Raw genomic sequence first — 57,671 nt, 5'->3', positions numbered from 1 at the left:
TGGTTTTGGCAGGATTTTCGGCTTTTTCTGGGATAGTAGATTGGCAACGCTTCCGTGAAATCGCTGATAATATTAATGCTTATTTTATGACTGATATTGCGCACGTGGCGGGCTTGGTGGCAGCCGGAGTTTATCCTTCTCCCGTTAACATTGCAGACGTGACGACAACCACCACTCACAAAACGCTGCGAGGGCCTCGTTCCGGACTGATTTTAGCTAAGGCAAATCCCGAAGTGGAAAAGCGCTTAAATTCGGCGGTTTTTCCGGGCTCACAAGGCGGTCCTTTGATGCATGTGATCGCTGCAAAGGCTCTAGCGTTTAAGGAAGCCATGCAGCCGGAATTTAAATCTTACGCACAACAAATTTTAAAAAATGCTCAAGTGATGGCGGCCATAATGATGGAGCGCAATTATGCTATTGTTTCAAGTGGCACACAAAACCACATGTTTCTCGTGAGCTTATTAGATAAAGAAATGTCGGGGAAGGACGCAGAGCTGGCACTGGGTCAGGCCAATATTACTGTTAATAAAAACACAGTACCTGGAGAAATTTGTTCACCCTTTGTTACAAGCGGTCTTCGAATTGGAACGCCAGCCGTTACTACGCGGGGTTTTAAAGAAAAAGAAGTTTCACAACTGAGCCATTGGATTTGCGATATTTTAGATGATCTAACTAATAAAAATGTAATTGCTAATATCAGAGAAAAAGTAAGAAAATTAACTCAGCAGTTTCCCGTATATAGTCAAGAAACGGTGCTCCACTAATGTATTGTCCTTTTTGTAACGCAGAAGATATCAAGGTAATTGATTCGCGATTAGTAGAGAAGAAGGCGCCTAAGTGCGTCGCTGCCGTGAGTGTTTAAAATGCCAAGAACGGTTTATTACTACTTTTGAAATGCCTGAATTAAACCTACCACGAATTATTAAACGGGACGGCTGAACGCAGTACATTTGATGAAGAAAAGCTCCATGGGGGATTGTTGAAAGCGTTAGAAAAACACCCTATTAGTACAGGGCAAATTGAAGCTGCTGTTCAACGTATCATTCATAAATTGCGAGCGAGCGGAGAATGTGAAGTGAGTTCTCAGTGGATGGGTGAGTTGGTAATGGAAGAATTGCAGGCTTTAGATAAAGTTGCTTATGTGCCATTTCCTTCCGTCTATCGCAGCTTTCAAAACATCAATGCATTTCCCGATGAAATTCGTCATTTGCAGAGAAAGCAGAAAAAATCTAATGAAAAATAATAAACGCCACAACGCGCGGCGCTATGGCCTACAAGCCCTCTATCAATGGGCTTTTTGGGAAACTCCAACGGATGCTTTAGTTAATCAATTTTCTGAAGAAAATGATATTTCTGATGCAGATCTTCTTTATTTTAAAGATTTGGTAACGGGAACCATCCAACATGTTGCTCTTATTGAGGAATTGATGGTGACGCATTTAGATCGCGATATTAGCGCTTTAAATCCTGTAGAACTCGCAGTATTACGTTTGGCCACGTACGAGTTGCTTCATCGAAGAGATGTGCCGTATAAGGTAATCATTGACGAAGCACTGGAATTAGTGAAAGAATTCGGTGCCCAGGAAGGCTATAAGTATGTAAATGCGGTTTTGGATGTATTAAGCAATCAGATAAGAAAAGGGGTATAAAATGCCAAGAGGTCGCGGACCACATGGTCCCAAAAAATTTCGAAAGCGAAATCGGAATAAAAAATAATAGCGGCTGTCAACAGTTCTTAGCGTATTTTGCTTGGTCTTTAACTCCCAGTGTGTAGAATTTTTTAACCGTAAAATACAGCTATCGCACTGTCTGCAAGCTTCGCCTTTTTCGTTCGCGTGATAGCAAGTTACTGTTAATTGGTAATCCAGGTCCAAGATTAAGCCTTGTTGAATAGATTGGGCTTTATCCAAATGAATAAACGGCGTATTAATTTGTATGGAATTTCCCTCGACACCTTGCTTAGTAGCCAGGTCTCCTAGACGCTGAAAAGTAGTAATGTACTCAAGGCGGTAATCCGGGTAGCCAGAATAATCGACAGCACTAATGCCAATAAAAATATCAGAATAAAAATATCAGAAGCTTTTAAAACTTTCACTCAGCCCAGCGTGATTAAAAGAAAATGGTATTTCGAGTAGGAACATAAGTAATCGGAATATTCCCATCACCTTGATAAATTAGGTACGGAAGTGGAGCCCGCCTATTGAGCCCAAATCGAGAGAGATATTTTATGTTCTTTAATTGAAAAATGATGAGCGAGTCTTTTCGCGGCGAGTTCGGCTTGATGGCGCTGCCCATAATTGAATGTGAGACCATAACAATCGAATCCTCTTTGTGTGTGGCAATAGCAAGACAGGTTGGCGAAGTTCTATACCTCCGGAAATTAGTACAACAGCACTTTTTTCATAGCTGTAACTTAAGTGCTTTCTGTTGGGTATGCAACTAGTTTTAATCCTATTGGAACTATGGTTAGGTTCTACGATAATAGTGGTTCCTTTTGGGAATAAAGGCTCCATTGTGCAGCCTTTAATAACTAAGCTTATAAGCCAGCTTACTGACATTGTCATCGGTAGAAATATAAGTATTGACTAAGAAATATCTGGCGATGGGTTTTATTGTAGCCAATTTCGGGTTAGTGTTTTGGCCAGTAGATAATCGATGAATAATCGATTGTGCTATGCTGGTTCGTCGAGCTAATTCACTAGCATTTAATTTTGGCTAACGACATCAATGTTTTAAGATTCAAATTAAGGGAAGCTATCTTTGTGTCCCTATTTTCCCTTGGCTAAGCAAGAAATTATTACTTCATAAAGGATATCAATTCTTAATTGAGATTCCAACTGTATCTTATTCATTTAATCATTCTTTAATCTTAATTTAATTTCCTTGCCCTTTTGGCAGAAAAAATATCCTTAAGAAATATAAAAGATTTTTTAAAAAGAGAATGATATTATCAGCGAATGGCATTATCCGAATTTTCAATTATTGATACCTATTTTCGACAAAGTAAATCAAAACGCGTTATAACAGGTATTGGTGATGATGCCGCCGTAATAGAAATACTCCCCAATACACAAATAGTAACTTCAATAGATACTCTGGTAAAAGATATTCATTTTTCAGTAAATATTTTACCTCGCGATTTAGGTTATAAAGCATTAGCGGTTAATCTTAGTGATTTGGCGGCAATGGGGGCAACACCAGATACCGCATTATTGGCATTGACCCTAGAAAAAGCTAATAAAAAGTGGCTCGAAGATTTTTCGGAAGGATTTTTTCTTTAGCAGAACAATACGGAGTTTCTTTGATAGGAGGTGACGTAACGACAGGACCACTTTGCATATCCATAGTGGTTAACGGCATGGTCCCGAAGGGAAAGGCTATTTATAGAAGCGGCGCCAAAGCCGGCGATTTAATTTATGTGACAGGAACGATAGGAGATGCTGGTTTGGCATTAGATTTATTAAATCAAAAACACAAAAAAATTGATCCCTTTTTATTAAAACGATTACATTGCCCTTCCCCGCGTATTAAAGCAGGCTTGGCTTTGCGTGGAATTGCGAGTGCGGCAATTGATATTTCAGATGGATTGGTGGCCGACCTCGAGAAAATTATCCGAGCCAGTGGAGTGGGCGCTAAAATTCATACCGATCAGCTTCCTTTATCTAAAAATTTAAAACAATATTGTTCATTAAAAAAAGCCTGGAATTATGCTTTGACATCAGGGGATGATTATGAGCTTTGTTTTACGGTGCCCCATAAAAAAAGCTCTCAATTAGAAAAACTTTTTAAAAATTTGGATTGTGAATACCGATGTATTGGTGAGATTATAGAAGGGAGAACTTTTTCAGTAGTAGATGATCAAAAGCAAAAATTAAAGATAGTAAAAAAAGGTTATGAGCATTTTTAAGAAAAAAATAATGTTCCTCAAAGCATGTGGACGAACCCTATTGAATTTATTGCTTGTGGATTTTGTGTGGGTGCAATACCCTGGATGCCAGGTACGTTTGGCACAATGTTGGGTGTGGTTTTTTATCTTTTTTTGAGCCGATTTTCTTTGCTTACTTATAGCATTATTGCACTCGTTCTTTTTATTTTTGGAGTAATTATTTGTGATATTACGAATCGTCACTTTGACACTTTCGATCATCCAGCTGCTGTATGGGATGAAGTAGTCGGATTTTTATTTGTCATGATTGCTATCCCGAAAATTTGGTATTTCATTGTAATCGGTTTTATTTTATTCCGCATATTCGATATTTGGAAACCGTGGCCTATTAGTTGGCTTGAAAAAAATATTCGAGGCGGCTTGGGTGTCATGATTGACGATATAATGGCTGCTTTATACACATGGATAATTTTAATTATTATTGTCAATGTCTTCAATATTTACCAATGGTCGAGTAGTATTCGAAAGTAATCGTTAAAAGGGGGTTAAATCGATGAGTTTATGAGGGAGCGTAAAATTCATTGAGACCAGTTTATTTTCTTTCTTCGCTATTTTTTTCTTGCAACTCCTTTGAGGGTGGTCTCGAAGTTCCCTCTCTTAACCTCTGGGTATTTATCTGTCGAAGCTTTTAGTGCTATTTATGGTGTAGATTTTAAGCAGGAGGTTAATTTTGTGGTTAACTTTCCTCCCGGTTCGTCCATACAAATTTTTAATTCCTACACACAACAATTCGGTTATGGAATAGGTGCTCAAGTGGAAGTTCAGTAGTATCATTTTGATAAGCGGTATTACAATCGGGGTTGGAGGCAAGCAGGTAACGAAACAGCTAACAAGGAAACAATAATGCTTTCGCACAAGTATCGACAGCTTTTGGTTTTGTGCCTCAAAATAATTTCCGAATTAGGCATAATAGGAATAACGTAGATTTTACCCGTGCTTTTGCTGCCGATTTAACGCCTCACACTCATATTTATAGAAAAATTAGTGTTTCTTATGCTGAATTGTGGCAAAAATTTATTCTAAATCAATCTGATGCTGTAACTTTACTGATTCCAATTTTACAACAAAAAATAAGAAAATCCTTGTAGGGCTATGTGGCTGACTTAGGAATTGCTTAAGATTTTCGACGTTGCGTTAGTCTCTTTGCGGAATGTGATTACTTATGACTATGGGGGAAAAAATTTGCCCACATTAAACGCTATTAGTCCTTCTCCCGTGTTTGTTTCTGAAACTTATACCCAAATAGATGTTTATACGATTCGCGTGGGTTTGGCTGTTGGTTTCGCCCTTTAATTTTTGGACTGAGTCGTTATGCCGATAAAAGGAGTCAGGTTTATGAAGATACGACAACACGTAAAATGCTTGGCACTTATTTGTCTTGGCGAGCAATTTTTTCGCGAATAACGCGTTGACAGGTGGATCTGAAGTTCCATTTTTCTTGCCGTGGACAGTTTATATTGGTGGATTTGGTGGTATTTGTGTGGGAAGTTTTGATTACCAAGGAATCTATGTAAATGCCACTAGCATCCCAGCATTTGTTGAAACTTATAGCCAGTAATTTTCATCAGAGAGGACATGTCGGCGCGCAGTATCATTTTGTATCCCTTATTATGTTGGTTGGGCAATTCGCGGAAAACTAACTTCAGCAATGATATATTGAGCGGAATGGGACTCGCGGGACTCCCCTCGTTAATACCACGTTGCGTATAAAATACAATTTTGACCTCGCTGCAATTTTCGTAATAAATTTTACGCCTATCCACCCATATTTACACCAAAATAGGTGGTTCTTATGCCCGATTAAAGCAAGAATTGGCCTCTTTCATAGTGTTCCCACCCGCGACGACAACTTCTTTCAACAAAACTTCCGTTATAGTCTTTGGGGAATTGTTCTCGGTTTATGGCTTATTCGTGATGTTGGGCAATGGATAAGTTTTTTGCGGAATATGACTTCTACGATTATGGCAATCGTCGATTCAATACGCTCATTAACGTTATCGCTTTTCCGATGCCGCCCTTACAAAAGGTTTATATCCAACATGGAGATAATATTCAAGACTATCCCATCCAGAGCCAAGTGTGGACGTGAAATTTTATCTTTAGGCGACGACCCCGCGTATCAAACCACGCAAAGGCGCGGAAGACTTAGATAATAAAGCATTAGATTAATTATTTCCGTTCTTTTAAGGGAATTACATCCCGTTCTTTTTCACCGATATACAATTGGCGAGGACGAGCGAGTGGTTGATCCGAACTCATCATTTCCATCCAGTGAGAAATCCAACCAACGGTCCTCGATAAAGCAAAAATCACTGTAAACATATTAGAAGGAATTCCAATAGCATTTAGGGTAAGACCCGAATAAAAATCCACGTTGGGATAAAGTTTCTTTTTAATAAAATAGTCATCTTCTAACGCAATTTTTTCGAGTTTTCTTGCTAATTTAAATAGTGTCTCGTCTTGTTTATTTACCATACTCAAAACTTCATGGCAGGTTTGCTGCATTACTTTTGCTCGCGGATCATAGTTTTTATAAACACGATGGCCAAAACCCATTAAACGGAAAGGATCATCTTTATCTTTTGCTTTTTTAAGGTACTTATTAATATTCTTTTCATGGCCTATTTCTTGGAGCATATTAAGGCAAGCTTCATTGGCCCCACCATGTACCGGTCCCCACAGAGTACTAATTCCCGCCGAAATACATGCAAATGGATTGGCGCCCGTAGAACCCGCCACGCGGACCGTAGTAGTGGAAGCATTTTGTTCATGGTCAGCGTGCAATGTAAAAATCCGATCTATTGCACGAACTAATACGGGATCCGGGAGCTTTTCTTCATAAGGCGTCCCAAACATCATATGAAGAAAATTTTCGGCGTAGGACATATCCTGATGGGGATGTATAAACGATTGGTCTATTGAATATTTATAACTCATTGCGGCAAGAGTGGGCATTTTTGCTATCAGACGAATAGCCGATAATTCTCGATGCTCGGGATTTTTAATATCGAGAGCATCGTGATAAAACGCCGATAACGCCCCCACTATAGAAAGTACCATAGCCATTGGGTGAGCATTACGTTGAAAGCCATCAAAGAAATGAGTTACTTGTTCATAAACACTAATGTGGTTTTTAACAAAGTGAACGAATTTTTCTTTTTGGTTTTTATTGGGTAACTCGCCATACAGAAGTAAACAACAAACTTCCATGTAGTCACAGGATTCGGCTAGTTGATCGATGGGGTAACCTCGATACAATAAAACACCTTGTTCACCATCGATAAAAGTAATTTTAGATTCACAAGCGGCGGTTGAATAAAAACCTACGTCTAAAGTATAAATACCAGCTTTACTGAGAGTTTTTATATTTATAGCGTCTTTACCTAAAACGGGAGATTGAATCGGAAATTCAACAGATTGATTACCAAAAGAGAGTTTTGCTGTAGACGTGGTCATGGATGCTCCTCATAGCAGATAACGAACGATATAGTTAATTCTAAATTTGTTTTCAAAGATTGACCAATTTTAAGAAAAATTTTTTGGAATTGATACTCAAGAAGCTACTTCTTCCTTCAGCCACATCAAATCTCGGTTTGTGTTCTTTTAATAATGTCGTTATAATCAGTAAGCCAAGTAGCGCAAGCAAAATAGCGCTATCCCTTTGATTAAAAACAGATTTCTAAAATGGAGTGATGGGATGTGTACCGAACGGCCAGTTAATCTTGATCTGACTAAATTTCATTTTCCACCGATGGCCCTTGTATCGATTTGCCATCGAATTTCTGGCTTTATTCTCTTTTTATGTATGCCTTTAATGTTTTATCTCCTGCATCAAGCTACGCTATCGGAAGCTTCATTTTGGGATTTGCAACAATTGCTCATTCATAATCATTGGCTAAAAGTTGCCGTATGGATCACGTTTTCTGCCACTTTGTTTCATTTATTTGCTGGCATACGCCACTTGGTAATGGATCTTGGTTTCGGGGAATCTGTCCGTGAAGGGCGCATCACAGCCTATATGGTTTTCGTGATTTCATTTATCGCTATATTAGCAGGAGTGTGGATATGGTAGACCAGAGAAGCCGGCGCGGTTATTGCGACTGGTTCGTGCAGCGCATCACCGCTTTGTTGAGCGGTATTTATGCCGTTTTTCTCATCATTTTTCTGCTTATACACCACCCCATTTCTTATGCGCAATGGCATTCCTTATTTACACATTTGGCCATGAAAATTTTTACCTTACTAGTGATTTTTAGTGTGCTATGGCATGCATGGATCGGCATGTGGACGATTTTCACCGATTATGTAAAAAATAAGCCAACCCGATTAGCATTAGAGACAATTGTCTGCTTGCTATTAGTTGCTTATTTTATATGGGCCATTGAATTTTTGTGGATAGTGCGGTGAGGTAGGTATGAATTCCATCCAAGTTAAAAAATATGACGCCTTGATTGTAGGCGCAGGTGGTGCGGGATTGCGCACTGCATTAGAAATGGCGCAGTCGCGAGAATATAAAGTGGCTGTTGTTTCAAAAGTTTTTCCCACTCGATCTCACACTGTTTCTGCGCAAGGAGGTATTGCAGCGGCTTTGGGAAATGTAGTTCCCGATAAACCGATATGGCATATGTACGATACCGTAAAAGGTTCTGATTATTTGGGTGATCAGGATGCCATCCAATACATGTGTGAACAAGCGCCTCCTTCCGTATACGAATTAGAGCATTATGGTCTTCCTTTTTCTCGCTTAGACGATGGTCGTATTTATCAGCGTGCTTTCGGTGGACACACCCGTGATTTTGGAAAAGAAATGGCATGTCGTACCTGCGCTTGCGCGGATCGAACGGGTCATACGATGTTGCATACGCTCTATCAAAAAAATGTCGAAGCCGAAACTCATTTTTATAACGAGTGGTATGGAATTGACTTGGTCCGTGGGATCAAGGGCGGGATTGTAGGTCTAATTGCTCTGAATATGGCAACGGGTGATTTGGTCTTTTTTAAATCGCGAGCGACCATTTTTGCAACCGGCGGTGCAGGTCGTATTTATGAAACCACTAGTAACGCTTATACAAATACTGGAGACGGAATTGGAATGGCTCTTCGAGCCGGCTTGCCTGTTCAGGATATGGAATTTTGGCAATTCCATCCTACGGGTATTTACGGAGTGGGGTGTTTGATTACTGAAGGGGCCCGTGGTGAAGGTGGATATCTTATTAATAAAGATGGTGAGCGGTTCATGGAACGTTATTCACCCCATTTAAAAGACCTTGATTGTCGGGATGTTGTTTCGCGTTCTATTTTACAAGAAGTTATGGCGGGGAATGGTGTAGGTCCAAAGAAGGATCACGTTTTATTGAAATTGGACCATTTAGGGGAAAAAGTATTGCGAGAGCATTTACCCGGTATTATTGAGCTTTCGAAAAAATTTGCTAACGTCAACATCATTAAAGAACCCGTTCCGATTTTACCCACGTGTCATTATATGATGGGTGGTATCCCTACTACCATTCATGGACAAGCCCTAACCGTGGATGAGAGCGGTAATGACCAAGTGGTTGAAGGTATGTTTGCTGCCGGTGAGTGTGCTTGTGTATCTGTCCATGGAGCTAATCGGTTGGGAACGAATTCCCTATTAGATTTGGTCGTTTTCGGCCGAGCAATCGGTTTGTATTTGCAAGAAGCATTAAAGATGGAATTAAAGCATCGTGCTGAAAATCCCGATGATATTGATAGCGCTTTAGCTCGTCTCAAACGTTGGGAAAAATCAGATAATACGGAAAATCCAGTGACAATTCGTCAAGAAATGACGAAAGCTATGTCAAAAGATTTTGGTGTTTTCCGAGATGAGAAACAAATGGACCAAGGACTAAAGCGTTTAGAAAAATTACAAGAACGATTACAGCGAGCAAAATTGACGGATACTAGTCGGAGATTTAATAATGCACGGGTGGAAGCACTAGAACTTGACAATTTAATTGAAGTGGCTTGCGCAACGGCCGTTTGTGCCAAGCAACGTACAGAAAGCCGAGGAGCTCATTCCCGTTACGATTGTAAAGAGCGTGATGACGTCAATTGGCTAAAACATACGGTTTATTTTCAAGATGGGCGCATTGATTACCGTCCTGTTAATATGAAACCTAAGAAAATGGAACCATTTTTACCCAAAGCGAGAGATTAAGGTATGAATAAAAAATCTCGAGTGATGACGTTTTCTATAATGCGTTTCAATCCCGAAACGAATAAAAAGCCTTATATGCAGGATTATCAGCTGGATGTTTCCACGATACCCGGGAAAATGTTGCTCAATGCTTTGGAAGCAATTCGTGAAAATCACCCAGATATCGGCTTGCGTCGTTCGTGTGGGGAGGGAGTATGTGGATCGGATGGAATGAATATTAATGGTAAAAATGGCTTGTCTTGTGTAACGCAATTGAAAACCTTGCCGGATCGAGTAGTGGTTCGGCCTTTGCCGGGTTTTCCTATTATTCGTGATTTAATTGTCGATATGGAGCAGTTCTATGCTCAGTACAAAAAAGTAAAACCTTACCTTCTCAACAATCAAGAGACCCCACAAAAGGAGCGGTTGCAATCCCCTGCCGATCGCGCCAAATTAGACGGGCTCTACGAATGTATTTTGTGCGCTTGCTGTTCGTCTTCTTGCCCTTCTTATTGGTGGAATCCTGATAAATTTATTGGACCCGCGGGATTGTTATGGTCTTATCGATTTATTGCCGATAATCGGGATACTGAGAAAAAAGAACGCTTAGATGCAATGAAAGATCCTTACAGTGTTTTTCGTTGTCGAACCATTATGGATTGTGTAACTGTGTGTCCGAAGAATCTTAATCCAGCGAAAGCAATTCGAAAAATTCGTACGGAGATGCTGTGTGAAACAGAAAGTGGTGAGTAAGTTAAAATCGCCTCTAACCTCTCGAATCTAACCTCTCGAAAGAACGTAAGAAAGTCGAATAGTGGCTTAGGAGAAAATAAAAAATTATGCAAAAAGAAACGGTGATGGAACAATTTCAAAAAAGTTCGTATTTAGCTGATAACAACGCTGGTTACATTGAAACGCTTTACGAAAGTTTTCTTAGAGATCCCAATAGTGTTAATGAAGAATGGCGCCATTATTTTCAATCCTTATCACAAGGTACTCCTGTACCGGACATTTCACATGCCAGTAATCAAAAAGAATTTCGTGAATTAGCATGGCAAACTTATATTGCTGCTCCAAGTGCAGCATCGGCCACCAAGCAAACGGCGGTTGATTTATTAATTGAAGCTTATCGGCGATTTGGTCATCTCAACGCGAAGATTAACCCTTTGGGTGGCAATCGACCAGTAGATCCCCGCTTGGAATTAAATCATTACGGCCTAACGGAATCTGATTTTAAAGAAACATTTTCAACAGGGGGTTTTTTAGATAAACCTCAAGCAACCTTAAAAGAGATATATAAACATTTACGCGAAGTTTATTGCAGTTCTATTGGTGTGCAATTCAGTACCATCTCAGATGAGCGGGAGCGACATTGGTTGCGAGATTATGTAGAACATCGACTGGGTTGTATTGATTTTGATAAAGAAGTTAAAAGAAATATTTTACAGCAATTGGTAGCAGCAGAAACTCTCGAAAAATACCTCGATACGAAATATGTAGGCCAAGTTCGCTATTCTTTGGAAGGTGGTGAAAGTTTAATTCCCCTCTTAGACGAACTGGTCAAACGGGCTCGGGGCAAGAAATTAGATGAAGTAGTAATTTGCATGGCCCATCGCGGTCGGGTCAATGTGTTATTGAATATTATGGGTCAATCGGCTGCTGAATTATTTCAAGAGTTTGAAGGCAAAAAAGATTATGGTTTGACGTCGGGGGACGTAAAATATCACCGGGGTTACTCGCGAGATGTAAAAACCGATGAAGGTTCGATTCATTTATCGTTAGCTTTTAACCCTTCGCATTTGGAATTTATATGTCCCGTAGTAATGGGATCTGTGCGGGCACGCCAAGAAAGAAAGAATGGACAAAATCCGGATTACGCTATGGCTGTAATGATCCATGGAGATGCTTCCTTTGCGGGCGAAGGTATTGTCATGGAAGCGCTCAACATGTCGCAAACACGAGCCCATTATGTGGGTGGTTCTATCCATATTATTTTGAATAATCAATTGGGCTTTACTACCAGCAATCCTAAAGACGCGCGATCCTCCTTATATTGCACCGATATAGCGAAAATGCTCGATGCGTCAGTATTCCATGTTAATAGTGACGATCCTGAAGCCGTGATTGCAGTTACCCAGTTGGCGCTGGATTATCGAATGGAATTCCATAAAGATATCTTTATTGATCTTGTTTGTTATCGACGACACGGCCACCAAGAGGTAGACGATCCAGTGCCGACTCAACCTGCGATGTATAAGATTATTCAAGAGCACGCTACTACTCGAGTGCTTTATGCAAAAGAACTTATTAACCAAAAGATTTGCACTTCTGAAGAAGTCGATGAATGGACAGAAAAATATCGCACTCGTCTTGATGAAGGACGACAAGTGGTAGAGACTCTTCCCGATAGTTTGTCGACGCATTATGCAACCAATTGGACTCCCTACCTTGCCCAAGAATGGGCTACTGTGGTAGACACCACTGTTCCATTGAAAAAATTAAAAGTACTTGGAGAAAAGCTCGCTACATTGCCTGATAGGCTTAAACTTCATCGCAAGGTCGCCGCTATTTATGAGGCAAGACTCGAAATGGCCGAAGGTAAAACTCCAATGGATTGGGGTTTCGGTGAAATGATTGCTTATGCTTCTTTGTTGGAAGAGGGATATTCAGTTCGATTGGTGGGACAGGATTCTCGACGAGGTACTTTTTTTCATCGACATGCCGCTGTTTTTAATCAAGATACTGGAAAAGAATATGAGCCCTTAAAACATTTAAATTCCAAGCAAGCAAAAGTGCATATTTATGATTCTTTACTTTGTGAAACCGGCGCACTAGGGTTTGAATATGGTTATTCCACTGCTGACCCAAAGTCATTAATTATTTGGGAGGCGCAATTTGGTGACTTTGCCAACGTGGCTCAAGTGATTGTTGATCAATTTATAAGTTCGGGATGGCAAAAATGGAATCGCCTCTCTGGTTTAGTGATGTTTTTGCCGCATGGTTATGAAGGCAAGGGTCCCGAGCATTCTTCGGCTCGGTTAGAGCGTTACTTGCAACTTTGTGCTCAGAATAATATGCAAGTGTGTGTTCCTACCACACCCGCACAAATTTTCCATTTATTGCGACGTCAAGTATTACGTCCTTATCGGAAACCTTTAATTGTTATGACGCCGAAGAGTTTATTGCGTCATAAATTGGCGGTTTCTTCGTTAGAAGATTTAACTCGTAACCAATTGAAATTAATCATTCCTGAAATTGATAAGCAGGATCTGAAAAAAATAAAACGGGTTGTACTTTGCAGCGGTAAAGTTTATTACGATTTGTTAACCAAACGGCGCGAGAATAAATTAAATGATGTTGCTTTGATTCGTATTGAACAATTATATCCATTTCCTTATGATGAATTAAAAACGGAACTTAAAAAATATTCCAACGCGAAACAAGTAATTTGGTGTCAGGAAGAACCTAAGAATCAAGGCGCTTGGTTCTGGTTCTGTACTTGCCATCGACTCGCAAAATGTTTACAAAATAATCAAACTTTGGATTATGTAGGACGGCCTGCTTCAGCTGCACCGGCCGCGGGTTATCCAGCACTTTATTTAAAATGGCAAAACAAATTGATTAATGAAGCTTTAAAGCTCGAAGAGGAAATTTAACATGGCCACAATTGAAATTAAAGTTCCCATGCTCCCCGAATCCGTTACCGATGCCACGGTGGCAAAATGGTACAAAAAGGAGGGTGATTCCATTTGTCGGGATGAAAACTTAGTCGACTTAGAAACTGATAAAGTAATGTTAGAAGTCCTAGCACCAAAAGATGGTATTATCAAAAAGATACAGGTTAAAGAGGGCAGAGTTGTTAAGTCAAGCGAAATTCTTGCAATATTCGAAGAAGACCATGGAGAAGGCGAAGTTAAGAAAGGAAAAAAAGAGAAAAAAGATAAAGATGAAGATGAAGTAAAAAAGAGCGAAGAAGAAGAAAAAACTAAGAAAGAATCTGAAGAAAGTGAGAGTGAGCTGAGTCCCGCTGTTCGCCGATTAGTTGCTGAAAAAGGTCTGGATGTTAACGAAATTGAAGGGAGTGGGAAAGAAGGACGAATTACAAAAAAAGATGTGGAGGATTATTTAGAAAGTCAAAAAGCAAAACCTGATGAAAAAAAGCTGAAAAAGAAATTGGAAAAGGGGATCCGACAGAAAAACGTGTTCCTCTTTCTCGCATTCGTCAACGAATCGCGGAACGCTTAATTCAAGTACAGCAAGAAGCTGTATTATTAACTACTTTTAATGAAATTAATATGAAACCAGTAATGGACTTACGGAAAAAATACCGGGATGAATTTGAGAAAAGATACAAAGTTCGCTTAGGCTTAATGTCATTTTTTACGAAAGCTTCAGTTGAAACGCTGAAAAGATTTCCGATGGTAAATGCTTCGATTGATAGTAGCGAAATTATTTATCACAATTATTACGACATCGGGATTGCGGTAGGTACGGAACGTGGCTTAGTGGTCCCTGTTCTCAGAAATGCGGAAAATATGAGCATGGCTAATATTGAGAAGCAAATTCGGGAATATGGCTCTCGAGCTCAAGAAGGGCGTTTGGGAATTGACGAATTAACAGGGGGAACGTTCACAATTACCAATGGAGGAACTTACGGATCTCTCTTATCTACGCCAATCATTAATCCTCCTCAAACTGCTATTTTGGGAATGCATAAAATTGAGGATCGACCTGTTGTAGAAAATGGCGAAATTGTTATTCGGCCCATAATGTTAGTGGCTTTATCTTACGATCACCGCGTTATCGATGGCCGTGAAGCAGTTTTATTTTTGGTAACTATTAAGGAATTACTGGAGGATCCGGCCCGTTTGGTATTGGGGATATGATGATAATCCCACATTCTAACCTTCAAAAGGGAGTGGTTGGATGAGGGAAGAAAAACAAAAAGAGAAACAAACATGAACTTACACGAGTATCAATCAAAAGATCTATTAAAAGAATACAACATTCCTGTACCTCCAGGCAAAGTGGTTTTTAATCCGGAAGCAGCTGTCGATGCGGCCAGTAAAATTGGTGGTAATCGTTGGGTAGTTAAAGCCCAAGTGCACGCAGGTGGTCGTGGAAAAGCAGGCGGTGTCTGTTTAGTCCAGAATAAAGAAGAGCTAAAGGCCGCTGTAAAAGCGTTACTAGGAACGCGTTTAGTTACCTACCAAACAGATGAACGTGGGCAACCGGTAAATCAGGTTTTAATTGAAAAAACATCTAATATCGCTCGAGAATTATATTTGGGCGCGGTAATCGATCGCTCCTCTCAGCGGATTGTTTTTATCGCTTCCACGGAGGGCGGTGTTGAAATTGAGAAAGTGGCGGAAAAATCTCCCGAGAAAATTTTAAAAAAAATTGTTGATCGTGCAGTTGGATTACAACCTTTTCAATGTCGGCAATTATTCTTTGGTCTAAATTTAGATTCTACCCAAATGTGGTCATTTACGAATATTGTTATTGGGCTGTATCAATTATTTATCGAACGCGACCTGAGCTTATTAGAAATTAATCCTCTCGTCGTCACTAATTCAGGTGAACTTCTTTGTTTAGATGCAAAATTAAATGTGGATGATAACGCGCTTTATCGTCAACCGGAACTTCGTGAAATGCGTGATGCAACCCAAGAAGACGAACACGAAGCCTCAGCACAACAATGGAAATTAAGTTATATCAAATTGGATGGTAATATTGGTTGTATGGTGAACGGGGCAGGACTTGCCATGGCTACCATGGATCTTATTAAACTGGCAGGCGGTGAGCCGGCTAATTTCCTGGACGTGGCTGGAAGTGCTACCAAAGAACGGGTAACCGAAGCTTTTAAAATTATCGTCTCAGATAAGAATGTCAAAGGAATTCTCGTAAACATATTCGGCGGCATTGTTCGATGTGATTTAATCGCCGAAGGTATCATTAGTGCAGTCAAAGAAGTGGGTGTGCATGTTCCAGTGGTCGTTCGTTTAGAAGGAAACAATGCTCAATTGGGTGCAAAAAAACTTGCAGAGAGTGGAATGAATATCGTTGCTGCAAAAGGTTTTGCAGATGCCGCGAAAAAAATCGTCGAACAAGTAAAGGTGTGACAGCATAATGAGTATTTTAATTAATAAAGAAACCAAAGTAATTTGCCAAGGTTTTACTGGAAAAAATGGTACTTTCCACTCCGAGCAAGCATTGCAATATGGAACAAAAATGGTAGGTGGTGTGACACCGGGGAAAGGGGGCAAGAGCATTTAGGATTACCTGTTTTTAATAGCGTACATGAAGCTGTAGATAAAACAGGCTCTGATGCTACTATGATTTTCGTTCCGGCACCTTTTTGTAAAGATTCTATTATTGAGGCCATCGATGCGGGCATAAGTTTGATAATTTGCATTACTGAGGGAGTCCCTATTCTTGATATGCTGACCGTTAAAGTCTATCTTAAACAGCATCCTGATGTACGTTTAATTGGGCCAAATTGCCCTGGGGTTATTACACCAGGGGAGTGCAAAATTGGAATTATGCCAGGGCATATCCATCAGCCAGGCAAAGTCGGTATTGTTTCTCGCTCAGGAACTTTGACTTATGAAGCTGTGAATCAAACCACACAATTGGATTTTGGTCAAAGTACGTGTGTGGGTATCGGTGGTGATCCTATTCCGGGCACCAGTTTTATTGATGTGTTGGAGTTATTTGAAAAGGATCCCCAAACAGAAGCCATAGTAATGGTGGGTGAGATTGGCGGTACAGCAGAAGAAGAAGCGGCGGAGTTTATTAAGTCTGATGTAAAGAAACCAGTGGTCTCCTATATTGCTGGAGTGACCGCGCCCTCAGGTAAAAGGATGGGGCACGCAGGAGCTATTATTGCTGGAGGAAAAGGAACTGCCGCGGATAAATATGCCGCTTTAGAAGCTGCGGGTGTTTTTACGGTTAAATCACCAGCCGAAATTGGTCAAGGGGTTGCTGAAGCAACAGGATAGTCGGTTCATTGAAATTGACGGAAACGAAATCACCCCGATCGATTCAACTACTAGAATTCTTTAAATTTTATTTTCTCTTTCTTCGTTATATCGTGGTGGGACTGACTTCCTTCCTCATGGATGTGGGTGTTTTTGCACTGTGTTACTTATTGATTACTCATCAAAAACTCAGTTCTCTCGTGATTGGCCGTTTAATTGCGGGTTCTTTTAATTTTTATTTCAATAAATACTTGGTTTACCGTTCCTTGGAAAAAGGCTTATTGAAACGAGAAGCCTTTCGATACTTGTTATTGGCTATTGGCATTTTCTTAATTTCCTATCGAACCATTCAGCTATTAACCACATATTTTCATATCCATATTATCGACGCTAAAATTATCATTGATATCCTATTGTTTTGCATCAATTTTGTTGTTCAAAAATACCTCTTTCGGCCTGGAATGCAAGCAGAAGTTAGCTGATTCTTGTCGATACTCTCTCTTGAGGGAATGGTTTCTTGAAACTAGCCCTCTTTTCAATTTGTCTTTAGTCCATTGTTCTATATTTGTACATATATATGTAAAGGTATATAGAGGTATGTCAGAAGTGGAGGAAAGGTTCTTAGACTGCCTCGATAGGAAGGAGGTTTGTTCATGAAAAATGGGTTATTAGTAGATAGTAGTATCGGCTGGATTATTAATGATGGGATCACAATAGTTTATAAAAGCTATTCCTATCTGTGAATCGCTGACAAATACCGCATGGAATGAGGCTTCCCAAGGGTATTTTGCTGCTAAATCCGTATTCTCAAAAGAAGTACAAAACACAAAATAGTCCTCGCCGCTCATGGAGTAGTTTTTATCTTCAATCCGAGAATTCACCAATGGTATGCCTATGAAAATAGGCTGAGTGTGTCCAGTAGGTTGGCTTCCGGTAGCGTTCATTATTGCGCTGACATTAAACGATCCTATCGGATTTCCCGTTGGGGGGTTATAGGGTTATATGTAAAGGTTCAGCTAATGTCGTTCAACAACCGTATAGGGGATGCCCGTATCCGTATAGATTATTATATATTTTTCAGCAAAATATTATGTAATCCATAGTTCTAATCATGTGCCTGCTGCCAATGTCAGTCATGGGTGCATCCGTGTGGCCCTTCGGCAGCGCGATTGTTGAATAGAGATTTTATGCAGATCGGAACTACGATAGTGGTTAAACCCTATTAAAAAGATCGTCTTGCGTTCCAATGAAGAAACGGAAAAATTCTTAGTCAGTGAAATTTTTGTGATTCCATAATCCCTTATTTCAAAAGAATTACTGAAATGTATTTTTCTTTTTTAGCGACTCTTGGAAGATGGTTGCTTTTATTAGTTTCGTTATTTTGAAAGCAGTAAGTTAGAAAATTCTAGATAAATATTCACGGTGTAAAAATCGATTCATTTTTAGAGAAGAAATAAGCAGACATCTGCGAGTCATTACCCATCAATTTAAACAACCTAAAATGCCATTGTCCTTAGAATATTATTAGAGACAGAAGCTTCGAAGAATTGCAAGAAGGTTTTGAAACAATTGCTCGCTCGTATTCTTATTCTTCTTTACGAAAGAGTTAAAGATGGAGAGGAGAACTTCTCTAATTTTTTCTGCGACCAAGTAGAAATATTATTGTAGGCATTTGGAGTATCTGGATCGCGTTTATTAAATAAGTAAGTGAATAAAAGAAGCATGTTTTTCTTTTTAGGGCATTCGTGGATATTTGCTTAAATTCCTTTATCGTCTCCTCTGAGGTCAGTCCTTTCTAAAATTTTTTAACTGTTTTCATGAAATCAAAAATACCTGTGGGGATTTGGTAACTTTTACCATCGCTAATGGACCATTTTTTACTTCCCTAAAAGTTTAAGCCGAAGCAACGCAATATTCTTGTCAGTAACTAAGGTTACCCCCCTTATCAGGGGGGTAACCGGTATATTATAATTAAAAGCTTCTATACCCCTCGGGGGAAATGGTTTTCCGATAAGCCTGAATAGCACTCTCAACTCGTTCGTAACGGGGGAGCCACTTCCTTATCTTAGGGTATATCTCTATTGTTAAACTGATTGTTGGCTTGGGATGTGACAAGAGCATACAACGTTATTTGAGTATGGCAATAACTCTAATGGGGGGATGGCTTGCCTTTCCTTATAAATTTATTTTCCTCGGTTAATTTTACACATTGTAAAAATCGCACTGCTAAATAAAAAGATTGCTCGTCAATTGGCAGGCTCAAAAAAGTTGCTCCAAGAGCGCGGAAAATAGGGTCGGCTGTATGACTGATATCGCGGTTCCTATCCTAATTTTTTGAATCGTTCATTGGAAAGATCATCTATTTCCGTTGGGGTACTAACCAAATATTTTGGGTAGAGGATAAGAGCGGATCATTTCTTCAATAAAGATTTTTCCGGAGGACCGAGATAAGATTTTGATATCTTAATTGTTGACCTTTTTGTTTAGTTGTTATTTTATTATGAAGATGGATAGGAATTAATGTTTCACCGAAATCGAAAACAATAATTTTAGACATTGAGAGTCCTCTTTGTTAGGTTTTAATTTCCTCTCCTTTACGTAAAGTAAAAACCTCATAGCCATGTTCAGTCACCACGAGCGTATGCTCCCATTGAGCTGATAATCGGCGGTCCTTGGTGACAACTGTCCAATCGTCATTAAGCAGCTTAACGTGGCGTTTGCCAGCATTAATCATTGGTTCGATCGTAAATGTCATCCCCGGTTCTAAAGTAAGTCCGGTCCCAAGCTTACCATAATGAAGAACTTGCAATTCAGGTTCATGAAAGACATTACCTATGCCATGGCCACAATATTCTCGAACAACGGAATAGTGATTTTTTCCGCATGAGCTTGGATGGCTGCACCCAGATTGCCTAATCGTGCTCCTGGCTTTACCATGGAAATTCCAATGTAAAGACATTCTTGCGTAACGCGAATGAGTCGCTCCGCATGAGGTGAGATTTTGCCCACAGTAAACATTTTGCTCGTGTCGCCATGGTAGCCATCTTTCAGAACAGTCACATCAATATTAATGATGTCGCCTTCTTTTAATTTTTTATCGCCAGGAATTCCATGACACACCACATGGTTAACCGATGTGCAAATGGATTTCGGGAACCCTAAATAATTCAAAGGCGCAGGGATGGCTTTCTGAACATTCGTGATATAGTTGTGACAAATTGTATTAAGCTCATCGGTAGAAATGCCAGGTTTTACATAAGGCTCGATCATTTCAAGTACTTCGGCTGCTAAACGACCAGCAACCCGCATCTTTTCTAACTCTTCAGGTGTTTTGATGGATATTAACATTTATAGGAGTAGTATAGAGGCCTCATCCAAAAAGATGCAAGCTCCATATTGGCCTCTGCACGATTAAGAATTTCTGGCTAAGTTCAGGGCCGTGGCCAGAACGCTGCAGTATCAAACCTGATCTTCCATCCTTTCTTCCTTTGTGATATATAAGGATGCAGCAAATTCACACATCTATCGACACATAATTTTGGGTGCCTGCTAACTCAGGTTAGATTATGGGGTAGATGGAGGTTTTAACCCGGAGATAAATATGACCGATATAACCATGCGTCAAATGCTGGAAGCTGGGGTTCACTTTGGCCACCAGACCCGTTATTGGAATCCCAAGATGGCTCCCTATATTTATGGGACTCGCCAAAAAATCCATATCATTAATCTTGAAGAAACATTGCCTCTTTTTCGAGAAGCATTGACATTTATTAGGGATGTGGCTTCAAAACGCGGCAAGGTTTTATTTGTAGGAACTAAATTTGCGGCTTGCAAAATCGTGAAGGGAGAAGCTATTCGTTGTGGGATGCCTTATGTGGATTACCGTTGGCTAGGAGGCATGTTGACCAACTACAAAACTATTCGACAGTCGATTAAGCGTTTAAAAGAACTTGAAGAGCGTTTGGAAAACGAAGATAACCTTGTAGGGATGACTAAGAAAGAAATCTTGAATTTGATGCGCGAAAAAGAAAAATTAGCGGCTAATTTATCCGGCATTAAAAATATGGGTAGTTTGCCAGATGTTTTATTCGTAATCGATGTAGGCCATGAAAAGATTGCGATTCAAGAGGCTAAGCGTTTAGGCATTCCGGTCGTAGGTGTGGTTGATACGAATGAGAGCCCCGACGGCATTGATTATGTTATTCCTGGTAACGATGACGCTATTCGTGCTATTCGCCTTTACTGTAAGGAAATAGCTGATATTATTATCGATGCTCTTAGTGCTTTGGAGTTAAAAAAAGAAGAAGAGCCTAAAGAAAAAGAGAAAAGTAAAGTAAAAACCACAGTGAAAAAAGTAGTAACTAAAAAGGCAAAAGTAGCTGAAAAGGTTCCTTCAGCAGGAGAGAAAACTGAAAAGCTCCCTGCTGCGAAAAAAGCAGAAACACGCCCCTTCGCGAAAGGAAAATTACAGCCCTTCAAGGCTAACGCGAAATCATTAAAAAGTGAAGAGGCAAAAGTAGAAAACGAAGAAAATAAAGCTGAAGCAGAAAGTAAATAAGGAGAAAATAATGACGACAATTACGGTAGCCATGGTTAAAGAATTGCGGGAGATCACCGGTGCAGGGATGATGGCATGTAAAAAAGCCCTGCAAACCGCCAATGGTAATATGGAAGCCGCCATTAAAGAATTGCGGAAAGTAGGTGAAGCAACAGCAGCTAAACTCGCTAGCAAAAAGACAACGGAAGGCATAGTTGTTATTGCAGTAAACAATGACGGCAAGAAAGGTTGCATGGCGGAAATAAATTGTCAAACAGATTTTGTGGCGCGGGATGAGGGATTTTTAGTATTTGCTCAGAACGTTGTCGATCGCGGGTTAGCAGAAGGAACTACCCATGTTGCCGCTACTCTCGCTCTTCCTCATCAGTCTGGCTTATCGACTACGTTGGAGCAATCCAGACGAGAGCTTATCACTAAAATCGGCGAAAATATTCAAGTTCGCCGTGTGGTATTATTATCTTCTGATGGTGTTGTTGGTCATTACTCCCATGGAAGCCGAATTGGAGTTTTAGTGGCACTTGAGGCCAAGAAATTAACCTTGGCTAAAGATATTGCCATGCATATCGCTGCTTTTAATCCGCGAGCCGTCCGACCGGACGATGTTCCCATCGAGCTGGTGGAAAAGGAAAAAGAAATCTTGATAGTACAAGCGAAAGAAAGCGGCAAGCCTCAAAACATTATTGATAAAATGGTTGACGGCCGCTTGAATAAATTCTTAAAAGAAATAAGTTTAGAAGGTCAAGCTTTTTTAAAAGATCCAGAAATTCTAGTAGGCGATTTATTAAAATTGGAAAAAGCAACAGTGTCGGCATTTGTGCGTTTTGAAGTGGGCGAAGGTATCGAGAAAGATTCACAGAGTTTCGCTGATGAGGTAATGGCACAAGTAGAAGGAAATCGTTAATGACGAATGGGCTAAAACCGCTTTATCGAAGAGTACTCTTAAAGATGAGTGGTGAGGCGCTTATGGGAAAAGAAACCTATGCCATCGATCCTGAAGTTTTGGATCGTATGGCAAAAGACATCACTCAAGTTTATCAACTTGGGGTGCAAGTGGCCATTGTTATCGGTGGAGGTAATTTCTTCCGGGGGCCTCCTTGCAAAAGGTGGGCATCAATCGTATAACGGGCGATTATATGGGAATGTTAGCCACGTTGATGAACGCGTTGGCTTTGCGGGATGCTTTTGAGCGATCCAATTTACCGGTCCGGATTTTATCTGCTATCCCCATGACCGGCGTGGCCGATGCTTTTCATCAGCGCAAAGCGATCCATCATTTACAGAAAGGTCGCGTAGTGATCTTTGCTGCTGGTACCGGAAACCCTCTGGTGACTACCGATTCTGCAGCGAGTTTGCGGGGAATTGAAATTGGCGCCGATGTGGTTTTAAAAGCCACTAAGGTGGATGGGGTTTATTCAGAAGACCCAGCAAAGAATCCGAAAGCGAAACTTTATAAATATTTAACTTATCAAGAAGTTTTAGAAAAAGAATTAGCAGTCATGGACCTCGCCGCGTTTTGCCAATGTCGAGATCACAATATGTCGCTTCGGGTCTTTAATATTAATAAACCAGGAACCATGCTTCGGGTTATTATGGATACAGCAGAAGGAACTTTAGTGGATCGAGGTTAAGTGAGATCCAATTTCGCCCCACTCTCTAGTGGAGAAAAGAAAATCAAAATTTCTTCCGCTTGCGGGAGAGAGTAGGCTGAAGGTTATATATGATTAATGACATTATCAACGACGCAAAAGCGCGAATGGAAAAAAGTGTAACAGTTTTAAAAACTGAGTTGGCGAAATTAAGGGCTGGACGTGCACATCCGAGTTTGTTGGAACATGTTAAAGTAAGTTATTACAATGTCGACACACCTCTTAATCAAGTAGCAACAATTGCTATTGAAAATCCTCGAATGCTTACAGTTACTACTTGGGAAAAAAGCATAGTAGGCCCAATTGAAAAAGCTATCCAAACCGCCGATTTGGGCTTAAATCCCTCCACTGCGGGAATGGTAATCCGTGTTCCTTTGCCTCCTTTAACAGAGGAACGTCGCCGGGAGCTTTCTCGTGTGGTGCGTGATGAGGCCGAAAAAGTGCGAGTGGCAATACGAAATATTCGTCGGGAAGCTAACAATGACTTAAAGGAATTGTTAAAAGAAAAAGAAATCAGCGAAGATGAGGAACGACAAGCGCAAACCAACATTCAAAAACTCACCGATGAACAAATTTCAGAAGTAGAGAAAATTGCCTCTCAGAAGGAAGCAGATTTAATGGCTGTGTGATAATGAGGACTCATTTCAGGACGACTTGGGGGAGATGGAAATATCTTTAAGTAGAAAAAGGTTTTTGAAATGAGTTCAAATTCTTTGCCTCGGCATGTTTCAATTGTAATGGATGGTAATGGTCGGTGGGCCAAGCGCCGCGGGTTGTCAAGGATAGCAGGCCATCGAGCAGGCGCTAAAACTATCCCGCAGGTGATTGAGTATGCCAGCAATAAGGGGATTGAAGTTTTAACACTTTTTGCTTTTAGTTTAGAAAATCGAGCTCGTCCTCAGCCGGAAGTTAATTTTTTAATGTCTTTATTTTTAGATTCTTTGGAGCGCAATACAGACGAGCTCAACAAAAACAACATTTGTCTCCGAATTATTGGGGATCATCAAGAATTTGATAGAAAATTATTGGCACAAATCTATGCCTCTCAGGAACTCACCAAAAATAATAGAGGTTTAAAATTAATTATTGCCTTAAACTACAGCGGTCATTGGGATATTGTACAGGCAACTCAACGGTTAGGTAAGAAGATTCAGAATGGAAAAATAAATCCTGAATCAATCACAGCTAAATTATTTCAAGAATATGTATGTTTAAGCGATTTGCCAGAACCTGATTTATTAATCCGCACCAGTGGTGAACAGCGTTTAAGTAATTTTATGTTATGGCAAGCCGCTTATACGGAAATTTATTTCACGCCTACGTATTGGCCTGATTTTAATTCTAATACTTTTGAGCAAGCCTTGGCGTTTTATCAAACGCGTCAACGTCGTTTTGGGCTAACGCCAGAACAGGTTGAAGAGCAGTATGTTTAAGCATCGTGTACTCACGTTGTTGGTCTTAGTTTCTCTTTTACTCTTATCAATTCGGTATTTGCCCATGCCTTGGTTTAGCTTTTTAATTGGTGCTGTAATGCTCTGGGCGGCCTGGGAATGGTCCCCTTTAGCAGGAATAAAAAATTATTATTTTCGTGCTCTCTATGTGATTGCGATCCTATTGGCTCTGATAGGGACTTACTATCTCCCTATCTTTTGGGTGTTAATTATTTCCTTTATTATTTGGTTATGGGCCGCAGCGGCCGTTCTTTGTTACGCAAAGGGTTTCCTTCCTATTGGCTTTCAATATAACATAATAAAAATTGTTGTAAGCTTCTTTGTGTTAACTTCCTGTTGGGTAGTCGGAGTGGCGTTGCGTGAAAATATGGGTGGGCCGGGGTGGTTGGTATTTGGTTTAGTATTGATTTGGGCTATGGATATAGGAGCTTACTTAGCAGGTCGATGGTGGGGAAAGCGAACGCTAATTGCGCGTGTCAGTCCCAATAAAACATGGGAAGGATTGGTTGGCGGTATTGTTTTAACGTTAGCGATCGCAGTTATTATCTCTCTTGCTTTCCGTCAACCTCTTTTTCGATTGATATTAATAAGTCTCTTAGCCCTAATTACGGCTATTTTTGCGATTATAGGTGATTTGTTTGAAAGTATGCTGAAACGACAAGCGGGAGTGAAAGATACAGGTCAATTACTTCCTGGTCATGGCGGCATTCTTGATCGTATTGATAGTATTCTTGCTGCACTTCCTATTTTTCTCTTAGGGTCTTTGTGGATCTGGTTAATTTAATCTTAAACCATGTTCTTCTTGAAAAGAAGAACTTAAAAGCGAAAATTTATTCTTTGTTTGAAAAGCTTGGTATCCCTTTTAAAGAAATTTTTAATGCAGGTTCAAGCCAAGGTGTAAAATTTTGAGGATTTTTTTAAATTCTTCTTTTAAAGCAGGAATATTAATCCAACGAATAGCGCTGATTTCATTTTTGTTAAAATAAATTTTTTCATTAGTTAAGAATCCTACTAGCACATGATCATATTCATTTTCAATTAAATTATTACCCACCTCAGCTGTGTAACGAAATTCTCCTGATTTTTTTAACAGCATTTTTAATCCCATTTCTTCGAAAAGTCGTCTCTCGCCGGCCTCAATAATATTTTCTCCCGGTCGTGGATGGCTGCAACAAGTATTTGTCCATAAGCCACCACTATGATATTTTTCAGGATGACGTTGTTGAAGTAGTAATTGCCATTCGTTGTTTCGCCACGAAAAAACAAAAACTGAAAAAGCGCGATGCAATTTTCCTTCACGATGGGCTTTTATTTTTTCCTCGTTTCCTAGCGGTTGATCTTTTTCGTCAACGAGTATCACTTTTTGAACAATAGCGTCTTTAAAAGGTGAAATTATTTCAAAATCATGAAAGTGGTGAATTAATTTTTCCTTATCTTGTGCTAAAAATAATGACTTAATATTCGGTCCCGCATCTTGTGTAAAATAAATTTCTAATCCCTTTTCTCGAAGCATCCATATTTTTTTTAAAAGTTGAATCGTTTCAAGAGAAGAATACATTAGGGGCGGCCATGCAGCGAGCATCGTTGCATGCATTGTTAATGCATTAGATTCGGCGGCTCGTCCTAAGAGGGAGAAGTCTTTTTGAGCGATCGCTTTTTTTAGGGAGATAAGATCCTCATTCACTTTTTGAGGCCATGCGGTATAAAGCGCGGAGGTAGCTACAGTGCGTTTCATTCCTTCGCGCGAGCTGGTAGCTTTTTTTGAGAACTTACAATGTGAAGTCCAATGCACAGTTCGGGCCAATTTTCATTAAGCGGCTCTGCATAACTATCCATTCCAGCAGGATCAGTTCCGCATTGCCATTGCACAAATCCTTCAAAAATTGAGCGACACGCACTTCCGCTTCCTAACCGAGCGAGAATTGATAAAGTCTTTCCGTCTAATTGCCAACCAAAGAAATCATTCATTGCCTTTATGATAGCCGCATAACCACAGGCGGATGAAGCAAGGCCAGCGGCAATAGGAATATTAAAATTGAGTTGCAAGCGAAAAGCTTTTACATCGAGAAAAGTAAACTCCTCTAAAAAAGCGAGTAAAGGTTTGGCATAGACACTTTCTAAATTTAATAAATCGTTATTAATAATTAATTCATGATGCAGATTTGGTGAGGAAGAAATTTTAGCGTGGACCCCTTTATTATTGAGTGATATTGATAAGCTTGAGGTGAAGGGTAAGTTGAGCTCTAAATTACGCTTACCCCAATATTTGCATAAAGCAATATTCGAGGGCGCAAAAGCTTGTCCAAAAGATTTAACGGGTATTTTATTTTGTGGAGTAAGTAATTTTCGTAAAATATCATTACGTTTCACCAAAACTTGCTCCTTCAGAAGTAATGATAAGGAAAGGTTGCTTAACTCCAAGTCTTTTTTCTTCTTCATTGCGTGGGAAAAAATTGGGTGGGAGTTTCCCCACGCCAATCACACAGTCGCCCAGACCTGAGCCTGATATTTTAGCGCCTAAAATATGGGGTTGTTCTCGCAAGCCCTGAACCAAATTCTCTAAGTGTCCATTACTGACTCCAATAGCTTTCATAAGCTCTTGACCCGAATTAAAAAGATTGCCTAGGGAAATCCAATCTTTAATATTGATGGCTGTGATTCCTTTTTTTGAGAGCTCATTCATTTGTTCATCTATTATTTGGTAATTCGTGAGTTGTTTTTGACGACGGCTATTAACGATATCGATTGCTTGAGCTGTGGTAAGTTTGCTCCCCGAATAAACTGCCACTAAAGGAGGGGCCTTTTTCAAGGAGGTGACTGAAAATGGTGGGTTGCTAAAAGCAATTAGCCCCCGAAAATACTGGCTGCACAATCAGCGCCAGACCCTTTTTTTGCACTTGATGAATCACTTGCAAAGCTTCTTGCCACAGCTTTGACTTAGTTAATAATTTTTCGAGCCAACGATTCAACGCTATTAATAATGCTACAGTTACTGCCGCCGAACTTCCTAATCCAAAGGAAGCGGGCAAATCAGAGTCAATTTTAATATTACAGCCGGAAGGTGGGTTTTTGAGAGCTAAGGTGGCCAATACAAATTCAAAAGGCGCTTGTAACGTAATTTGATGACGGTCAAGGGTTAGTGTACCCAATGTGGAATCGATAAAAATCCGGTCGTCACTACGGGGCTTAAGGGTTATAGAAATAAATTTATCGATAGCAGCCACTAGCGCTGTTTTACCCTGTAACACAGAATATTCGCCGAGCAGCATTAAACTGCCAGGGGCTTTCGCTCTATACAATGCGAGTTCCTTGATTATCAGTCTGGATAGGCATAATAGAATAGCCGTACTGCTTTGCGAGGTTATTGATCGGGTTATCAGAAACAATCAAAATAGCACCGCCATTATCTCCTTGCACACTCCCCGCGCCGCAGATTTTCGCAGCACCACCCAATTTTTCTACATCCACAATAAAACGATCTATTTTATCGGGAACTACACCAATATTTCTTAGCAATCGGTGGTTTTGTCGAATGCACTTTTTTACGTTATTAAAGTTATGATTTTGTAGTGCTTGATCAAGTTCGTTGGTGACCGATGAAAAATCATCCCCAATAGGACTCTTTTTGAAATAAGATGATGCTTGTGAGATGCATTCCCCACTACTACTCTGCGGTTGTCCTGTTTGTACTAATTGCATTGGAAAGTCTGGAATAGGGCGTTTTTCAAACTGCCCTTTTTCATAACGCAAACATCCCCCATGATAAACCGTATGCACATCCAAGCCGCTGGAGTAACCATGCTGCAAACTTTCCGATTCTACCCCTAATTTGAGATAATCTTCCAAATTGAGATTTATATCCAAAAAGTGGGTGAGTGCGTAAATTAAGCTTACTACGCTGGCGGCTGAAGACCCCATTCCACAACCAACGGGAATATTGGAGTCGGTGACAATATCAATACCTGTCGGCAATTTGCTTTTTAAACGATCTAGCACATTGATAAACGTGAAAAGGGAAAGTTCAAAAGGTTTTTGTAAAACTTCTCGAATATTTAAGTGGCCCAAGCAATATTTTTGGTATTGATTTTTAAGTTTTATTTTTAATTTGCGGAGCGTTTGGAGCGTAACTTCTCGCCTAAAGTCAATACCCATAAAATGGAACGAAAAATGTAAGGGTAATGTCCATCGAACAGTAGCTTCTGTATGTCGATTGATAGCTACGGCTAGTGCCGGGTGGCCATAAACTACAGCGTGCTCACCTGATAAAATCAGTTTGGCAGGCGTCCGTGTTTTTAAGAAATCTTTTTTCATCGCCCAGTTCTCAAGAATTTGCTGGCGCGTGATCTCTACTAGGTTGATTAGCCTTACGCTCAAATTTTTCGTGCGCGCGCATGAGTTCGCCCGGATTCGTTTGTGCTGCAAGTAAGGATAGTTCTCCACACCAGACGGTAGCAGCAACAATAATAGCCAATCGCCGAGCATTTTGACCGGGTTGTGAATTATCCAAACAGCCTAAAAGGCGTAAATGTTTTTTAACAAAATCGTGATGTTTTCCATTGCCCACAGTGCCCACAATAATATTAGGTAGCGTAACAGAAAAATAGAGGTCGCCGTTGCGCACTTTAGCGTGAGTGAACCCTTGAGAGCCTTCGACGATATTAGCAACGTCTTGCCCCGTCGCGAGGTAAATAGCGTAGAGCAAATTAGCAAAATGCGCATTTGCAGTGCGCAAACCCCCTGAAACGATTGAACCCATTAAATTCTTTTTAATATGAAGATTAATCAAGGCTTCTGGTGTAGTTTTCAAGCGCTCTTGACACACAGCGCGGGGAATTAACATATCAGCAATAACGTATTTGCCCCGACCTAATAAGCCGTTGATAGCAGATACCTTCTTGTCTACGCAGATATTACCCGAAATGGAGACGTATTTGAGGCTGGGGTAGTTTTCCAGGAGCCAATTAATCACTGCATCCGCTGCTTTGGTCAGCATATTATGTCCAGAAGCGTCGCCCGTTGTAGCTTCGAGACGCAGGAACAAAAGGTTACCTACTACTTGGGTGTGCCAGCTTACATTGCGGCAAAAACGACTGGTGCTGGAAACAACTTGTGCGATCGCTTCGTTCTTGTTGAGTTCATTCAGTACGAGCATTACCGAATGTGCGTCCTCGCCCTCCAATAAAATAGAACGAGTCATCCGGTCATCAAATATCGTGCATTGGAGGCCAGCACATTTCCGGGTAACGCTGGCTCCGCGATTGGTCGAAGGCCACATAGGAGTTTCGAAAGTAGCGAGACGAACCTCAACTTCGGTATTTACTTCAGAACCAATAATTTTAATCGGCCCAATAGTTTTAACAGGAATTGGTATCGTTTCTTGCATGCCCGCATGATACACAAAGCAAGAAGACAATACTACTTTGTTAGGCGGTCAAGGACTGTAATCGTCGGGAGGTGACATTCACGATATCGCCTAAGGCGGGTACCTTCTTCTAAATGTTCCTGATTGCCGAGGATGCCGAGGATGATGGGCCCACTGGAGAGGCCAAAGCTTAGGAGAATGGGGGAAAACGACGACCGGCCGCCTTTTCAAGTTCCTTAGGGTGCCGTGTGAGAGCACCTGGAGGATACGAATTGAATAAAATAAAAAGGATTTCCTTCTGTTTTCTCTTGGCAGATTATCGCTAATTCTTCCACATCATCGACCGATCGATAGAAACTATCACTGAGCCAATGTTGTAGATTCTGAAGTGTTAGAGGTTTTAAATTAAGTTCAACGAACGAACTGACCGGGTATTGTCTTTGAGAACAATTGAATAGCAGTAACGGAAAAGTCCATTGCCAATCATCAAGAAAGAGTGTCAATGGTTTTAAATATAAGAAGCAGAAATTCAAAGAAATTCTGAGAAGGTGTATTTAAATCGCATCTCGAGCACTTCAGCACTTAAGAATTCTGTACTGATCGTACTGGGAAAATCCTTCATTGGGCTTGTGATCGGCGGTCGTGAGAAGAGTGAGTTTGATGAGGACAGGGTTGTTGGGAGTCAAAGGCTTTAGTAGATAGCCAGAGATTTCTAAAGGGTCCATCGGCGCCATCCGTTGTCTTTCCTAGATTTTTTCACGTACTTCTATTGTACCTCTGCTGGTGTAGAAGGCTAGTATAGAAGGGGGTAACGGTTCTTAATGTGTAAACTGTTTCTCCTACTTCATTTTACTTTCATTCTTCATTTTACTTTCATTAAAAAAGTGAGATTTTAGGTGAGATTTTTGGATTGATTGACCGTAGCCTTGCTCTTGAAGCTGAGATACAAATTTTTTTGTTGTTGAATAGAAATTTTTCCTATCAGTAACAGAGTCTTAATAAGCCTTAGAGAGGGTGGTTTAGAGGTGGTTCTTTGGATCACATACTCCATATACTCATTGTCTTCTTAAATATTCCTAATATATATATAATATATATATTATTATTTATTATATTATTATTTATTATTCTCTCACATTTTTGCATATTTAGATCAAAATATTGATTAAATAATCACTTGTTATCACTTGTTACTATTATTAGGAATAGGAATTAAAAGATGAAAAAAATTGAAGTCCACGCATTGAAAAAAAATTATCAGGAACCTGTCTTGCAAGGGGTTTCCTTTTCCGCTCAATCGGGAGACGTTGTTGCTTTGTTGGGGGATAGCGGGGCTGGAAAGAGTACACTGCTTCGATGCCTCAATTTACTTGAGATCCCGGATAGTGGTCGCATAGTTATTAACGGACTTCAGTTCCATTTTTCATCTAAAATAAAAAAACTCACGCGAAAAACTCTCATTGCTTTGCGTAGTAAAGTAGGAATGGTGTTCCAGCAATTTCATTTATGGACCCATCAAACCATTCTACAAAATTTGATTGAAGCGCCTCAGCAAGTGTTGAAAATGTCTAAAATACAGACCATCGAAAAGGCAAAATTATTGTTAGATCAAGTGGGAATTTTATCTAAACAAAATGAATATCCTGCACGATTGTCGGGCGGACAGCAGCAGCGGGCCGCTATTGCTCGAGCTTTGATGATGGAGCCTGAAATTATGTTATTTGATGAACCAACCTCGGCATTAGATCCTAAAATGATTACCGCAATGCGAGAATTAATTCAAAACTTGGCGGAAAAAGGGATGACGATTGTGATTGCTACTCATGAAATTAAATTTGCACGTGAGGTTGCCCATAAAACTATTTTTCTCCATGAAGGTAAAATTGGCGAAGAGGGTGAAACAAAAGAAATGTTTGATTCGCCAAAAACTCGTATTTTTGGAAATTTTATAGAATCAGCGGAGGATTTCGGTAAAAACAATTGAAAACAATTAGAAAATATTTTGTTATTTCATTGATTTCATTGATCGGCATGACTTGTTTATTAATAAACAGTCTTTTTGTTGCTTGTGCTTTTGCAAGTTCTAATGTCATTAAATTTGCCACCGAAGCGACGTATCCGCCCTATGTTTATGTAGATGCATCTGGGCAAGTACAGGGCTTCGGAGCTGATATCGTTCGAGCGCTTTGTAAACAAATGAAAGTGGTGTGCACAATTAGCAACCAGCCTTGGGACAGTTTAATTCCTAGTTTAAATGTAGGGAAATTTGATGCCGTATTTGGAGGAATTAACATCACGGATGCTCGAAAAAAGAGGTTGATTTTACTGAATCCTATTACAGTAACACTATTAATTTTATTGCCGATAAAAAAGAGCATTTGACTTTATCGCCAAGTAGTTTGCGAGGAAAAATTATTGGTGTTCAAGGGGGTACGTCCTTTGATACGTATTTGCAGCAAGTTTACGGGAATCTTATTACAATTCAACGATATAACAGTGAACAAGAAGCCCTGATGGACTTAACATATGGGCGGGATGATATAGTGGTTGGTGATACCCCTTTGATTATGGAGTGGTTAAAACAAAGTGGCCAAGGCGAATATGATTTAGTGGGTAAGCCTATTAATGACACTAGATATTTTGGACAAGGGGTAGGCATCGCAGTCAAAAGAGGAAATCAATCTTTATTGGATGCTTTAAACAAAGCATTGGGAGACATTAAAGCTAATGGAACTTATGTGGCTATTGTACACAAATATTTTGGAAACCAGCGATGAATGGACTAGAAAGTTTTAGCTCACAATTAATTAAAGGCTCTGTAGTAACAATAACCTTATCCTTATGTGCTCTCGTGTTTGGAATGGCTTTAGCTATTTTGTTTACGTTAACGGAATTCAGTCACTTGAAATTTTTTAAAAAAATTGTGGCTGGTATAACTATTTTTATTCGAGGATTGCCAGAATTATTGATTTTATTTGCTGTTTATTTTGGGAGTTCGGTGTTGTTAAGTGAACTTTTTCACCATTCTGTCCAAGTAAGCAGTTTTTATGCTGGAGTGATTGCATTAGGTCTGATTTTTGCTGCATACGCTACTCAAACTCTACGTGGTGCTTTATTAGCGATTCCAAAAGGCCAAACAGAAGCAGGAGAGGCTTTAGGGCTCTCGGGTATTATAATTTTTAAAAAAATCATTTTGCCGCAAGCCTGGCGACATGCACTTCCTGGTTTAGGAAATTTGTGGTTAGTCTTATTAAAAGACAGTGCGTTAGTTGCCCTTATTGGATTGGGCGAATTAATGAGTACAGCAAGGTTGGCCGCTAGTACCACACAAGAACCCTTTAGATTTTATGTAGTTGCCGCGTTGTTATTTTTAATTCTCACCTCTATTTCCCAATTCGGATTAAAAATTTTTGATAAAAATAGTGATAATTAAAAATATTTATAATAAGGTACAACGCGTATGACCATTTTGGCGTATCTCTCACAATTGTTGTCCGGCGCAGTGATTACCGTAGAATTAATGCTATCAGCTTTAACATGCGGCTTATTTTTAGCCTTGTTTTTCACAACTTGTGCTGAGAGCGATTGTTCTTTGTTAAAAGGCTTGATTAAAGGATTTGTTTTTATTATTCGCGGGACTCCTTTATTAGTTCAAATTTTTATTATTTATTATGGAAGTGGTCAATTTCATTGGTTACACGAAACGATTTTATGGGTAGTATTAAAAAAGCCTTTTGGTTGTGGAGTAGTTGCATTAGCACTTAATACGAGTGCTTATACGTATGTTTTATTACGAGGTGCTATTCATTCTGTTCCAATGGGAGAAATCGAAGCTGCTAAAGCTTTGGGACTTTCCCGATGGCAACTTTACAAACGGATTGTAATTCCGCGTGCAGCTCGGATTGCTTTGCCCGCTTACTCCAATGAGGTCATCATGATTTTAAAGGGAACTTCTTTAGCAGGTACGATTACCTTAATGGATGTTATGGGAGTTACTCGTCAGCTAATTTCGATGACTTACGAAGTTATTCCTTTATTTTTGCTTGCAGGGATTATTTACTTTTTTTAAATGCCGTGATTATGGGTATATTTTATTTTTTTGAAAAGAAATTGGCTTATCAACATTAAGAAAATAATATGGACCGAGAAACATCGTTCTTGTTTTCTAATGTTCGGACGCAAGAAGATATTTATCATAAAGTTATGAAGCATTTAAGAAACTTTTTACTCGGTTGTCTGAAGAAGCTTTTTCGATGCGGTCGAACCGCGGGGATGACCACCTTAACAAGAGGAAGACACGGCGTTATAGTAAAGTAGTAGAGGGTTTGTCTGAAGCAGGTGAGGCATAATACCCTATTTAATTGGGAATCCTTCTTTGCCATGTTCTATCCATGTTCTATTCTTTAAGTCTAGGACAAGATGAGGTTGAAAAAATAATATCTGGCGCAGGTAATCAAAAATTAGAATGGGAGCATATCACTAGTTATCGCTTTTTTCTGTATTACCTACTTTCTATAAAGCTATTTCTTACTCGAGCACAATTTTAAATTTGTTGTTAATGCTGATGGTTCCAAGAACTATTAAATGGATGAAAGGTTTTGAACTGAAAGATCAGCTTTTCATCCTTGTAAAAAGCAGATTGTGGGGGGCGAGATAAATTGAAATCGATTCAAATTTTCGTGATATAAGAAAAAAATCCCGGATCGTCTTCATTCGCAAGCACTTATTTTTTCTAAATGATAAGGTTAAGCCATTTATTAATACCATTTATTAATAGCGGGTTTATTACAAATATTTTCTACAACTGCTGTGGAGACTTTGGAAGAATACCATTTGGAAATGGAGAGAGGCCTTTCAAGACGAGGTCGCCTCAGTCCTTCTCAATAATCCTTCTTAATCGAGACAGGGAAACCAGTGTTCTTAAAAAATCTCTTTGGCCAGGAGGATAATTTTTCTCCGGCGAGTTATTGATTCCCTCTATTATCCTCGTCCTCAGGAATTTTATTAGCAGTATTTTTCGCGTTATAGAAATTTTTGTTAGTATTTTTGTTAGTATTAGTGCGCTTTGGATATTCTGAAGGGTGTTCAAATTCAGAGTCCATAAAGGGTAAAGGGGATAAGGGGAGTGGAGTGGACATCGGCAGCTGGTTGATATCAACCCTATCACCCGCTGGTGCAGAGGACGAAGTCTCCGACTGTTGCATGTGGTATCCAGAATGACCATCTTGGCCGCTACCTCGATAATGATCTTGGTGCCCACCCCGAGTACCCCGACGTGAACGGCTGCTATGGCCGCTTCGAGGATGATAGCGTTTGGCGCCGCCCGAGCGACCACCCCAGGATGAGGGTCTACGAGGGCGCTCTCCCGAATAGTGTCTTCTTTCTTCACCCCTTCGAGGTGATTGTGTTACCTGCTGAGGGGGGATGGAGGATTTTCTAGGCGAGTATTTTGCCTCTTCTTCAGCACCGAACATCTTTGCCATTAGGCGCTTAAACAAGCCGCCGCTGGGTGTTTTGCGTGTGGCAGCTGCTGTAGGAGGGGTTTCTTCTGTAGACAAGAATTGTTGAATCGCCGGTTCTGGTAGTAGCGGTTTAATTTCTTGTTTTTGGGGCGTTTCAGTTTTAAAAACTTTGGCCAATTTATAACTTGGCATCCCTTTGCCGTGTTCCAGACTCGCCGGATCAATTTTAATCTGCTTTAATTGATAAAGCGGCGTTTCCATGTATTGATTAGAAATAATCGTTATTTTTACAGGATAATGTTTTTCAATACCCCTTAAAATTTCTCGTTTTTCATTAATTAAATAAATGGCTAAATCCACGGGTGCCTGTAATTGGAAATGGATATTCTTAGCTTTAGAAGCTTGTTCCTGAATTAAATGAATAATTGAAAGTCCCAGGGATTCTATACTGCGAATGGTGCCTTCACCATCACAGCGAGGGCAGGCTATTTGAGTTGATCGAGTCAGGGAAGAACGCAATCGCTGGCGGGACATTTCCAATAAACCGAATCGCGAAATCCGTCCAATTTGGATGCGGGCGCGGTCTTGCTTCAAAGCATTACGTAAACAATTTTCAACTTCCCGCTGATTACGAATGGGTGTCATATCAATAAAATCGATGACAATGAGGCCACCGATATCGCGAATACGCAATTGACGAGCAATCTCTTCGGCGGCTTCTAAATTCGTGGAAAGTGCTGTTTCTTCAATACTTGCTCCGCGAGTAGCTCGTGCTGAATTAATATCAATGGCTACGAGTGCTTCGCTGTGATCAATAATCAACGATCCACCGGACGGAAGTCGGACTTCACGCTGGTGAGCATTTTCAATTTGTTGTTCGATTTGGAATCTACTAAAGAGAGGTAATTGATCGGGATAAAGCTTTAAACGCTCAATGAATTGGGGGCGAATCTGACTGATATAATAGCAAGCATTTTGATAGGATTGCTCATTATCAATAAGGATTTCTTCAATATCCTGACGCAGGTAGTCGCGAATGGCACGGATGATGACATCGCTTTCTTGATGAATAAGGTAAGGACCCGGTTTAGCTACTGCTGCTTGTTTAATAGCTTCCCAACAGCGCAATAAGATTTTTAAGTCCCACTCGAGTTCTTCTTTTGCGCGCCCAAGCCCCGCAGTGCGTATAATTAAGCCCATTCCTTCGGGGAGGCTCAATTGACTAATAGTTTCCCGCAATTGATCACGTTCTTCCCCTTCAATTCGACGCGAAATACCACCAGCCCGCGGGTTATTAGGCATCAGAACTAAAAAAGACCCTGCTAAACTGATAAACGTGGTCAGTGCCGCTCCTTTTGTTCCCCGTTCTTCCTTGTCCACTTGAACGACGAGCTCTTGACCAACTTTAAGTACCCGATTGATATCAATGGTATCAAGCTCTTGTGACATATCTTGGAGAAAATACTCGCGGGAAATTTCTTTTAAAGGCAAGAATCCATGTCGTTCGCCACTATAATTAACAAACACTGCTCCTAAGCTAGGTTCGATGCTGGTAATAATGCCTTTATAGATATTAGATTTTTTTGTTCTTGGCCAGGGATTTCAATATCAAGATCAACCAGTTTGAAATTTTCAGTAATTGCTACGCGCACCTCATTGAGCTGAGTTGCGTTAATCAGCATTCTTTTCATTTGTGCAACCTATTCTCTTAGGGCGCTCAACCGTAAGCTTGGGCTTGGAGATTCGCCGAGAAACCGCTTTTGGGAGCCGCCGTGTTAAATACAAAATAATCAGTTTGTTCTATTGGAGCTAGTACATGATAAAATCTATCGTTTTGCAGTTGGTAATTTGCGTTTCTATTGAGTGTCCATTCCTGTGAATTAAGACACAAACCCGGAATATAAACTATCTCATTCTGCAGGATCCCCTTGGGAGATAGCAGGACTAAGTTGATATAGCTGACTTTTTTCGCACCAATTTCTCACATTTCTATGTCATGATATCATGACAGACAGGCCGACTATAGCAGGCTTTGTTCTATAAAACCAATATAGTTTATAACTTAAAAGGATTCTATATTTTGACCCTAATTGGCATTATAATTGATGATTCTCATACTGGGCAACGATTGGACAATTTTCTAATTAACCGTTTAAAGGGGATACCTTCGGCTCGGATTTATCGTGCTATTCGAAAGGGTGAAGTAAGAGTAAACAAAAAACGGATGAGTGCCGATTATCGACTCACCATCGGCGATTCGGTATGTGTACCCCTTTTGCACCAATCGACTGTAAAAAAACCGCTAACACCTGATAAATCTTTATTAATGTCGCTTGAAATGCGTATTCTTGTCGAAGAGGCTGATTTGTTAGTTATTGATAAACCCGCTGGCTTGCCTGTACACGGAGGAAGTGGAATTAATGGAGGTCTAATCGAAGCATTACGCATAATGCGGCCTAAAAATCGATTGTTGGAATTGGTACATAGGCTGGATCGAGAAACATCCGGTTGTTTGGTTGTGGCCAAGAAACGCAGCCTTCTCGTGGTACTTCATGCTCTACTGACTCAACGGAAGGTTGTGAAGCAATATCTTTTACTAGTGAGGGGGCTGTGGCAGGGAGGGGAAAAACAAGTCGAAGCCCCTTTAAAAAGGAATATCCTGCAAAGTGGTGAGAGGATGGTAAAAGTCGATGAAAATGGAAAAATGGCATTGACTCTTTTTCGACCAATTGTTTCTTATTCAAATGCCACACTTCTCGAAGCGCGAGCTTTAACAGGTCGCACCCATCAAATTCGGGTCCATGCCGCTCATATGGGTCATCCAATTGCAGGAGATAAAAAGTACGGAGACAAAGTTTTTAATGAAAAAATGAAGGTGTTGGGATTGCGACGATTATTTTTGCATTCTGCAGGAATTGCGTGTCGTTGGGATAGTCGTGTCCTAGGCGTTTGTGCGCTTTTAGATGCTGATTTGTTTCATTTTCTTAAAATTTTAAAATAGGGAGAAATTCACAGTTAAATAGTTTTTAACTAACGATGGTTGCGAGGAATCGTTTTTGAGTGCGATACTATAATTAGGGTTATGGAAAGATTAGGGTTATGAAAGTGCCTATAAGGACTTAGGTATATGTCATTGCTGACATTCACGGGTGAATTGATTTTTTGCGGGCTCCATTCCTTAAAGCTATTAAAAAGGATGCCTCACACCATCCTTTTCGAAATGTTCTTTCTTATTACATTATGAGATTATATTGATATCGGCTCCCATTCTTATCGGGTGATCGAAGCTTTCCTTTTTTTACCCACTTATTTTGAAACTCGATATTTAATATGAAAGCCTGTTTTTAAATTTTATTAAAGATCCTGAAGAAGTTATTCTTTGCCTAAGTAAAGGTGGAGGTGGCTACCTTCAATTAGTTATGGATCTGATGTGACGGAATTGCCTCAGAATCCAGAGAACCTGTTGGTGGTTCAAGGGAAGATTTTACAGTTGACGCCAAAAAAAGCATCTGGAATTTTTAAAATCGCTTCGGTTGCATTATCAATTAGGAGATTATTTTTTTACCCATGCGGGGGTGTGCGACCTAGGATTTCATTGGACCAGCAAAATGAAGATGATTTGTTATGGATTCGGATTGAATTCTTAAATTCCAAAGAAGATTTTAGAAAAATTATTGTGTACGGACATACCATAGTGAAAACTCCTGAAATACACGTTAATCGAATTGCGTTGGATACGGATCTTTTCATACTTGAAGATTAAGCTGTTTGGTATTGAGTGGCGAGGAACGCTGTTTATTAAAAACTCGTGTTTAATCGTGAATTAGCGTGACTAAATCCAATTGTTGATGATCAAGCCTACGCCAATACTGTTTATAGTGATTATATTCAATTAAACATTGCCCTCCCTCCATACCCGCTAAAGAATTGAATGTAACTATGTAAGCAATCCATCAATAGGAAAAGAATAAGAAAGTTCGATGGCACTACGTTTAAATCGGATTTCAATCGTATTGCGAAACATTAATGAAATGACTTGTTGATGGAACGTCGCAGCAAAAAACCACTCGCCCATATCCCAGAAATTGGCAAATGTCAGGGTTATGAGTATCACTCGAATACGATTTAAAAATTAAAAGCTAGGGTTTTATATCCACCATCCAATGAGACCCTGTAGCCATAAAGTCTAAAAAGACGATTCCAGCTTTTTTCTAATTTGTCTCCCTGACCATTGGATTGATGATTAATTCGAAGAGCTAAACTGTTATGAGAAAAATGATTGCTTAAAAAAGCTGTAGTTCGTAATTCGTTTTGGGAAAAACTGAGACTTAGGGTAAAATTGTCAATAGGAGAGTTGTGTATAGGAGACATTAAGCGAAACGTTACTTCCAAACATTTGTCACATATAACATAAGGAAAATTACAACACTCATTTGGCCTTTAAATTCTTCATTCTTCAGTGGTTCATTTTCAGGCGTGTGGCGTTCATAAATAGATTGGTAATCGCCCAGGAATAAGTATGGTTAGGATGTAAGTGGGTTCATAAAGCTAATCCGCACGAGTTTTTTTAACTTGATATTGTTGAGCTAAACACCTTATAGTGGTAGCATTTTGTTTTTTTATCGTAGTACCTTATATGTTGAGGATTGGTTTTAGTTATAATGTTCTTAGATTTTTTAGGGGGCTGAGAGTCAGTAAGCACTGCATTGGCATAGGAGCTATTTTGAACGAGAGCTATTGCTAAAATAGCAATAAATAATCCCAATTTTCTTATGAGCTCTTTTTCATGTCCGAATAGTACCAAAATTCTTAGCAGATGTAAATTCATTTTCATCGCAATAATTTCTTGAGCTTGGGAAGAGAATAGGTATTAACAACATCTTTTTTCAAGCCAACCATGGGGGGCCCAGGCCACATCAATCTCAAATTTAAGGTAATTCATTTGATTGATGGTATGGGCATCAGTTGAAATTGCCATTTTAACCTCTATTTCTTTAGCTATTTTACAATGAACATCATCTAAGTCTAATTACGTTCGGGTTGGGAATTAATTTCTAGAATGCACCCGTTCGTTTTTACCGCTTCTTTTACCGCTTCAATTAGTCTTTCTACATTAACAGAATAGGGAAATAGGGAATCGCGGCGCCGAATGAGTCGCCCGCTGGGATGGTCTAGTATATTAAAGTATGGGTTTTCTATGGCTCGAAGAATACGTTCAGTTTATTTTTTCGGATAAATTAAATTTGTAATGAATAGAGCAAACTGTTAAATCTAATTCTTTTAAGACTTCGTCTGGAAGGTCTAATTTTCCGTCTTCTAAAATATCGATTTCAATTGATTTCAAAATAGTAAAACCATTGAATTTTTCATTAAGCTTGTCAATAATTTTAATTTGTTCCATAAAGTGATTTATGTTCAAACCTCGTGCCACGGAAAGATGCTATGAATGATCCGTGATGGTGAGATATTCATAACCTTTTTCTTGGGCTGGCTGGGCTAGGTTGCCTTTACCATTTCTTCAATTGAGTAGCGTCCCCGTTTGGTAGCTTTTATATGATAATGCAAATTCCCTTCAATTATCTTTTAAAATGATTAATTTCGGTAATTGATGTTTTAGAGCAGCTTCGATTTCGCCATGATTCTCCAGAAGTTCGGATTCTATATAAGAGATACCAAATAATTCATAAAATTTTTTTTCGGTTTTTCCGGCGATTTGCTTTTTATCTTTGTAAATACAATACTTATTTATTTTCAAATTTTTTTTCATAGCTATTCTGCGGATGGCGATATTATGAGATTTTCATCCCGTGAAATAATTAAGGTAGAACCATAACTTTTTTGTAGGATTACTGGCAAATCAACTTGGACACCAGAATGTAAAACCGCAGTTGAGCGAATGGTCCCGTGAGAAATAACGAGTGATATTCTATCAAATTCAGTAAGGTATTCAATAATTTTTTTACCATTATTAGCAACGTATTAGCAACGGCGATTAGATCGAGGTCACTTACGGTTTCTTTACGTCGTCGATAGCTTCCAGCAAAAGCAATTTTTTTTAATCCCGGGGCTGTTTTTAAATTAAGTTAACAAGAATAAGTTAACAAGGGAACTGAAATTTTTTTCGGCGTCAATCAGTTTAATACGAGGCTTTCCTCGTTCCAAGGCTTTGATGCCTGCTAAGATAAGCTTTTTTATTTTTTCCAAAACCGCGTAAGCCTTCAAATATCAGTATGTGCTAATGCTCTTTTTAAATACGAAAAGAATTCTCTCCTTGAATTTCTAAGAGATCTGCGAGCTTGTTGAGCAGAATAGCAACTCCGAATTGCGAATTTGCAATTCAGCCTTTGAATATTCTTTATTTAGTGTTCAGTAAACCTCTTGATTGTCATTGTGGAAAGTTTGGATCGCCAGTAGAGTTCACTCACTGGTGGCGGTTTGACACCCATCCTGTTCCCATATACCATTGTCTCGTTAGATTTGGATAAGAGAGTAAGCAATTGATTACCATTAAAAATCAATCCCTTTAAGCTTTGCGATCGTCGGAGCAACCTTAGAAGATGAAGTGCCTTTAAAGGAATTAACGCGACTGCTTCCCTTAATGGGAAAGGCGAGGGAAGTGGTAGTGGTTTGTTTTGAGTTTGGCCAAGAAAAGTTTAGGCTTCGTTTTATTAAAAGTGGGTGTCCGGAGGTCCGGAGAGGACCCTATCTCACATTCGAATGCGAACGTTGTAGCGAAGCAGTGAGCTATGATATAAACGTAAAGCCTTGTATAAGACCCGGTGAGAGGGACGATAATAGCGATTGCCCTGTGGCGGGGCCCCCTCGGGCCCCCCGGCCTGAGCCTATGGAATCATTGTTAGTTACCAATCAGAGAGTAACTTTAACAGAACTAATAGAAGAAGAATTATTGCTCAGCTTACCGATGAGCCCCAAGCACGAGCAATGTCATACCTTGGAGTTAGAGAGACAATGGCAGTACAAAAAAGTCGTAAAACTCGTTCAAGACGCGGTATGCGTCGCTCGCATGATGAGCTGTGTGCTCCCGTATTATCCAAAGATCCCGTGACGGGGGAAACGCATTTGTGGCATCATATTAGTCCAGAAGGATATTATAAAGGCCGTGAAGTTATTACTTCAGAAGAGTCTTACGAAGACGAAGAGTAACCATTAATGGTGAAGACATTAGTGGTGAAGACAATAGCACTGGATACTATGGGTGGTGATCACGGTCCCAAAGTTATTGTGCCCGCGGCATTGTCAATTCTTAAGAAATACCCCCATGTCAAACTTCTCTTAGTAGGCAAAGAGGAGCGGCTTAGTCCCTTAATAACAGAGGGTAGTAAATCAGTGAGGGATCGATGGGAAATTGTGCACGCTACTGAGGAGGTAGCAATGGACGAAGTTCCTTCTCAAGCGCTTCGGACGAAGAAAGATTCTTCGATGCGAGTGGCTATAAATTTAGTAAAAGAAGGTCGGGCGCAGGCTTGCGTCAGTGCGGGCAACACCGGTGCTTTGATGGCAACAGCTCGTTATGTTTTCAAAACCTTACCAGGTATTGACCGTCCCGCTATTACTGCTTCGTTTCCCACCAAAAATGAACAGGAAGTTCGGGTTTTGGATTTGGGTGCTAACGTTGATTCCAGCCCTGAAAATTTATACCAATTTGCTGTGATGGGGTCTATTTTAGCAGCGGCTTCTGATAGCATCCCTAACCCCAGAGTGGGATTGCTGAACGTCGGTGAAGAAGAAATTAAAGGGAACGAGCTAGTAAAAAAGGCCAACAAGCTTTTTGAGAAAAGCAAAGCGATTAACTATATTGGGTACGTGGAAGGTGACTCCATCTTTGATAATGTCGCCGATGTGGTTGTCTGTGATGGCTTTGTGGGGAATGTGGTATTAAAAGCTACAGAAGGCGTGGCAAAATTAATTGCGCAATATGCGCGAGAGGCTTTCAAAGAGGCCTGGTGGACTAAATTGGCAGTATTACCCGCTATCCCTATTTTTAAACGCTTAATAAAGAGAGTCGATCCTGGGCGTTATAATGGAGCAACCTTTTTAGGCTTAAATGCGATTGTGATAAAAAGTCACGGTAGTGCCAATGTTAATCCTTTCATTTCGGCTGTGAAAGAAGCCATTCTCGAAGTCAATAAAAATATTCCACAGCTCATTAAAGAAAAAGTGAGCAGTGTGCTTAAGGAGTCTGAGACCTAATGATGTATTCGCGTATTCGGGGAGTTGGTAGCTATATCCCGGAACAAGTCCTCAGCAACGAGGATTTGGAGAAAATGGTAGAAACTTCAGACGAATGGATAATGAAACGGGTAGGCGTGCGAGAGCGCCATATTATCGCTACGAGCCCTGATAACACTACCACGATGGCGGTCAGTGCTTCCAAACGTGCTATTGAAATGTCTGGGATTGACCCTTCCACTATTGATATGGTTATCGTGGGAACGGCTACGGCAGAATATTATTTTCCAAGTACGGCTTGTTTAGTCCAGCGCCATTTAAATTTAAGAGATGATATTCCTGCTTTTGATTTAAATGCGGCGTGTGCAGGATTTGTATATGGATTAAGCGTTGCAGATCAGTATATTTGCACGGGCGGTGCTAAAACCATTTTGGTCATTGGAGTGGATTCGCTAACAAAAATAGTCGATTGGCAAGACCGAAGTACCTGCATTTTATTTGGGGATGGAGCTGGAGCGGTAATTTTGCAAGCCGATAAAGAACCGGGAATCCTAAAAATGATTCTCCACGCTAATGGCAACTACGCAGACTTAATTACTTCTAAAAGTCCTATATGGGATCGCGAATTAAATGAGTTTCCTTTGCGAATGCGGGGTAATGAGGTGTTTAAAGTGGCTGTGACGAAATTAGGAGAAATTGTTGATGAGACTGTGGAAAAGAGCGGCCTTAAAAGATCAGATATTGATTGGTTGATACCTCATCAGGCAAATATGCGGATTATTCAAGCCACAGCTAAACGCCTTGGCTTACCTCTGGAGCGGGTTATTTTAACTATTAAAAAACATGGGAATACCTCTGCTGCTTCTATTCCTTTAGCCTTCGACGTTGCTGTTCGATCCGGCAAAATTCAGCGTGGTGAAACCTTATTGTTAGAAGCCTTTGGAGCAGGATTGGCATGGGGTGCTGCTCTATTAAAGTATTAATTATTAATGGAGAAATATAACAAATGGAGAAATAACAACATGCCTATACCATTTGCTTTAGTATTTCCAGGTCAAGGATCTCAACACCTGGGGATGCTCCGAGAATTAGCTCAAGAGCAACCTTTAGTTAGAGAAACCTTTTACGAAGCATCTTCTGTTCTGGGATATGATTTATGGGCGCTAACCCAACAGGGTCCTCAAGAAAAACTGAACCAAACTCAATTTACCCAACCCGCTCTGTTGGTAGTCGATGTCGCTATTTTTCGGTGTTGGGAGGATTTAGGGGGTTTCCGCCTCAAGCGATGGCTGGTCATAGTTTAGGGGAATACGCAGCCTTGGTTTGCGCGAAAGCAGTGAGATTTGCAGATGCTGTTCAATTAGTAGAAAGCCGAGGTCGCTACATGCAAGAGGCGGTGCCACCAGGTGAAGGAGCAATGGGAGCGATTATTGGTTTAAGTGAATCGCAGATCGAAGCGATATGCGAAAAATCGGCCCAGAGCGCGGTTGTGAGGCCTGCCAATTTAAATTCTCCTGCTCAAACGGTAATATCTGGAGATGCATTGGCTGTGGAACGTGCTCTTGCGTTGGCTAAAACTGAGGGCGCTAAAATTGCTAAACGCATTCCCGTCAGTGTGCCTTCTCACTCCCCTTTGATGCAGCCGGCGGCTCAACGTCTTGCGCGGGATTTAGCCGGGGTAACCATGATTTCGCCTACGATTCCTGTGATCCACAATATAGATGTCACTGAGCATCAGGGGGCCGAGGCAATTCGCACTGCGTTGGTGAAGCAACTCGTAGATCCTGTGCGATGGGTAGAAACTATCCAAAAAATGGTAAAGCGTGGAATAAAATTCTTTGGAGAGTGCGGTCCGGATAATAAATTAGCAGGTTTGAATAAGCGCATCGAACGCCGAAGTGAAACATTCCCACTGACAACGACAGAGTTAATTTTAGCTGCCTTAGAGCGGATGAAGTAAAAAAAGCCTTTAGTTAAATGAAGAGGAATATGAGGGTATGTTTATTGAAGGAAAAATTGCGTTAATTACGGGAGCGTCTCGTGGTATTGGATTAGCAATTGCTAAAGAAGCAGGTCTTCAAGGAGCTATTGTTCTTGGAACGGCTACCTCCGAAGAGAGCGCTCATAAAATTACTCAAATCTTGGCCGAGAAAGGTTTTAAAGGAAAAGGTTATTCTTTAAACGTTTGCGACTCAGAAGCTATGAGAACTATTTTGGCTAATATGCAGGAAAACTTCGGTTCGGTAGACATTCTCATTAATAACGCAGGTATTACTCGTGATAACATTTTTCTCCGCATGAAGCCTGAAGAATGGGAAGCCGTTATTGAAACCAATTTGAATGGTGTTTTCCATTTGACTAAGGCGTGTTTGAAGCCAATGCTTAAGAAGCGGTGGGGCCGGATTATCAATATTGCTTCGGTCGTAGTCATTATGGGAAATCCCGGGCAAGCAAATTATGTCGCTGCTAAATCTGGCCTTATAGGTCTTACGAAAGTTATCGCCGTAGAACATGCTGCTTACGGCATTACAGCGAATTGTATCGCTCCTGGCTTTATTGAAACGGAAATGACAAGCGCATTGTCGGAAAAGCAACAAGAAGCTATTTTGACTCGGGTGCCCATGAAACGAATGGGACGTCCCGAAGAAATCGCTAAAGCCGCAGTTTATTTAGCCTCTGAGGGAGCTGGATATATAACCGGGGAGACATTGCATATTAATGGTGGAATGTGTATGGTATAGCGCTTGAATACAAGTAACAAAATGTTACTATTGACCGAATGCACTTATTTAGTTTTTAAGAAGGGGAGCCGAAAATATGGCAACAGTTGAAGAACGAGTCAAAAAGATTATCATTGAGCAATTAGGAGTAAAGGAAGAAGAAGTCACTAATGATGCTTCATTTGTAGATGATCTCGGTGCCGATTCTTTAGATACGGTTGAGCTGGTGATGGCATTGGAAGAGCAATTCGATACTGAAATCCCCGATGAAGAGGCAGAGAAGATTACGACCGTTCAGCAAGCGATTGATTATATTAAATCACATTCTGCAAGTGAATCTACTGATTAACTGATCAATTTTTAAATTGTGATTTTTTTCTGCTTGGTCTCTCTGAGGAGCGCTAAATTGGAGAAGAGACGCGTTGTGATAACAGGCTTAGGAGCAGTAACCCCAGTGGGAAACAATGTTCCAGATATGTGGGCCGCTCTTTTAGAAGGCAAAAGCGGAGTGGCCCGTATTACGCGCTTTGATGCATCCGCTTTTGCTACGCAAATTGCAGCAGAAGTAAAAAACTTTGATCCAAATCTGTCCTTAGACCCTAAGGAAGTTCGACGAACAGATGTTTTTGTTCAATTCGCTGTGGAGGCATCTCGCCAAGCCATCGAAGACGCTGGGCTTGTAGTCGATGAAATCAATCCTTCTCGAGTAGGCGTTGCCATTGGTTCTGGGATTGGGGGAATGCCATGGATTGAAAGATATCATCAGACGCTATTGATCGATGGGCCCCGTAAACTTTCACCTTTTTTATCCCTGGTGCCATCGTTAATATGGCATCTGGGATAGTATCTATAAACTACAATTTGAAAGGCCCTAATATTTCCATCGTTACCGCTTGTACCACAGGTCTTCATAATATCGGTCATGCTGCACGAATTATTGCGCATAATGATGCGGATGCCATGGTAGCGGGAGGGAGCGAAATGGCTACAACGGCTTTGGGGATTGGTGGATTTTCAGCGGCGCGCGCACTTTCAAGCCGAAATGATGAACCGGAAAAAGCTAGTCGTCCTTGGGATAAGGATCGAGATGGTTTTGTATTAGGCGAAGGAGCGGCATCTGTGGTATTAGAGGAATTGGAACACGCAAAAAAGCGTGGTGCCCACATTTATGCGGAAGTGATTGGCTTCGGAATGAGCGGGGATGCTTTCCATATGACAGCGCCTGCTCCGGGTGGTAATGGTTTTTACGCTTGTATGAAAAATTCTTTGTTCGATGCCGGGATTCCTGCTAAAGAAGTAGATTATGTTAATGCTCATGGCACTTCCACGCAGGCAGCGGATCATCTGGAAGCGCTGGCTATCAAAAAAACTTTTGGGAATCATGCTTATAAACTAGCTATAAGTTCTACAAAATCAATGACGGGCCATATGTTAGGGGCCGCGGGGGCAGTTGAAACGGTGATTTCGGTTTTGGCTATTCGAGATAACGTGGCGCCACCGACGATTAATTTAGAACATCCCGATGAAGACTGTGATTTAGATTTTGTCCCTCAGACAGCGCGGGAAATAAACATTACTACAGTGATGTCAAATTCTTTTGGATTTGGAGGAACCAACGGTACATTGGTGCTAAGGAAGGTCTAAACTTTATTTCATACTTTATTTCATGTCGTTATTTAAAAAAATCGTTTTCACTATTGTTGCCCTTCTTATTTTAATTTTGGGAACGTGGTTTGCCATTGTGTGGTATCGTTTTGTTTATATGCCAATGCGTAGTGAAAGGGAAATACAACAAGCGGCTATGATCACAATACCGCCCGGAACTGGGGTTCGTTATTTAGCTTACCATTTATTCCAAGAAGGTTTGATGAAGCATCCACAAATTTTTATTTTATTAGCTCGCCTTATGAAAGATGCTTCTTTATTAAAAGCTGGAGAGTATCAAGTTACACGCACTATGACTGCGCGAGAGTTATTAGACAATATTGTGTCAGGAAAAGTGAAACAACGAAGCGTCACCTTTATTGAAGGATGGACCTTTCGTCAAGTTAAAGAAGCGTTAGAAGCTAACTCTCATATTCTGCATACGATTAATGAACTGAGCGACCAACAAATCATGGCAAAATTGGGAGACAATCGATATCCTGAAGGGCTATTTTTCCCTGACACTTATTTTTTTACTTGGGAGGAGACTGATTTTCAAATATTGCGTCAAGCTTATGATCGAATGCAAACAATTTTGAAAAAAGCTTGGCAAAGTCGGTCAAAGAATTTACCTTATAAAAATTCCTATCAAGCGCTTATTGTTGCTTCATTAATAGAAAAAGAAACTGCATTATCCAGAGAGCGTCCTGAAGTAGCTGGAGTGATCTTGCGACGTTTAAAAAAAAGAATGCCTTTACAAATAGATCCCACGGTTTTATACGGATTGGGGCGGCCTTACGACAGCCCGATTACTAAAGAAGACCTAGTCTCTCATACCACTTATAATACTTATCAAAATTATGGGTTGCCTCCAACGCCAATTGATATGCCATCGCTTGGATCTATTTTGGCTGCTGTAAATCCCACTGCTGGGGACGCCTTCTATTATGTTGCTCGGGGAGATGGGAGCCATATATTTTCCGCTACGTATCAAGCCCATCGCGAAGCAGTAAAAAAATACCAACGGAATGATGAAGAAATCATTACAATTCCACCATGGGTGGCACCTTATCTATCACTAGGAGAAAAATATGGAAAATGAACGAGGGTGTTTTATATCTTTTGAAGGAATTGAAGGGGTAGGAAAAACTACAGCGCTCCGATATATCTGTGAGTGCCTGGAGATTGATCATATTCCTTACGTCGTTACCCGAGAGCCGGGTGGTACGCCCATTGCCGAAGCCATTCGTGAAGTGTTGCTCAATCATTACAGCGAAATGATGTCCCCCGATACCGAATTATTATTAATGTTTGCAGGACGTGCGCAAAATATTACACAAGTGGTTTTGCCAGCTTTGCGGCGGGGGCAGTGGGTGTTGTCCGATCGTTTTACCGACGCGAGTTTTGCCTATCAAGGCGGGGGCCGTGGAATCGCAGTTAAACACATCGAAGAATTAGCACGATGGGTTCAGGGTAATTTAAAACCGGATCTCACTTTTCTATTGGACGCGCCCGTTTCGGTCGGTTTAAGTCGTGTAAAGAGCCGTGGAGCGAGAGATCGCATTGAAGCGGAGGGTCTGGAATTTTTCAAGCGAGTACGGGAGAGTTATCTTGATCAAGCGCGACGCGAGCCCAAACGGTTTCGAATGATTCATGCAGATCGGGAATTATCGGCGGTTAGAGAGCAATTACGCCAGGTAATCGACCCGCTATTAGTAGACCTTTCTCAAAGTAAAATTAATCTCAAAGTAAAATTAGAGGCTAAGAACTAAATGATTTACCCGTGGCAACAAAAGCAGTGGGACAAAATTGTAGCTCGTCATCAGCAAGGTCGGATGCCTCATGCTCTTCTTTTAACCGGTAGCCGTGGTTTAGGTAAATCAAGATTTGCTAAATCGTTAGCAGAATTAATTCTTTGTAAGCGCAATCAGACACAAGCCTGTGGGATATGTCGAGGCTGCCAATTATTTCGTGTCGGGAACCATCCAGATTTTTTTGAAGTGAGTACGGAAGAAAAAAGTAAAACTATTAAAGTGGCGCAAATTCGCGAGCTAATTGCTGCGCTCAATCAAACTTCGCAACAGGGCCATTATCAAGTAGTGATTCTTTCACCTGCTGAAGCAATGAATCGAGCAGCGGCTAACGCGTTTTTAAAGACTTTGGAGGAACCTTCAGGACAAGTTCTCTTAATCTTGGTTACTCATCAGCCTGGAGCTTTACCACCGACTATCGTCAGTCGATGTCAACGAGTTCTATTTAAGGTTTATTTTGACCCAGCGGTGCTTCAATGGATAGAAGCACAGATTAAGGGAGATAAAAATAAAGCACTTCAATTGTTAGTAGTAGCGAATTACGCTCCATTGCAAGCGATAGAATTAGAATCGCTAAATTATTTGCCATTGCGGGATCGTTTATTGAAGTCACTAATAAACACAGTAACGCAACGTGAATTGGCCGTGACGGTTGTAAATGCTTTATTGAAAGAAGATATTAAATTAATTCTGCATATTATCATTATCTTTCTTATGGATGTTCTGCGCTTGCAGTTTAATTGTCATGATTTTGTCTTTAACGCAGATCATTTGCCACTTTTACAGGAGTTCTCATCGGTATTGTCACAGGAAAAGTTGCTTGAGATATTGCAACGGTTGCAAGAAACTTGGCGGGTGGTTACAGGCTCAACAGCAGTAAACTCACAATTGCTTTTAGAAGAAATTTTTTTGATGTTGGAAACGCACAAATGTTAGTTGATTCCCATTGTCACTTAGATATGCTTGATTTAACCCCTTATGATGGAAAATTAAAATCTTTAATTGAAAAAGCGAAAAATGTCGGCGTTGAACACATTCTCTGTGTAGGTGTTGACTTAGTAAATGCACCAAGGGTTATTGAAATTGCAGAACAATTTAATAATGTTTCTGCAAGTGTAGGCCTTTATCCTAGTGAAAAAGTAGATCGCGAACCTTCTATGGCGGAATTAGTTGAATTAGCCAATCATCCTAAAGTAATAGCCATTGGTGAAACGGGTTTGGATTACTACTATAATGAAGACGGTTTGGAGGAGATGCGAGATCGTTTCCGTCGCCATATTCAAGTGGCTATAAAACTCGCTAAGCCATTAATTATCCATTCTCGCAATGCCCAAGTCGACACCATTCAAATTATGCAGGAAGAAAATGCAAAAGCAGTGAGTGGAGTGATGCATTGCTTTACAGAAAGTTGGGAAATGGCACAGCAAGCGATGGATTTAGGCTTTTATATTTCTTTCTCTGGCATTGTGACTTTTAAAAATGCTAAAAATGTGGCTGAAGTTGCTGAACGAGTTCCTTTGGAAAAGATGCTGATCGAAACGGATGCTCCTTATTTAGCTCCTGTCCCGTTTCGAGGTAAGAAGAACGAACCGCAATATGTGCTCTATGTAGCCGAATCCATTGCGAAATTAAAAAATACTTCTCCAAACGAAGTCGCTCGAAAAACTACCGAAAATTACTATCGATTATTTAATTTATAAGTTTTATAAGTTAGTGCATGCCTATACCATCGTTTTTACCGGATCGGTTTCGGGCAATTCAATCCTATAAATTGCCTCTATATAAATTACCTCTAAAAGAATGAATTACCTCTAAAAGAATGGCCGCTACCTGGTAGAAGTCGGCGTTAGCGCCTGGTCGAGCGGTCTCTGGCGGGGGTTCTTCTTCGGGCGCAGTCTTCAATATTAGCCGTATCCTCGCGAAGCTACAGGCCGTAGAATTTGAACGAAAGCACCCACACGATGCCGGAAAAGAAAATTGTGAGGTATGAGCCGTTTCATGCTTTCCAGTAAGCTTTCAGGACCATATCCCCCCATTTAACAACGCCGATTATGCGCTTCATGGTGTCTGGAGAGCCGCTCAATAGTCTGTCAATAGCTTCTTTTGCCTGTTTTTGAATCACCGTATGACTTTTAGTAAAGAAATTTAGTGTGCTTGCCAGCTCCATTCCAATCCCCTTTTGATGGGTTTCGGGTGAAGGGTAGTACGTACGTACTCTTCTCCAATGCGATACAGTAACCATCGAGCAAGCCAAAGGTGATCAGAAACAGTGAGGGGATCAGGGATTTATCATCAACACCACGATAACCAATTTGGAATTCCCATCCCATTGTCCTGGCATCACTTCCGCATTCGTGCCAAAAAGCATAATTCCGGCATCCAAAAAAGCGTGGGCGTATTCTTCCCCCACTAAAGAATGGCCAAATACTTCATCTGCCCCTACACCACAATACAAAGGCTCTTGAGGAGCAAGATAAACCTTGATTGAGCCAGCCGAGTGGCTAGCACCCTGAAAGGGGGTATATTCTTGTTCAAATCCAATCTAGGGTATCTTGTTCAGCGGCTCCGTTGGACATAATTTGACTTAAGCACGTTCTCGTGTATTGGAAGGATGAGGAGAGCAACCGTCCGGGTGTAGAACCTCACAAAAGACTAAATAAATTACCTTTTTCTAAAAATAGGATCTTTAACGATGCACGGGTTTTAATATCAAATCAGAGTCATTACTTGTCGCTTGATAAGTGGAAGAGCTGTCGAATCCCAACTTGGGAAAGTCTTCCAGGATAATCTCCTGGGGAGGGTGTTTAATAACTCGAACTTTGGATCGCAATTTCTGAGTTAGCTCAGCGCCGTCCATCTGAAACTAAAATATAAATAAGTGGCTTGAGTAAATATAGATTTGAGCCTCGATTTAAGTTAGCTTTTCATTAAGCGTTTTAACCAGGGGCTTAGTGCAAATAAGCCTAAGCCCACAATAAAAGCAAGGATGGCATTATTCACAAAGGCGTGTCTATAGATTTCGCTTGCCGCGTGAATATCTTGAACTCGGTGAGAAATCCCAGCTGCTTCGGCTAAAAATCCTGAGAGCTGCCCTCCGAATCCCAATGCCATAAACCAAATTCCCACCATTAACCCTGTAAGATGAGGAGGAGACAACTCTGTCACCATGGATAAACCAATAGGAGAGAGGAGCATTTCCCCAAGAGTTAAGAAGAAATAAAAAATCACGATCCCGAGCGGATGGACCAGACCGCTTGCTTCGGTCCAATGGATAACCAGTGCTAATAAAAGCATAGCAAGAGCGATAGAAAGCATGGCGAACGAAAATTTTATCCCGGGTGTCGGGTCTAGTTTTTTAGTATGCAGGCGTTGCCATAAGGAAGCTAAGAAAGGTCCCAATAAAATAATAAAAATGGATTCTAGAGCGATAAATGCCGGTGAAGGAATCAATATACCAAAAATATGTCGATCGACAATCCTCTGTGTAAATAAATTAACGGAGGCAAAAGCTTGAAAAAACATTCCCCAAAAAACAATGGAAGCGAGAACGATAATAATCAGAGCAAGAAATTTATTCCGAACCCGTTTTTTCAAATGACTGTTCATAATGAACAAAACAATGAGGATAAAAACACCAAGAATTAATTGAAACAAGGTAGCAAAAGAGTTACTGCTCAACAAAAAATAAGCGATCATGATAGTCAGCAGAAAGAGTATAAAAAGACTACTTTTATAGCGCAACCCACTCAAAAATGTAGGCGAAATTTGATTAGGAGGGATAGGAAGCCCCCGATTTTCGAAGGTTTTGAAACCGAAGCAGAATGTCAACAGGGCAATAGCGATACCAACCCCTGCACTAAGGAAGGCTATATTCCACCCGAATTTTTCTTGAATAAAACCGGCACTTCCTAAGGCTAATAAACCGCCTAGATTAATGCCAATGTAAAATAAAGTGAAACCCGCGTCACGACGAGGGTCGTCTTCATAATAAAATTCGCCTAAAAAGCTTGAAATATTAGGCTTTAATAGTCCATTGCCTGCTACGAGAATTGAAAGACTAAGGAATAGCAATTTTTGACCAGCAATCCCTAGCAAGAAATAGCCAATGCCTAAAAAAATAGCGCCCATGAGAATAGCATAACGAGCGCCAAACACTCGATCAGCTAAATAGCCCCCTGCCAAAGGAGCTATGTAAACGAGTGCCGTAAACTCGCCGAGAATCATGTAAGCTTGTGAATCAGCAAAGTTAAGCGCACTGGTGAGATAGAGGATCAGAAGGCTTTGGGTAACATAGAAACCAAAGCGCTCCCACATCTCGGTGAAAAATAAAGGTGTGAGCGCACGAGGTTGTTTCATAATTCGACCGAGGGTAGGTAAGTTTAAAGCTACATAATTGACCATATCTAATAAAGAAATTCAATACCGAATTAGTCAAGAGCTTTTGAAAAAATATTCCTAAAGAGGAAGTAGCTAAGGTGCAAGGAAAAGTTAAGGTGATTCATTTTCCGAAATAATAGGAAAAATTTCAATATCATGGGAACGTCCATTGAAATAGCGATATTTTTTCATCGGCCCTTCCCATGAAAAACCTGTTTTTTTGAAGGTAGCGATAGAGATCATGTTTTCCTTTAAACTAATTGCTTCAATCCGGTGAACTGCTGTTTTTTTAAAGCAAAATTCAATTACCTTGCGCAATGCTTTTTTCACGATGCCTCTATTCCAATAATGACGAGAGAGATCGTAACAAATTTCAGTGCGATAGTGTTGATTGTTAATATAAAGACCAATAGCGCTATCAATCATGTAGTCGTCTTCGTTGCGCGCAAGTGTCCAATAAATGGCGTGTTTGTATTTGAAAAGATCTCGACAATAATGAATTTCAGCGGTAGCCTTGACTAGATTTCTAGGGTTAGAAGCAAGAATATAACGAGTGACTTCTGGATTTGTGTAGTATTCGAAGAAAGCTTCTAAGTCCTTGACTATTTGTTCCCGTAGGAAAAAATTTTCATCAATATCTAAAATTGGGAATCCTTCATTATAAAAGATATGGATCATGATTTATTTTGGGTTTTCTTGTGCTTTCTTTCAATGGAAGATCATTATAGGAGCTTCTCAAGCTTAAGAAAATATTAAAGAAACGGGTGGTTTCAATGCTCGGTACACGACGAAAACAAGTAAATCGCGAGAAGAGAATATCTGTGTTTTTCTGTTTTTATCCTAATTTTTTGAATTAGTTATCTTCTGATTCGGCAAGGAAAAAGCAAATTACAAAATCTCGTTAGAGTGTTTAATCACCAAATAATCCAATCAATTCTAATTTTATCTTTTACTTAAATTAAAATTAGCACTTCAAAATTTTTAGAATCGCTAAAAATAAATTTGAAATGGTAAGCTTGTATCCCGACAATGGTTATTGTTATTATTTACAGTCAACATTAGGACCATAGCGAAAATGTAATTTAAAAAGGAAGTTTTGTGGATAAAAAAATTGTTCGACGCGAAGCACGAAAATTAACTGAGGGTCTTGAGCATCCTCATCCGGTTTTACGGCGGATTTATCAGGCAAGAAATATTAATTCACCGGATGAATTATCCCGCGAATTAAAAAAATTGTTACCTTACTCTTTATTGTCCGGAATTGATAAAGCAACGGAGCGTCTAATTCAGGCTCTAAAAGAGCAACAGCATATTATGATTATTGGAGATTTCGATGCGGATGGAGCAACAAGTACTGCTTTAACAGTAAGCGCGCTGCGTGAATTCGGGCTAGAAAACGTTTCTTATCTGGTTCCCAATCGATTTGCTTATGGCTATGGCTTGACGCCAGAAATTGTAGAGGTAGCTTCCACTCGACAGCCTGATTTAATTATTACGGTCGACAATGGAATTTCAAGTCATGCGGGTGTGGTCCGAGCAAATCAATTAGGAATCGATGTGCTAATTACTGATCATCACCTCCCGGGCGAGCAATTGCCACCTGCGTGTGTGATTATAAATCCTAATTGCAAAGAAGATAAATTTCCTAGTAAATGTTTGGCGGGCGTAGGGGTGGCTTTTTATCTCATGCTGGCATTTCGTGCACAACTAAAAAAATTAATTGGTTTGAACGAAGTGGACTCGATTGCCCTAATATGGCGAAATTTTTGGATTTTGTCTCACTGGGCACAGTAGCCGATATTGTGTCATTAGATAAAAATAATCGGATATTGGTTCATCAAGGGTTACAACGCATTCGGGCAGGCCAAGCCCATGAAGGAATTTTGGCATTATTGGAAGTTTCCGGGCGTAAACGAGAAAAATTGCGGGCTACAGACCTTAGTTTCGCCATCGGTCCACGATTAAATGCGGCGGGACGCTTAGATGATATGAGCTTAGGTGTTGCTTGTCTCTTGGCGGATAACAGAAATACGGCTTTAGATATTGCCTATCAATTGGATGATTTAAATAAAGAGCGGCGAGTTATTGAGTCCAAAATGCAAAAAGAGGCATTTAGTGCCATTGATCACCTTAATTTAAGCCAGCAGTTGCCACCTGGCGTTTGTTTATATAAGGAAGAATGGCATCAAGGGATTGTTGGATTGGTAGCCTCCCGAGTGAAAGAACGGGTTCATCGCCCCACGATTGCTTTTGCAAAAATGAATGATGATACCTTGAAAGGATCTGCCAGATCTATTTCTGGGCTTCATATTCGCAATGTGCTGGAAGCTGTTGCTACTAAATATCCAGGCCTAATAACCAAATTTGGGGGCCATGCTATGGCAGCAGGTCTTAGCTTGCCCTTAAAGCGCTATGAAGAGTTTCAACAAGCATTTGCTACAGAAGTGGGAAGAAATTTTAATGAGGAAGACTTTCGGCTGCGATTAATAAGTGATGGAGAGTTAACTTCGGAAGAGTTAACTCTCGAACTTGCTGAGTTAGTAGATCAGGCGGGGCCCTGGGGACAAGGCTTTCCGGAGCCTATTTTCGATGGTTGTTTTAAATTGGTTAATCAACGGGTGGTAGGTCAGCAGCATTTAAAGTTAATTTTGCAAGTTCCTGAAAGCAATTATTATCTGGATGGTATTGCTTTTCATATTAATCTGGAAGAGTGGCCTAATTTCCATTGTGAATACGTATACTTAGCTTATCGGTTAGACATTAATGAATTTCAAGGGTGCAAGAAATTACAACTTTTGGTAGATCATATTGAAGCGCAAACTGTTCCTTAAAGAATGGCATTTTTACATTAACTGCTTCAAAGTGATGGCGGAGCTCTGTTGACATTATTTTTCCCTTGTTGTCTAATCCTTCTGATAAGGAGGGAAGGATGTCTCTAAAATTAACTAAAATCAAAAGGTTTTTCTAAGTTTCTTATTTTATACCAGAAGGCAGGAACCACAGAATAACTGAATGAAATTTTTTATTTATTATTTACCTTGGAAGAAAAAGAGCGATTGGCAATGCGCCCAGAATTAATGTGAGCTGATAAAAGGAGAAAAAACTCAGCGAGAAATTTCTAACGACCTTGATTAGTGTGGCCAAAATTACTCGTGGTTCAAATGCGTTAAAGATAATTGATGATAAAGTCAAAACATTTATAAAACAATATTTAATTAATAAAGAGGTTAAGTCATGACTAATTCTAGTAAAAAATTTGATTTACAAGGTATTTTAAATAACATTAAGTCAATGATTAGTCTAGAAGGTAGCACGCCTGATGTTAATCCTGATGATGTAATTGGTATGAAAATTGCTAAGCTTAGTT

At 40.2% G+C, this 57,671-nt stretch carries 55 protein-coding genes and 11 pseudogenes (2 of these 66 running past the window's edge); 45 read left to right on the top strand and 21 right to left on the bottom strand.

Features of this window, described 5'->3' with window-relative positions; all coding sequences use genetic code 11:
- From glyA to nusB, 3 genes and pseudogenes are all read left to right on the top strand, one after another.
- Positions 1-764: the 3' portion of a serine hydroxymethyltransferase gene (gene glyA, locus MRH55_RS06745; RefSeq protein WP_304985416.1), read on the top strand. It extends 505 nt beyond the left edge of the window; 764 of the gene's 1,269 nt are visible here — the last part of the coding sequence; the start codon falls outside the window, past its left edge; it ends in the stop codon at positions 762-764.
- A pseudogene (gene nrdR / locus MRH55_RS06740) lies at positions 764-1,243 on the top strand (transcriptional regulator NrdR). The gene glyA and the pseudogene nrdR overlap by 1 nt, the downstream one beginning before the upstream one ends.
- Entirely contained in the window at positions 1,233-1,649 is a 417-nt protein-coding gene (gene nusB, locus MRH55_RS06735) for a transcription antitermination factor NusB (RefSeq protein WP_304985415.1), read from the top strand. The pseudogene nrdR and the gene nusB overlap by 11 nt, the downstream one beginning before the upstream one ends.
- Here the strand turns inward: nusB and MRH55_RS06730 are convergent.
- The 3 genes and pseudogenes from MRH55_RS06730 to MRH55_RS06720 all read right to left on the bottom strand — a co-directional run.
- Positions 1,620-2,045: a 7-cyano-7-deazaguanine synthase gene (locus MRH55_RS06730; RefSeq protein WP_304986165.1), complete on the bottom strand. Its 426-nt coding sequence runs from the start codon at positions 2,043-2,045 to the stop codon at positions 1,620-1,622. The genes nusB and MRH55_RS06730 overlap by 30 nt on opposite strands.
- Positions 2,046-2,197: 152 nt before the next feature.
- Positions 2,198-2,353, bottom strand: coding sequence for a 7-cyano-7-deazaguanine synthase (locus tag MRH55_RS06725; protein WP_304986164.1), 156 nt, complete (start codon positions 2,351-2,353; stop codon positions 2,198-2,200).
- A gap of 115 nt (positions 2,354-2,468) precedes the next feature.
- Positions 2,469-2,725: pseudogene (locus MRH55_RS06720) on the bottom strand (helix-turn-helix domain-containing protein); the annotation flags it as partial.
- A 232-nt stretch (positions 2,726-2,957) separates the two neighbouring features.
- On the opposite strand from MRH55_RS06720, the gene MRH55_RS06715 reads away from it, so the two are divergent.
- From MRH55_RS06715 to MRH55_RS06690, 6 genes are all read left to right on the top strand, one after another.
- Positions 2,958-3,281: a thiamine-phosphate kinase gene (locus MRH55_RS06715; RefSeq protein WP_304985414.1), complete on the top strand. Its 324-nt coding sequence runs from the start codon at positions 2,958-2,960 to the stop codon at positions 3,279-3,281.
- Positions 3,282-3,301: 20 nt separating this feature from the next.
- Positions 3,302-3,907: a thiamine-phosphate kinase gene (gene thiL / locus MRH55_RS06710; protein WP_304985413.1), complete on the top strand. Its 606-nt coding sequence runs from the start codon at positions 3,302-3,304 to the stop codon at positions 3,905-3,907.
- Positions 3,908-3,931: 24 nt separating this feature from the next.
- Positions 3,932-4,417: a phosphatidylglycerophosphatase A family protein gene (locus MRH55_RS06705; RefSeq protein WP_304985412.1), complete on the top strand. Its 486-nt coding sequence runs from the start codon at positions 3,932-3,934 to the stop codon at positions 4,415-4,417.
- 639 nt (positions 4,418-5,056) lie between these two features.
- The gene (locus tag MRH55_RS06700) at positions 5,057-5,239 is read left to right on the top strand and encodes a hypothetical protein (protein ID WP_304985411.1); all 183 of its coding nucleotides are present in this window, start codon (positions 5,057-5,059) and stop codon (positions 5,237-5,239) included.
- An 85-nt stretch (positions 5,240-5,324) separates the two neighbouring features.
- On the top strand, positions 5,325-5,504 hold the full coding sequence (locus MRH55_RS06695) for a hypothetical protein (RefSeq protein ID WP_304985410.1): 180 nt from the start codon (positions 5,325-5,327) through the stop codon (positions 5,502-5,504).
- A gap of 366 nt (positions 5,505-5,870) precedes the next feature.
- On the top strand, positions 5,871-6,035 hold the full coding sequence (locus tag MRH55_RS06690; protein ID WP_304985409.1) for a hypothetical protein: 165 nt from the start codon (positions 5,871-5,873) through the stop codon (positions 6,033-6,035).
- A gap of 80 nt (positions 6,036-6,115) precedes the next feature.
- Here MRH55_RS06690 and gltA read toward each other — a convergent pair whose 3' ends face one another.
- A complete protein-coding gene (gene gltA, locus MRH55_RS06685) occupies positions 6,116-7,402 on the bottom strand; it encodes a citrate synthase (RefSeq protein ID WP_304985408.1) in 1,287 nt (428 codons plus the stop codon).
- Positions 7,403-7,643: 241 nt separating this feature from the next.
- On the opposite strand from gltA, the gene sdhC reads away from it, so the two are divergent.
- From sdhC to MRH55_RS06640, 9 genes and pseudogenes are all read left to right on the top strand, one after another.
- Positions 7,644-8,018, top strand: a complete 375-nt coding sequence (gene sdhC / locus MRH55_RS06680; RefSeq protein ID WP_369421147.1) for a succinate dehydrogenase, cytochrome b556 subunit — start codon at positions 7,644-7,646, stop codon at positions 8,016-8,018.
- Positions 8,006-8,353 carry a succinate dehydrogenase, hydrophobic membrane anchor protein gene (gene sdhD / locus MRH55_RS06675; protein WP_304985406.1) on the top strand — a complete coding sequence of 116 codons (348 nt, stop codon included), beginning with the start codon at positions 8,006-8,008 and terminating at the stop codon, positions 8,351-8,353. Before sdhC ends, sdhD begins: the two co-directional genes overlap by 13 nt.
- 7 nt (positions 8,354-8,360) lie before the next feature.
- Positions 8,361-10,124, top strand: a complete 1,764-nt coding sequence (gene sdhA / locus MRH55_RS06670) for a succinate dehydrogenase flavoprotein subunit (protein ID WP_304985404.1) — start codon at positions 8,361-8,363, stop codon at positions 10,122-10,124.
- A gap of 3 nt (positions 10,125-10,127) precedes the next feature.
- The gene (locus MRH55_RS06665) at positions 10,128-10,856 is read left to right on the top strand and encodes a succinate dehydrogenase iron-sulfur subunit (protein WP_304985403.1); all 729 of its coding nucleotides are present in this window, start codon (positions 10,128-10,130) and stop codon (positions 10,854-10,856) included.
- A 104-nt stretch (positions 10,857-10,960) separates the two neighbouring features.
- Complete coding sequence (locus MRH55_RS06660; protein ID WP_439647898.1) at positions 10,961-13,759, top strand: 2-oxoglutarate dehydrogenase E1 component; 2,799 nt, start codon at positions 10,961-10,963, stop codon at positions 13,757-13,759.
- 1 nt (position 13,760) lies between these two features.
- Positions 13,761-14,989, top strand: a pseudogene (odhB, locus tag MRH55_RS06655) (2-oxoglutarate dehydrogenase complex dihydrolipoyllysine-residue succinyltransferase).
- Positions 14,990-15,061: 72 nt separating this feature from the next.
- The gene (sucC, locus tag MRH55_RS06650) at positions 15,062-16,225 is read left to right on the top strand and encodes an ADP-forming succinate--CoA ligase subunit beta (RefSeq protein WP_304985401.1); all 1,164 of its coding nucleotides are present in this window, start codon (positions 15,062-15,064) and stop codon (positions 16,223-16,225) included.
- A gap of 7 nt (positions 16,226-16,232) precedes the next feature.
- Positions 16,233-17,104 (top strand): annotated as a pseudogene (gene sucD / locus MRH55_RS06645) (succinate--CoA ligase subunit alpha).
- A gap of 14 nt (positions 17,105-17,118) precedes the next feature.
- Positions 17,119-17,565 carry a GtrA family protein gene (locus MRH55_RS06640; RefSeq protein ID WP_304985400.1) on the top strand — a complete coding sequence of 149 codons (447 nt, stop codon included), beginning with the start codon at positions 17,119-17,121 and terminating at the stop codon, positions 17,563-17,565.
- Positions 17,566-17,751: 186 nt separating this feature from the next.
- On the opposite strand, the gene MRH55_RS06635 is transcribed toward MRH55_RS06640, so the two are convergent.
- Complete coding sequence (locus MRH55_RS06635) at positions 17,752-18,027, bottom strand: hypothetical protein (protein WP_304985399.1); 276 nt, start codon at positions 18,025-18,027, stop codon at positions 17,752-17,754.
- A 1,628-nt stretch (positions 18,028-19,655) separates the two neighbouring features.
- A pseudogene (map, locus tag MRH55_RS06630) lies at positions 19,656-20,431 on the bottom strand (type I methionyl aminopeptidase).
- 253 nt (positions 20,432-20,684) lie between these two features.
- Between map and rpsB the strand changes: the two are divergent.
- The 6 genes and pseudogenes from rpsB (at position 20,685) to MRH55_RS06600 (ending at position 25,522) form a co-directional block, all read left to right on the top strand.
- Positions 20,685-21,641 (top strand): 30S ribosomal protein S2, encoded by a 957-nt coding sequence (gene rpsB / locus MRH55_RS06625; RefSeq protein WP_304985398.1) that lies wholly within the window; start codon positions 20,685-20,687, stop codon positions 21,639-21,641.
- Between the two features lie 10 nt (positions 21,642-21,651).
- Positions 21,652-22,542 (top strand): translation elongation factor Ts, encoded by an 891-nt coding sequence (gene tsf / locus MRH55_RS06620; protein ID WP_304985397.1) that lies wholly within the window; start codon positions 21,652-21,654, stop codon positions 22,540-22,542.
- Positions 22,542-23,269, top strand: a pseudogene (pyrH, locus tag MRH55_RS06615) (UMP kinase). The gene tsf and the pseudogene pyrH overlap by 1 nt, the downstream one beginning before the upstream one ends.
- 89 nt (positions 23,270-23,358) lie before the next feature.
- Positions 23,359-23,916: a ribosome recycling factor gene (gene frr, locus MRH55_RS06610; RefSeq protein WP_304985395.1), complete on the top strand. Its 558-nt coding sequence runs from the start codon at positions 23,359-23,361 to the stop codon at positions 23,914-23,916.
- 69 nt (positions 23,917-23,985) lie between these two features.
- Positions 23,986-24,720 (top strand): polyprenyl diphosphate synthase, encoded by a 735-nt coding sequence (uppS, locus tag MRH55_RS06605; RefSeq protein WP_304985394.1) that lies wholly within the window; start codon positions 23,986-23,988, stop codon positions 24,718-24,720.
- Positions 24,713-25,522, top strand: coding sequence for a phosphatidate cytidylyltransferase (locus MRH55_RS06600; RefSeq protein ID WP_304985393.1), 810 nt, complete (start codon positions 24,713-24,715; stop codon positions 25,520-25,522). Before uppS ends, MRH55_RS06600 begins: the two co-directional genes overlap by 8 nt.
- Before the next feature lie 90 nt (positions 25,523-25,612).
- Here the strand turns inward: MRH55_RS06600 and idi are convergent, their stop codons facing one another.
- The 6 genes from idi to MRH55_RS06570 are packed head-to-tail and all read right to left on the bottom strand — an operon-like array spanning position 25,613 to position 30,121.
- The gene (gene idi, locus MRH55_RS06595) at positions 25,613-26,473 is read right to left on the bottom strand and encodes an isopentenyl-diphosphate Delta-isomerase (RefSeq protein ID WP_304985392.1); all 861 of its coding nucleotides are present in this window, start codon (positions 26,471-26,473) and stop codon (positions 25,613-25,615) included.
- Entirely contained in the window at positions 26,470-27,108 is a 639-nt protein-coding gene (locus MRH55_RS06590; protein ID WP_304985391.1) for a GHMP family kinase ATP-binding protein, read from the bottom strand. Before MRH55_RS06590 ends, idi begins: the two co-directional genes overlap by 4 nt.
- Positions 27,098-27,547: a mevalonate kinase family protein gene (locus tag MRH55_RS06585; protein WP_304985390.1), complete on the bottom strand. Its 450-nt coding sequence runs from the start codon at positions 27,545-27,547 to the stop codon at positions 27,098-27,100. Before MRH55_RS06585 ends, MRH55_RS06590 begins: the two co-directional genes overlap by 11 nt.
- Before the next feature lie 25 nt (positions 27,548-27,572).
- A complete protein-coding gene (locus MRH55_RS06580; RefSeq protein ID WP_304985389.1) occupies positions 27,573-28,007 on the bottom strand; it encodes a mevalonate kinase family protein in 435 nt (144 codons plus the stop codon).
- Positions 28,008-28,029: 22 nt separating this feature from the next.
- Positions 28,030-29,049 carry a mevalonate kinase gene (mvk, locus tag MRH55_RS06575; RefSeq protein WP_304985388.1) on the bottom strand — a complete coding sequence of 340 codons (1,020 nt, stop codon included), beginning with the start codon at positions 29,047-29,049 and terminating at the stop codon, positions 28,030-28,032.
- 10 nt (positions 29,050-29,059) lie between these two features.
- Entirely contained in the window at positions 29,060-30,121 is a 1,062-nt protein-coding gene (locus tag MRH55_RS06570) for a hydroxymethylglutaryl-coenzyme A reductase family protein (protein WP_304986163.1), read from the bottom strand.
- Positions 30,122-31,319: 1,198 nt separating this feature from the next.
- On the opposite strand from MRH55_RS06570, the gene MRH55_RS06565 reads away from it, so the two are divergent.
- The 4 genes and pseudogenes from MRH55_RS06565 (at position 31,320) to MRH55_RS06545 (ending at position 34,228) form a co-directional block, all read left to right on the top strand.
- Positions 31,320-32,084 carry an amino acid ABC transporter ATP-binding protein gene (locus MRH55_RS06565; protein WP_304985387.1) on the top strand — a complete coding sequence of 255 codons (765 nt, stop codon included), beginning with the start codon at positions 31,320-31,322 and terminating at the stop codon, positions 32,082-32,084.
- A gap of 47 nt (positions 32,085-32,131) precedes the next feature.
- Positions 32,132-32,877 (top strand): annotated as a pseudogene (locus tag MRH55_RS07935) (transporter substrate-binding domain-containing protein).
- Complete coding sequence (locus MRH55_RS06550) at positions 32,874-33,533, top strand: ABC transporter permease (protein ID WP_304985385.1); 660 nt, start codon at positions 32,874-32,876, stop codon at positions 33,531-33,533. Before MRH55_RS07935 ends, MRH55_RS06550 begins: the two are co-directional and overlap by 4 nt.
- Before the next feature lie 27 nt (positions 33,534-33,560).
- Positions 33,561-34,228, top strand: a pseudogene (locus tag MRH55_RS06545) (ABC transporter permease).
- Positions 34,229-35,553: 1,325 nt separating this feature from the next.
- Here the strand turns inward: MRH55_RS06545 and MRH55_RS06540 are convergent.
- Positions 35,554-37,253, bottom strand: a pseudogene (locus MRH55_RS06540) (Rne/Rng family ribonuclease); the annotation flags it as partial.
- 389 nt (positions 37,254-37,642) lie between these two features.
- Between MRH55_RS06540 and MRH55_RS06535 the strand changes: the two are divergent.
- Both MRH55_RS06535 and MRH55_RS06530 read left to right on the top strand, forming a co-directional pair.
- Positions 37,643-38,563 carry an RluA family pseudouridine synthase gene (locus MRH55_RS06535; protein WP_304985384.1) on the top strand — a complete coding sequence of 307 codons (921 nt, stop codon included), beginning with the start codon at positions 37,643-37,645 and terminating at the stop codon, positions 38,561-38,563.
- Positions 38,564-39,139: 576 nt separating this feature from the next.
- On the top strand, positions 39,140-39,325 hold the full coding sequence (locus MRH55_RS06530; protein ID WP_304985383.1) for a hypothetical protein: 186 nt from the start codon (positions 39,140-39,142) through the stop codon (positions 39,323-39,325).
- Between the two features lie 174 nt (positions 39,326-39,499).
- Here MRH55_RS06530 and MRH55_RS06525 read toward each other — a convergent pair whose 3' ends face one another.
- The 4 genes from MRH55_RS06525 to MRH55_RS06510 form a co-directional block, all read right to left on the bottom strand.
- Positions 39,500-39,637 (bottom strand): hypothetical protein, encoded by a 138-nt coding sequence (locus tag MRH55_RS06525; protein ID WP_304985382.1) that lies wholly within the window; start codon positions 39,635-39,637, stop codon positions 39,500-39,502.
- Between the two features lie 50 nt (positions 39,638-39,687).
- Positions 39,688-39,933, bottom strand: a complete 246-nt coding sequence (locus tag MRH55_RS06520) for a phospholipase A (RefSeq protein ID WP_304985381.1) — start codon at positions 39,931-39,933, stop codon at positions 39,688-39,690.
- An 844-nt stretch (positions 39,934-40,777) separates the two neighbouring features.
- A complete protein-coding gene (locus MRH55_RS06515) occupies positions 40,778-40,981 on the bottom strand; it encodes a PHP domain-containing protein (protein WP_304985380.1) in 204 nt (67 codons plus the stop codon).
- Positions 40,982-41,134: 153 nt separating this feature from the next.
- A complete protein-coding gene (locus MRH55_RS06510; RefSeq protein WP_304985379.1) occupies positions 41,135-41,329 on the bottom strand; it encodes a hypothetical protein in 195 nt (64 codons plus the stop codon).
- An 831-nt stretch (positions 41,330-42,160) separates the two neighbouring features.
- On the opposite strand from MRH55_RS06510, the gene MRH55_RS07930 reads away from it, so the two are divergent.
- The 13 genes and pseudogenes from MRH55_RS07930 to MRH55_RS06450 all read left to right on the top strand — a co-directional run bounded on the left by MRH55_RS07930 (position 42,161) and on the right by MRH55_RS06450 (position 51,627).
- Positions 42,161-42,628 carry a YceD family protein gene (locus tag MRH55_RS07930; protein WP_369421552.1) on the top strand — a complete coding sequence of 156 codons (468 nt, stop codon included), beginning with the start codon at positions 42,161-42,163 and terminating at the stop codon, positions 42,626-42,628.
- Entirely contained in the window at positions 42,574-42,726 is a 153-nt protein-coding gene (gene rpmF, locus MRH55_RS06505) for a 50S ribosomal protein L32 (RefSeq protein WP_369421136.1), read from the top strand. The genes MRH55_RS07930 and rpmF overlap by 55 nt, the downstream gene beginning before the upstream one ends.
- Positions 42,727-42,747: 21 nt before the next feature.
- Positions 42,748-43,773, top strand: coding sequence for a phosphate acyltransferase PlsX (plsX, locus tag MRH55_RS06500; protein WP_304986161.1), 1,026 nt, complete (start codon positions 42,748-42,750; stop codon positions 43,771-43,773).
- Positions 43,773-44,735, top strand: a complete 963-nt coding sequence (locus MRH55_RS06495) for a beta-ketoacyl-ACP synthase III (RefSeq protein ID WP_304985377.1) — start codon at positions 43,773-43,775, stop codon at positions 44,733-44,735. The genes plsX and MRH55_RS06495 overlap by 1 nt, the downstream gene beginning before the upstream one ends.
- Positions 44,736-44,774: 39 nt before the next feature.
- Positions 44,775-45,056 carry an ACP S-malonyltransferase gene (locus tag MRH55_RS06490; protein ID WP_304985376.1) on the top strand — a complete coding sequence of 94 codons (282 nt, stop codon included), beginning with the start codon at positions 44,775-44,777 and terminating at the stop codon, positions 45,054-45,056.
- Complete coding sequence (locus MRH55_RS06485; protein ID WP_304985374.1) at positions 45,038-45,712, top strand: ACP S-malonyltransferase; 675 nt, start codon at positions 45,038-45,040, stop codon at positions 45,710-45,712. Before MRH55_RS06490 ends, MRH55_RS06485 begins: the two co-directional genes overlap by 19 nt.
- A 37-nt stretch (positions 45,713-45,749) precedes the next feature.
- A complete protein-coding gene (gene fabG / locus MRH55_RS06480) occupies positions 45,750-46,493 on the top strand; it encodes a 3-oxoacyl-ACP reductase FabG (protein ID WP_304985373.1) in 744 nt (247 codons plus the stop codon).
- A gap of 76 nt (positions 46,494-46,569) precedes the next feature.
- Complete coding sequence (gene acpP / locus MRH55_RS06475; RefSeq protein ID WP_048875142.1) at positions 46,570-46,821, top strand: acyl carrier protein; 252 nt, start codon at positions 46,570-46,572, stop codon at positions 46,819-46,821.
- Between the two features lie 57 nt (positions 46,822-46,878).
- A pseudogene (gene fabF / locus MRH55_RS06470) lies at positions 46,879-48,116 on the top strand (beta-ketoacyl-ACP synthase II).
- A 22-nt stretch (positions 48,117-48,138) separates the two neighbouring features.
- The gene (gene mltG, locus MRH55_RS06465) at positions 48,139-49,218 is read left to right on the top strand and encodes an endolytic transglycosylase MltG (protein ID WP_304985372.1); all 1,080 of its coding nucleotides are present in this window, start codon (positions 48,139-48,141) and stop codon (positions 49,216-49,218) included.
- Positions 49,208-49,888, top strand: coding sequence for a dTMP kinase (gene tmk, locus MRH55_RS06460; protein ID WP_304985371.1), 681 nt, complete (start codon positions 49,208-49,210; stop codon positions 49,886-49,888). The genes mltG and tmk overlap by 11 nt, the downstream gene beginning before the upstream one ends.
- The gene (locus tag MRH55_RS06455) at positions 49,889-50,863 is read left to right on the top strand and encodes a DNA polymerase III subunit delta' (protein WP_304985370.1); all 975 of its coding nucleotides are present in this window, start codon (positions 49,889-49,891) and stop codon (positions 50,861-50,863) included. It abuts the gene before it with no gap.
- Entirely contained in the window at positions 50,857-51,627 is a 771-nt protein-coding gene (locus MRH55_RS06450) for a TatD family hydrolase (RefSeq protein WP_304985369.1), read from the top strand. Before MRH55_RS06455 ends, MRH55_RS06450 begins: the two co-directional genes overlap by 7 nt.
- A gap of 296 nt (positions 51,628-51,923) precedes the next feature.
- Here MRH55_RS06450 and MRH55_RS06445 read toward each other — a convergent pair whose 3' ends face one another.
- The 4 genes from MRH55_RS06445 to MRH55_RS06430 all read right to left on the bottom strand — a co-directional run bounded on the left by MRH55_RS06445 (position 51,924) and on the right by MRH55_RS06430 (position 54,982).
- Complete coding sequence (locus tag MRH55_RS06445; protein ID WP_304985368.1) at positions 51,924-52,094, bottom strand: hypothetical protein; 171 nt, start codon at positions 52,092-52,094, stop codon at positions 51,924-51,926.
- A gap of 111 nt (positions 52,095-52,205) precedes the next feature.
- Complete coding sequence (locus tag MRH55_RS06440) at positions 52,206-52,382, bottom strand: hypothetical protein (protein ID WP_304985367.1); 177 nt, start codon at positions 52,380-52,382, stop codon at positions 52,206-52,208.
- A gap of 461 nt (positions 52,383-52,843) precedes the next feature.
- Positions 52,844-54,328, bottom strand: a complete 1,485-nt coding sequence (locus MRH55_RS06435) for a peptide MFS transporter (protein ID WP_304985366.1) — start codon at positions 54,326-54,328, stop codon at positions 52,844-52,846.
- 87 nt (positions 54,329-54,415) lie between these two features.
- Positions 54,416-54,982, bottom strand: coding sequence for a GNAT family N-acetyltransferase (locus MRH55_RS06430; protein WP_304985365.1), 567 nt, complete (start codon positions 54,980-54,982; stop codon positions 54,416-54,418).
- Positions 54,983-55,402: 420 nt separating this feature from the next.
- On the opposite strand from MRH55_RS06430, the pseudogene recJ reads away from it, so the two are divergent.
- Positions 55,403-57,135, top strand: a pseudogene (gene recJ, locus MRH55_RS06425) (single-stranded-DNA-specific exonuclease RecJ).
- A gap of 403 nt (positions 57,136-57,538) precedes the next feature.
- A protein-coding gene (locus MRH55_RS06415; RefSeq protein ID WP_304985363.1) for a hypothetical protein crosses the window boundary here: on the top strand, positions 57,539-57,671 show its start. The gene runs 212 nt beyond the window's last position; only the first 133 of its 345 coding nucleotides appear in the window; the start codon lies at positions 57,539-57,541; its stop codon lies beyond the right edge, outside the window.

Origin of the sequence: Coxiella-like endosymbiont, from assembly GCF_030643785.1 — a bacterium.
In the GTDB taxonomy this organism is placed as follows: Bacteria; Pseudomonadota; Gammaproteobacteria; order Coxiellales; family Coxiellaceae; genus Coxiella.
The sequence above is the reverse complement of the archived record's forward strand: the minus strand, read 5'-3'. Positions and strand labels throughout refer to the sequence as shown.

Excerpts from the sequence above, each read along its gene's own strand:
- nusB (WP_304985415.1), top strand. The coding sequence starts at position 1,233 with ATGAAAAATAATAAACGCCACAACGCGCGGCGCTATGGCCTACAAGCC.
- MRH55_RS06715 (WP_304985414.1), top strand. The coding sequence starts at position 2,958 with ATGGCATTATCCGAATTTTCAATTATTGATACCTATTTTCGACAAAGT.
- MRH55_RS06705 (WP_304985412.1), top strand. The coding sequence starts at position 3,932 with ATGTGGACGAACCCTATTGAATTTATTGCTTGTGGATTTTGTGTGGGT.
- MRH55_RS06690 (WP_304985409.1), top strand. The coding sequence starts at position 5,871 with ATGGATAAGTTTTTTGCGGAATATGACTTCTACGATTATGGCAATCGT.
- gltA (WP_304985408.1), bottom strand. The coding sequence starts at position 7,402 with ATGACCACGTCTACAGCAAAACTCTCTTTTGGTAATCAATCTGTTGAA.
- sdhC (WP_369421147.1), top strand. The coding sequence starts at position 7,644 with ATGTGTACCGAACGGCCAGTTAATCTTGATCTGACTAAATTTCATTTT.
- sdhA (WP_304985404.1), top strand. The coding sequence starts at position 8,361 with ATGAATTCCATCCAAGTTAAAAAATATGACGCCTTGATTGTAGGCGCA.
- MRH55_RS06665 (WP_304985403.1), top strand. The coding sequence starts at position 10,128 with ATGAATAAAAAATCTCGAGTGATGACGTTTTCTATAATGCGTTTCAAT.
- MRH55_RS06660 (WP_439647898.1), top strand. The coding sequence starts at position 10,961 with ATGGAACAATTTCAAAAAAGTTCGTATTTAGCTGATAACAACGCTGGT.
- sucC (WP_304985401.1), top strand. The coding sequence starts at position 15,062 with ATGAACTTACACGAGTATCAATCAAAAGATCTATTAAAAGAATACAAC.
- MRH55_RS06635 (WP_304985399.1), bottom strand. The coding sequence starts at position 18,027 with ATGAACGCTACCGGAAGCCAACCTACTGGACACACTCAGCCTATTTTC.
- rpsB (WP_304985398.1), top strand. The coding sequence starts at position 20,685 with ATGACCGATATAACCATGCGTCAAATGCTGGAAGCTGGGGTTCACTTT.
- tsf (WP_304985397.1), top strand. The coding sequence starts at position 21,652 with ATGACGACAATTACGGTAGCCATGGTTAAAGAATTGCGGGAGATCACC.
- frr (WP_304985395.1), top strand. The coding sequence starts at position 23,359 with ATGATTAATGACATTATCAACGACGCAAAAGCGCGAATGGAAAAAAGT.
- uppS (WP_304985394.1), top strand. The coding sequence starts at position 23,986 with ATGAGTTCAAATTCTTTGCCTCGGCATGTTTCAATTGTAATGGATGGT.
- MRH55_RS06600 (WP_304985393.1), top strand. The coding sequence starts at position 24,713 with ATGTTTAAGCATCGTGTACTCACGTTGTTGGTCTTAGTTTCTCTTTTA.
- idi (WP_304985392.1), bottom strand. The coding sequence starts at position 26,473 with ATGAAACGCACTGTAGCTACCTCCGCGCTTTATACCGCATGGCCTCAA.
- MRH55_RS06580 (WP_304985389.1), bottom strand. The coding sequence starts at position 28,007 with ATGCTGCTCGGCGAATATTCTGTGTTACAGGGTAAAACAGCGCTAGTG.
- mvk (WP_304985388.1), bottom strand. The coding sequence starts at position 29,049 with ATGAAAAAAGATTTCTTAAAAACACGGACGCCTGCCAAACTGATTTTA.
- MRH55_RS06570 (WP_304986163.1), bottom strand. The coding sequence starts at position 30,121 with ATGCAAGAAACGATACCAATTCCTGTTAAAACTATTGGGCCGATTAAA.
- MRH55_RS06565 (WP_304985387.1), top strand. The coding sequence starts at position 31,320 with ATGAAAAAAATTGAAGTCCACGCATTGAAAAAAAATTATCAGGAACCT.
- MRH55_RS06550 (WP_304985385.1), top strand. The coding sequence starts at position 32,874 with ATGAATGGACTAGAAAGTTTTAGCTCACAATTAATTAAAGGCTCTGTA.
- MRH55_RS06525 (WP_304985382.1), bottom strand. The coding sequence starts at position 39,637 with ATGGGCGAGTGGTTTTTTGCTGCGACGTTCCATCAACAAGTCATTTCA.
- MRH55_RS06520 (WP_304985381.1), bottom strand. The coding sequence starts at position 39,933 with ATGTCTCCTATACACAACTCTCCTATTGACAATTTTACCCTAAGTCTC.
- MRH55_RS06510 (WP_304985379.1), bottom strand. The coding sequence starts at position 41,329 with ATGAAAAAAAATTTGAAAATAAATAAGTATTGTATTTACAAAGATAAA.
- MRH55_RS07930 (WP_369421552.1), top strand. The coding sequence starts at position 42,161 with ATGGGAAAGGCGAGGGAAGTGGTAGTGGTTTGTTTTGAGTTTGGCCAA.
- rpmF (WP_369421136.1), top strand. The coding sequence starts at position 42,574 with ATGCGTCGCTCGCATGATGAGCTGTGTGCTCCCGTATTATCCAAAGAT.
- MRH55_RS06495 (WP_304985377.1), top strand. The coding sequence starts at position 43,773 with ATGATGTATTCGCGTATTCGGGGAGTTGGTAGCTATATCCCGGAACAA.
- MRH55_RS06490 (WP_304985376.1), top strand. The coding sequence starts at position 44,775 with ATGCCTATACCATTTGCTTTAGTATTTCCAGGTCAAGGATCTCAACAC.
- MRH55_RS06485 (WP_304985374.1), top strand. The coding sequence starts at position 45,038 with ATGGCTGGTCATAGTTTAGGGGAATACGCAGCCTTGGTTTGCGCGAAA.
- fabG (WP_304985373.1), top strand. The coding sequence starts at position 45,750 with ATGTTTATTGAAGGAAAAATTGCGTTAATTACGGGAGCGTCTCGTGGT.
- acpP (WP_048875142.1), top strand. The coding sequence starts at position 46,570 with ATGGCAACAGTTGAAGAACGAGTCAAAAAGATTATCATTGAGCAATTA.
- mltG (WP_304985372.1), top strand. The coding sequence starts at position 48,139 with ATGTCGTTATTTAAAAAAATCGTTTTCACTATTGTTGCCCTTCTTATT.
- tmk (WP_304985371.1), top strand. The coding sequence starts at position 49,208 with ATGGAAAATGAACGAGGGTGTTTTATATCTTTTGAAGGAATTGAAGGG.
- MRH55_RS06455 (WP_304985370.1), top strand. The coding sequence starts at position 49,889 with ATGATTTACCCGTGGCAACAAAAGCAGTGGGACAAAATTGTAGCTCGT.
- MRH55_RS06450 (WP_304985369.1), top strand. The coding sequence starts at position 50,857 with ATGTTAGTTGATTCCCATTGTCACTTAGATATGCTTGATTTAACCCCT.
- MRH55_RS06445 (WP_304985368.1), bottom strand. The coding sequence starts at position 52,094 with ATGGAGCTGGCAAGCACACTAAATTTCTTTACTAAAAGTCATACGGTG.
- MRH55_RS06435 (WP_304985366.1), bottom strand. The coding sequence starts at position 54,328 with ATGGTCAATTATGTAGCTTTAAACTTACCTACCCTCGGTCGAATTATG.
- MRH55_RS06430 (WP_304985365.1), bottom strand. The coding sequence starts at position 54,982 with ATGATCCATATCTTTTATAATGAAGGATTCCCAATTTTAGATATTGAT.